This window comes from Micromonospora sp. CV4 (assembly GCF_003667455.1).
GTDB lineage: Bacteria > Actinomycetota > Actinomycetes > Mycobacteriales > Micromonosporaceae > Micromonospora.
The window spans coordinates 1-43,000 of the sequence record NZ_RCVI01000277.1; the positions used below are offsets into that span (position 1 = coordinate 1).

Annotated in this window: 41 protein-coding genes and 2 pseudogenes; 24 read left to right on the forward strand and 19 right to left on the reverse strand. The window is 73.1% G+C overall.

Annotation, left to right across the window (positions count from 1 at the left end):
* Together EAD98_RS16920 and EAD98_RS16925 are read right to left on the reverse strand one after the other, a co-directional pair.
* Positions 1–393 (reverse strand): annotated as a pseudogene (locus EAD98_RS16920) (hypothetical protein); the annotation flags it as partial.
* A gap of 31 nt (positions 394–424) precedes the next feature.
* Positions 425–880 carry an SRPBCC family protein gene (locus EAD98_RS16925; RefSeq protein WP_074313136.1) on the reverse strand — a complete coding sequence of 152 codons (456 nt, stop codon included), beginning with the start codon at positions 878–880 and terminating at the stop codon, positions 425–427.
* Between the two features lie 217 nt (positions 881–1,097).
* Here EAD98_RS16925 and EAD98_RS16930 point away from each other — a divergent pair, with 217 nt between their 5' ends.
* From EAD98_RS16930 to EAD98_RS16960, 7 genes are all read left to right on the forward strand, one after another.
* Positions 1,098–2,897 carry a long-chain fatty acid--CoA ligase gene (locus tag EAD98_RS16930; RefSeq protein ID WP_121655057.1) on the forward strand — a complete coding sequence of 600 codons (1,800 nt, stop codon included), beginning with the start codon at positions 1,098–1,100 and terminating at the stop codon, positions 2,895–2,897.
* Positions 2,898–2,911: 14 nt separating this feature from the next.
* A complete protein-coding gene (locus EAD98_RS16935; protein WP_121655027.1) occupies positions 2,912–4,603 on the forward strand; it encodes a GAF domain-containing sensor histidine kinase in 1,692 nt (563 codons plus the stop codon).
* 7 nt (positions 4,604–4,610) lie between these two features.
* Positions 4,611–5,279: a response regulator transcription factor gene (locus EAD98_RS16940; RefSeq protein WP_007072219.1), complete on the forward strand. Its 669-nt coding sequence runs from the start codon at positions 4,611–4,613 to the stop codon at positions 5,277–5,279.
* Between the two features lie 187 nt (positions 5,280–5,466).
* On the forward strand, positions 5,467–6,276 hold the full coding sequence (locus tag EAD98_RS16945) for an SAM-dependent methyltransferase (protein ID WP_121655028.1): 810 nt from the start codon (positions 5,467–5,469) through the stop codon (positions 6,274–6,276).
* Between the two features lie 79 nt (positions 6,277–6,355).
* Positions 6,356–8,014, forward strand: coding sequence for a bifunctional diguanylate cyclase/phosphodiesterase (locus EAD98_RS16950; protein WP_199723440.1), 1,659 nt, complete (start codon positions 6,356–6,358; stop codon positions 8,012–8,014).
* A gap of 303 nt (positions 8,015–8,317) precedes the next feature.
* Positions 8,318–8,899 (forward strand): TetR/AcrR family transcriptional regulator, encoded by a 582-nt coding sequence (locus tag EAD98_RS16955; RefSeq protein WP_121655030.1) that lies wholly within the window; start codon positions 8,318–8,320, stop codon positions 8,897–8,899.
* Between the two features lie 26 nt (positions 8,900–8,925).
* Complete coding sequence (locus tag EAD98_RS16960) at positions 8,926–9,594, forward strand: 1-acyl-sn-glycerol-3-phosphate acyltransferase (RefSeq protein WP_121655031.1); 669 nt, start codon at positions 8,926–8,928, stop codon at positions 9,592–9,594.
* Between the two features lie 11 nt (positions 9,595–9,605).
* On the opposite strand, the gene EAD98_RS16965 is transcribed toward EAD98_RS16960, so the two are convergent.
* The 4 genes from EAD98_RS16965 to EAD98_RS16980 all read right to left on the reverse strand — a co-directional run bounded on the left by EAD98_RS16965 (position 9,606) and on the right by EAD98_RS16980 (position 12,535).
* Positions 9,606–10,730 (reverse strand): glycosyltransferase family 4 protein, encoded by a 1,125-nt coding sequence (locus EAD98_RS16965; RefSeq protein ID WP_121655032.1) that lies wholly within the window; start codon positions 10,728–10,730, stop codon positions 9,606–9,608.
* Positions 10,727–11,986, reverse strand: a complete 1,260-nt coding sequence (locus EAD98_RS16970; RefSeq protein ID WP_121655033.1) for a M48 family metallopeptidase — start codon at positions 11,984–11,986, stop codon at positions 10,727–10,729. The genes EAD98_RS16965 and EAD98_RS16970 overlap by 4 nt, the downstream gene beginning before the upstream one ends.
* Entirely contained in the window at positions 11,983–12,243 is a 261-nt protein-coding gene (locus EAD98_RS30965) for a hypothetical protein (protein ID WP_158609810.1), read from the reverse strand. Before EAD98_RS30965 ends, EAD98_RS16970 begins: the two co-directional genes overlap by 4 nt.
* Before the next feature lie 73 nt (positions 12,244–12,316).
* Positions 12,317–12,535 (reverse strand): hypothetical protein, encoded by a 219-nt coding sequence (locus EAD98_RS16980; protein WP_121655034.1) that lies wholly within the window; start codon positions 12,533–12,535, stop codon positions 12,317–12,319.
* Positions 12,536–12,787: 252 nt separating this feature from the next.
* Between EAD98_RS16980 and EAD98_RS16985 the strand changes: the two genes are divergently transcribed.
* Positions 12,788–13,288 carry a hypothetical protein gene (locus EAD98_RS16985; protein ID WP_121655035.1) on the forward strand — a complete coding sequence of 167 codons (501 nt, stop codon included), beginning with the start codon at positions 12,788–12,790 and terminating at the stop codon, positions 13,286–13,288.
* 44 nt (positions 13,289–13,332) lie between these two features.
* Here the strand turns inward: EAD98_RS16985 and EAD98_RS16990 are convergent, their stop codons facing one another.
* Positions 13,333–14,052: a DinB family protein gene (locus EAD98_RS16990; RefSeq protein ID WP_121655036.1), complete on the reverse strand. Its 720-nt coding sequence runs from the start codon at positions 14,050–14,052 to the stop codon at positions 13,333–13,335.
* A gap of 69 nt (positions 14,053–14,121) precedes the next feature.
* Positions 14,122–15,573: an NYN domain-containing protein gene (locus EAD98_RS16995; RefSeq protein ID WP_121655037.1), complete on the reverse strand. Its 1,452-nt coding sequence runs from the start codon at positions 15,571–15,573 to the stop codon at positions 14,122–14,124.
* A gap of 127 nt (positions 15,574–15,700) precedes the next feature.
* Between EAD98_RS16995 and EAD98_RS17000 the strand changes: the two genes are divergently transcribed.
* From EAD98_RS17000 to EAD98_RS17020, 5 genes are all read left to right on the forward strand, one after another.
* A complete protein-coding gene (locus EAD98_RS17000) occupies positions 15,701–17,455 on the forward strand; it encodes a DEDD exonuclease domain-containing protein (RefSeq protein WP_121655038.1) in 1,755 nt (584 codons plus the stop codon).
* A gap of 129 nt (positions 17,456–17,584) precedes the next feature.
* Positions 17,585–19,378, forward strand: a complete 1,794-nt coding sequence (locus EAD98_RS17005) for a bifunctional (p)ppGpp synthetase/guanosine-3',5'-bis(diphosphate) 3'-pyrophosphohydrolase (protein ID WP_121655039.1) — start codon at positions 17,585–17,587, stop codon at positions 19,376–19,378.
* Between the two features lie 53 nt (positions 19,379–19,431).
* Entirely contained in the window at positions 19,432–19,974 is a 543-nt protein-coding gene (locus tag EAD98_RS17010) for an NUDIX hydrolase (protein WP_121655040.1), read from the forward strand.
* Positions 19,975–19,979: 5 nt separating this feature from the next.
* Positions 19,980–20,870, forward strand: coding sequence for a sugar phosphate nucleotidyltransferase (locus EAD98_RS17015; RefSeq protein ID WP_121655058.1), 891 nt, complete (start codon positions 19,980–19,982; stop codon positions 20,868–20,870).
* A 78-nt stretch (positions 20,871–20,948) separates the two neighbouring features.
* Positions 20,949–21,236, forward strand: a complete 288-nt coding sequence (locus tag EAD98_RS17020) for an Lrp/AsnC family transcriptional regulator (RefSeq protein ID WP_074313163.1) — start codon at positions 20,949–20,951, stop codon at positions 21,234–21,236.
* A 73-nt stretch (positions 21,237–21,309) separates the two neighbouring features.
* Here the strand turns inward: EAD98_RS17020 and EAD98_RS17025 are convergent, their stop codons facing one another.
* The 5 genes from EAD98_RS17025 to EAD98_RS17045 all read right to left on the reverse strand — a co-directional run bounded on the left by EAD98_RS17025 (position 21,310) and on the right by EAD98_RS17045 (position 26,482).
* Complete coding sequence (locus EAD98_RS17025) at positions 21,310–21,999, reverse strand: DUF4142 domain-containing protein (protein WP_121655041.1); 690 nt, start codon at positions 21,997–21,999, stop codon at positions 21,310–21,312.
* 193 nt (positions 22,000–22,192) lie between these two features.
* Entirely contained in the window at positions 22,193–23,824 is a 1,632-nt protein-coding gene (locus tag EAD98_RS17030) for a ubiquinol-cytochrome c reductase cytochrome b subunit (protein ID WP_121655042.1), read from the reverse strand.
* Positions 23,821–24,909, reverse strand: a complete 1,089-nt coding sequence (locus EAD98_RS17035; protein ID WP_121655043.1) for a ubiquinol-cytochrome c reductase iron-sulfur subunit — start codon at positions 24,907–24,909, stop codon at positions 23,821–23,823. Before EAD98_RS17035 ends, EAD98_RS17030 begins: the two co-directional genes overlap by 4 nt.
* 64 nt (positions 24,910–24,973) lie before the next feature.
* Complete coding sequence (locus tag EAD98_RS17040) at positions 24,974–25,810, reverse strand: cytochrome c (RefSeq protein ID WP_121655044.1); 837 nt, start codon at positions 25,808–25,810, stop codon at positions 24,974–24,976.
* Positions 25,811–25,882: 72 nt separating this feature from the next.
* Positions 25,883–26,482, reverse strand: coding sequence for a heme-copper oxidase subunit III (locus EAD98_RS17045; protein ID WP_121655045.1), 600 nt, complete (start codon positions 26,480–26,482; stop codon positions 25,883–25,885).
* Positions 26,483–26,590: 108 nt separating this feature from the next.
* Between EAD98_RS17045 and EAD98_RS17050 the strand changes: the two genes are divergently transcribed.
* The 4 genes from EAD98_RS17050 to EAD98_RS17065 all read left to right on the forward strand — a co-directional run bounded on the left by EAD98_RS17050 (position 26,591) and on the right by EAD98_RS17065 (position 29,613).
* The gene (locus EAD98_RS17050) at positions 26,591–27,544 is read left to right on the forward strand and encodes a cytochrome c oxidase assembly protein (RefSeq protein ID WP_121655046.1); all 954 of its coding nucleotides are present in this window, start codon (positions 26,591–26,593) and stop codon (positions 27,542–27,544) included.
* A gap of 106 nt (positions 27,545–27,650) precedes the next feature.
* Positions 27,651–28,046: a hypothetical protein gene (locus EAD98_RS17055; RefSeq protein ID WP_121655047.1), complete on the forward strand. Its 396-nt coding sequence runs from the start codon at positions 27,651–27,653 to the stop codon at positions 28,044–28,046.
* An 88-nt stretch (positions 28,047–28,134) separates the two neighbouring features.
* The gene (trpD, locus tag EAD98_RS17060) at positions 28,135–29,181 is read left to right on the forward strand and encodes an anthranilate phosphoribosyltransferase (RefSeq protein ID WP_121655048.1); all 1,047 of its coding nucleotides are present in this window, start codon (positions 28,135–28,137) and stop codon (positions 29,179–29,181) included.
* Between the two features lie 228 nt (positions 29,182–29,409).
* Positions 29,410–29,613 carry a hypothetical protein gene (locus EAD98_RS17065; RefSeq protein ID WP_121655049.1) on the forward strand — a complete coding sequence of 68 codons (204 nt, stop codon included), beginning with the start codon at positions 29,410–29,412 and terminating at the stop codon, positions 29,611–29,613.
* Positions 29,614–29,824: 211 nt separating this feature from the next.
* Here the strand turns inward: EAD98_RS17065 and EAD98_RS17070 are convergent, their stop codons facing one another.
* Both EAD98_RS17070 and coxB read right to left on the reverse strand, forming a co-directional pair.
* Positions 29,825–30,250, reverse strand: a complete 426-nt coding sequence (locus tag EAD98_RS17070; protein ID WP_121655050.1) for a cytochrome c oxidase subunit 4 — start codon at positions 30,248–30,250, stop codon at positions 29,825–29,827.
* A 9-nt stretch (positions 30,251–30,259) separates the two neighbouring features.
* A complete protein-coding gene (gene coxB / locus EAD98_RS17075) occupies positions 30,260–31,231 on the reverse strand; it encodes a cytochrome c oxidase subunit II (RefSeq protein ID WP_121655051.1) in 972 nt (323 codons plus the stop codon).
* 349 nt (positions 31,232–31,580) lie between these two features.
* On the opposite strand from coxB, the gene EAD98_RS17080 reads away from it, so the two are divergent.
* Positions 31,581–32,732: a cysteine desulfurase family protein gene (locus tag EAD98_RS17080; protein WP_121655052.1), complete on the forward strand. Its 1,152-nt coding sequence runs from the start codon at positions 31,581–31,583 to the stop codon at positions 32,730–32,732.
* A complete protein-coding gene (locus tag EAD98_RS17085) occupies positions 32,729–32,962 on the forward strand; it encodes a sulfurtransferase TusA family protein (RefSeq protein ID WP_109820182.1) in 234 nt (77 codons plus the stop codon). Before EAD98_RS17080 ends, EAD98_RS17085 begins: the two co-directional genes overlap by 4 nt.
* 118 nt (positions 32,963–33,080) lie before the next feature.
* Here the strand turns inward: EAD98_RS17085 and EAD98_RS17090 are convergent, their stop codons facing one another.
* The 4 genes from EAD98_RS17090 to EAD98_RS17105 all read right to left on the reverse strand — a co-directional run bounded on the left by EAD98_RS17090 (position 33,081) and on the right by EAD98_RS17105 (position 36,758).
* A complete protein-coding gene (locus EAD98_RS17090; protein WP_121655053.1) occupies positions 33,081–33,902 on the reverse strand; it encodes an inositol monophosphatase in 822 nt (273 codons plus the stop codon).
* Positions 33,899–34,876 (reverse strand): carbohydrate kinase family protein, encoded by a 978-nt coding sequence (locus tag EAD98_RS17095; RefSeq protein ID WP_121655054.1) that lies wholly within the window; start codon positions 34,874–34,876, stop codon positions 33,899–33,901. Before EAD98_RS17095 ends, EAD98_RS17090 begins: the two co-directional genes overlap by 4 nt.
* 192 nt (positions 34,877–35,068) lie before the next feature.
* Positions 35,069–35,437: an iron-sulfur cluster insertion protein ErpA gene (gene erpA, locus EAD98_RS17100; RefSeq protein WP_074313193.1), complete on the reverse strand. Its 369-nt coding sequence runs from the start codon at positions 35,435–35,437 to the stop codon at positions 35,069–35,071.
* 181 nt (positions 35,438–35,618) lie between these two features.
* Positions 35,619–36,758 (reverse strand): glycerate kinase, encoded by a 1,140-nt coding sequence (locus tag EAD98_RS17105; protein WP_121655060.1) that lies wholly within the window; start codon positions 36,756–36,758, stop codon positions 35,619–35,621.
* 68 nt (positions 36,759–36,826) lie between these two features.
* On the opposite strand from EAD98_RS17105, the gene nadA reads away from it, so the two are divergent.
* From nadA to EAD98_RS17130, 5 genes and pseudogenes are all read left to right on the forward strand, one after another.
* Positions 36,827–38,026, forward strand: coding sequence for a quinolinate synthase NadA (nadA, locus tag EAD98_RS17110; RefSeq protein WP_121655059.1), 1,200 nt, complete (start codon positions 36,827–36,829; stop codon positions 38,024–38,026).
* Positions 38,027–38,238: 212 nt separating this feature from the next.
* Complete coding sequence (gene murA / locus EAD98_RS17115) at positions 38,239–39,594, forward strand: UDP-N-acetylglucosamine 1-carboxyvinyltransferase (RefSeq protein ID WP_030337972.1); 1,356 nt, start codon at positions 38,239–38,241, stop codon at positions 39,592–39,594.
* Positions 39,595–39,707: 113 nt separating this feature from the next.
* Entirely contained in the window at positions 39,708–40,301 is a 594-nt protein-coding gene (locus EAD98_RS17120; protein ID WP_121655055.1) for a DUF3043 domain-containing protein, read from the forward strand.
* Between the two features lie 178 nt (positions 40,302–40,479).
* Entirely contained in the window at positions 40,480–41,040 is a 561-nt protein-coding gene (locus tag EAD98_RS17125; RefSeq protein WP_121655056.1) for a helix-turn-helix domain-containing protein, read from the forward strand.
* A 360-nt stretch (positions 41,041–41,400) separates the two neighbouring features.
* Positions 41,401–43,000 (forward strand): annotated as a pseudogene (locus EAD98_RS17130) (hypothetical protein); the annotation flags it as partial.

Here is a 43,000-nt window from a genome sequence, read left to right on the forward strand (position 1 = left end):
CAGGCCCGCCCCGGGACGCGCCCGCCCCGGCGGGCTGGTCGCGGGCGGCTCCGCCGGGGCGAACGCCCGGAGCAGGCTGGCCACGCCCGCCGCGAGGTCACCGGCGCCGGTGGCCAGCCGCTCGGCGAATTCGGGACTCGGGTCGCGCAACGCGGCGATGCCCCGACAGACCGGACAGACGCAGCATTCGGCGGATCCGGTGGCGAAACCGCCACCGGCGCCGAACTGACCACCGGGGGCGGCACTGTGACCGAGGACACCGGCCAGCATCCCGCCCAGCGGGCCCCAGGCCCCGCCCGCCGAGCCGGCGGAGGCCAGCCGCGCCCCCGCGAGCAGGGTGGCGACCAGCCGCTCCGCCTCTTCCCGGGCCGAACCCGGATCCGTTCCGCCCATGGTCGGCTCCTCTACCGTGCCGCCGTCCGCGTCACTGCGCCGCACCGGGTGCTTCTACCCGGTGCTTGAGCTGCTTCAACGCGGTGTCCATGATCATCTTCTCGGCCTTGCGCCGAAACATGCCGAGCATGCCCACGGAGAGTTCGACCTCCAGGGTGTAGGTCACCGTGGTGCCGCCGTCCGGGTTACCCACCAGGTCGTACGAACCGCGCTGGCTCTTCTGCATCTTCGAGGGCGCCACCAGGTGCCACTCGATCCGGGACAGGTCCTCGGCGTACTCGTAGGCGAGCACGTACTCGTCGGCCATCACCCCGGCGTCGATGGTGAACCGCACCTGGCTGGCGTAGCCGTCCTCGTACTCCTCGATGACCTCGGCCCGGCGCACCGCCTCGGTCCACTCCGGGTAGCGCGCGAAGTCGCAGATGACCGCCGTCACCCGGTCCGGTGACGCGCCGATGATGATCGACTGGGTGGAGGAGTCCGCCATGGGGGGAGGCTACCCGGCGGGCACCGCCAGCGCGCCACGCCGCCCCTCACCGCGCGGGGCGACGCGGGCTCGACACCCGACGGCGCGCCGTGGACCGACCACCAGATGCCCGACCGACCATCCTGCCTACTCCACGCGACCCGACCGCCCGGTAGGTTTCGACAGAGCCGACGCCCACGGCGGCCGACCCGACCAGTGGAAGCACGAAGGAGTGCAGGTGCGCGAGTTCTCCGTTCCGCCGATCGTCACCGTTGGCGACGCGGCCAACCTCACCGATCCGGTCTGGGACAACGCCGAGGTCGCGCCGGACGCCGTGCAGTTCGTCCGCCGTACCGACGGCACGACCTGGACGGACGTGACCTGCCGGCAGTTCCGTGACGAGGTGGTGGCGGTGGCCCGCGGGCTGATCGCCGCCGGCATCCAGCCGGGCGTCCGGGTCGCGCTGATGAGCCGCACCCGCTACGAGTGGACGCTGCTGGACTACGCCATCTGGGCGGCCGGAGCGGTCACCGTACCGATCTACGAGACCTCCAGTTCCGAGCAGGCCGCCTGGATCCTCGCCGACTCCGGCGCGGTCGCCGTGGTGGTGGAGACCGACGCGCACGCCGGCCTGATCGCCGACGTCCGGGACCGGCTGCCCGAGCTGGAGCGCGTCTGGCAGTTCGACCGCGGCGGGGTCGACGAGCTGGTCACGGCCGGCGCCGCGGTCGACGTGGCCGAGGTGGAGCAGCGCCGCAAGGCGGCCCGCGCCGACGACCTGGCCACGATCATCTACACCAGCGGCACCACCGGCCGACCCAAGGGCTGCGTGCTCACCCACCGCAACATGTACGCCGACATCGCCAACGCGGTGCCGGTGCTGCCCAACCTGTTCCACCCCGGCGCTTCCACCCTGCTCTTCCTGCCGCTGGCGCACGCCTTCGCCCGGCTGATCCAGATCGGCGTGGTGCAGGCCCGCGCCACCATGGCGCACAGCGCCGACACCAGGAACCTGGTCGCCGAGTTGCAGGAGTTCCGGCCGACCTTCGTGTTGTCCGTCCCCCGGGTGTTCGAGAAGGTCTACAACGCGGCCAAGCAGAAGGCCGAGGCCGACGGCAAGGGCGGCATCTTCGCGCGCGCCGAGCAGGTCGCCATCGCGTACAGCGAGGCGCTGGAGACCTCCCGCGGGCCCGGCCTGGCCCTGCGCGCCCAGCACGCGGTCTTCGACCGGCTGGTCTACGGCAAGCTGCGTGCCGCGCTCGGCGGCCGGTGCCGGGACGCCATCTCCGGCGGCGCGCCGCTCGGCGCCCGACTCGGCCACTTCTTCCGCGGCATCGGCGTGACGGTCCTCGAAGGCTACGGGCTGACCGAGACCTCGCCCGCCGCGGCGGCGAACCTGCCCACCGGCACCCGGATCGGCACCGTCGGCCGGCCGCTGCCCGGCGTGACCGTCCGGATCGACGACGACGGCGAGATCCTGATCTCCGGCGACCTGATCTTCCAGGGCTACTGGCACAACGAGGCGGCGACCGCCGAGGCGCTCACCGCCGACGGCTGGTTCCGCACCGGCGACCTGGGCCAGCTCGACACCGACGGCTACCTCAGCATCACCGGCCGGAAGAAGGAGCTGATCGTGACCGCGGGCGGCAAGAACGTCGCCCCGGCGGTGCTGGAGGACCAGGTCCGCGCCCACCCCCTGATCAGCCAGTGCGTCGTGGTCGGCGACCGGCAGCCGTTCATCGCGGCCCTGGTCACCATCGACGAGGAGGCGTTGCCCGCCTGGCTGGAGTCGGCCGGGCTGCCCGCCGACACCCGGGTCGAGGAGCTGCGCGAGCACGAGGGCCTGCGCTCGGAGATCCAGTCCGCGATCGACAGCGCGAACCGGGCCGTCTCCAAGGCCGAGGCGATCAAGGTGTTCCGGGTCCTGCCCCGCGACTTCGCCGAGGCCACCGGCGAGCTGACCCCGTCGCTCAAGGTCAAGCGGCAGGTTGTCCACAAGACGTACGCGGCGGAGATCGCCGATATCTACCGGGGCTGACTACCATCCGTCACGTGCCCGCATCGACATCCGCCGCACCACACCCGCATCCCCTCGCCGCGGCCGCCCGCCTGGTGATGCTGGCGCTGGTCGCCATCCTGACCCTGTTCGCCACCCGCGACGTCACCCAGCTGTGGTGGATCGCGCTGCTGGCGATCGCCGGGCTGCCCTCGCTGCTGGCCCCTCAGCACCGGCTGATCGGGCCGCTGAGCCGGGTGGCCGAGGTGATCGTGCTGGGGCTGGCCGCGAGCCAGGTGGCCGCGGTCGCGTCGATCGGCGGCACGGTCGACGGGCTCGGCGCCTCGGCGGTGCTGCCCTACCTGGCGGTGCCGGTGACCGTCACCGCGCTGCGCCGCCGCTTCTCCGAGGGCGCCGCGCTGCTCGCGGTCACCGCCGCCACCCTGCTGGTCAGCGGGGCGCTCACCGAGGTCGGCGGGGAGCGTCAGCTCGGCCAGCTCGGCTACCTCGCGGTCTGCGCGCAGTGGCTGATCCTCGCCGCGCTGGGCCTCTACGCCGCCGGCACGCTGCACCGGGTGATGGCGGTACGCGGTGAGGGCAAACCCCAGCCGTACGCCGAGGCGACCCGGCTGCTGACCCAGCTCCGCACGGTGGCCCGGCAGCTTCCCGGGGCGACCCTGGACCCGGGCGGCATCTCCGAGCACCTGCTGGAGGAGCTGCGCACGGTGGCCCGGGCGGACCGGGGGGCGGTGCTGTCGGCCAGTGGCGGCGGCCGGCTCGTGGTGCTCGCCCAGGCCGGGCTGGACCGGGTGGACTGGGAGACGACGCTGGACGCGGACTCGGCGATCGCCGACGCGTGGGCCAGCCAGCAGGCCACGACGGCCGCGCGGTCGCAGTCCCGCTCGCACCGGGGCGGCGACGTCTCCGCGTTGATCGTTCCGCTGGTCGCCGGGGTGCGCACGGTGGGGCTGGTGGTGCTGGAGGCGGACGCCGCGCAGGCGTACCCGCCGCCGGTGGTGTCCCGGGTGACCGCGCTGACCCGGCCGGCCGCGCTGCGCCTGGAGGCGGCGCTGCTCTTCGACGAGGTCCGCTCGCTGGCCACCAACGAGGAGCGGCAGCGGCTGGCGCGGGAGATCCACGACGGGGTGGCGCAGGAGCTGGTGATGGTCGGCTACGGCATCGACAACGCCCTGGCCACCGTCTTCGACGACGCCGACGAGACCGCCGAGGCGCTGCGTACGCTGCGCGGCGAGGTGACCCGGGTGATCACCGAGCTGCGGCTGAGCCTGTTCGAGCTGCGCAGCGAGGTGGACCGGCAGGGCGGGCTGGCCGCGGCGATCGCCGAGTACGCGCGCACCGTGGGCGCCTCCGGTGGGCTGCGGGTGCACCTGTCGCTGGACGAGTCCACCGCGCGGCTGCCGGCGGCCACCGAGGCCGAGTTGCTGCGCATCGCGCAGGAGGCGGTCACCAACGCGCGCAAGCACGCCGGGGCCTCCAATCTCTGGGTCACGTGCGAGGTGGACCCGCCGTACGCGCAAATTGAAGTGTCGGATGACGGTCAGGGGATGGCTGACCAGCGGCCCGACGGGCGGTACGGTCTTGCGATCATGGCCGAGAGGGCGGAACGTATCCGGGGCCGGTTGGAGATCAGGCCCCGGCAACCGAGCGGCACAACCGTGGCGGTGGTTCTCGGCACCTCGCCCCGGCGCGATAACCTGCGCGGTAGCGCAGCAGCAGAAGGGGAGTAACCCGAGGATGACCACCAGTCCGACACCGGCCACCCGCACCAAGGTCCTCCTTGTCGACGACCACGACCTGATTCGCAAGGGCCTGCGGCACGCCTTCGAGCGCGACCGTCAGTTCGAGGTCGTCGGTGAGGCCGCCACGGCGGCAGAGGGGGTACGCCAGGCCGGTGCGCTTCAGCCGGACGTGGTGATCATGGATCTCCGGCTGCCCGACGGCAGCGGCCTCGAGGCCACCCGGGCGCTGCGCAAGTCCAGCGCGTCGATGGGCATCGTGGTGCTGACCATGTACGCCGGCGACGACCAGCTCTTCGGCGCCCTGGAGGCCGGCGCGAGCGCCTTCGTGCCGAAGACCGCCCCGGCCGACGAGGTGGTGGCCGCCGCACGGCACGCCGCCTCCTCGCCGAGCGCGTTCACCGCGGCCGACCTGGCCGAGGCGATGAAGCGCCGGCTCGCCCCGTCCGGTCCGCAGCTCTCCCCGCGGGAGGGGCAGGTCCTGCGGCTGCTCGCCGACGGGATGAGCGTGGCCGGCATCGCCAAGCAGCTGTTCGTCAGCGAGTCCACGGCCAAGACGCACATCTCCAAGCTGTACGAGAAGCTCGGTGCGGCCAACCGGGCGCAGGCGCTGATGACCGCGCTCCGGCTCGGCCTGCTCGAGGCGCCGGACGCCCCGAAGTTCTGACCCGCCCCCGCTCGTCGAGCGGGACGCCGGGACCGAAGGTCCGCGCCAGCTCCGGCCGGCGCGGACCTTCGCGTATCGACCGACGTCGGCGGGAACCTCGCGGCGCGCTATGGTCTGGCGGGAACGTGCGGGGCACAATACCCGCGCGGGCGACGACGCCCGCGTCGCGGACTCGAGGGGTGATCGCATGCAGCGGCCGGACTGGGCACCCGAGACCATCGACATCGAGCGCCCGAGCGTCGCGCGGATGTACGACTACTACCTCGGCGGGTCCCACAACTTCGCGGCCGACCGGGCCGCGGCGCAGGCGATGGTGGCCGCCGTGCCGGAGGCGCCCCTGATGGCCCAGGCCAACCGGGCGTTCCTGCGCCGGGCGGTGCACCACCTCGCCGAGGCGGGGATCCGGCAGTTCCTGGACATCGGCTCGGGCATTCCCACGGTCGGGAACGTGCACGAGATCGCCCAGCGGCTCGACCCGGAGTCCCGGGTCGTCTATGTGGACGTCGACCCCGTGGCCGTGGCGCACAGCCGCGAGATCCTGGCCGGCAACGACCGCGCGGTGGTGGTGCAGGAGGACCTGCGGCACCCGGAGAAGATCCTGACCCACCCCGACGTCCGCAAGCTGCTCGACCTGGACCAGCCGGTGGCCGTGATGATCGTGGCCGTGCTGCACTTCGTCTCCGACGAGGACCATCCGGCGGAGCTGCTGCGGACCCTGCGCGAGGCGCTGGCCCCGGGCAGCTACCTGGTGCTGTCGCAGGCCAGCGACGACGGGCGCAGCCAGGACGAGCGGGCCGAGGCGGAGCGGGTCTACCGGCGTACCGACAACCCGCTCTGGGTCCGCAGCCGGGCCGAGTTGACCGCGCTCTTCGACGGGTTCGAGCTGCTCGACCCGGGCGTGGTCTGGGTGCCGCAGTGGCGGCCGGACACTCCGGAGAGCGCGGAGGACGCCGAGCGCGCTGTCTTCATGGGCGGCGTCGGGCGCCTCGGTGGCTGAGTCGCCCGGGGCGACCACCTGCCCGGGCACGTTCGCCAGGGCCTGGGCCAAGGCCGTCTCCGGCACCAGCTACCTGCCGATGACCCAGGCCCAGTTGGAGACCCTGCTGCACCGGCTCACCGGGCAGCTGGCCGGCGCGCTGCTGGCCGAGCCGTTCGACCTCCGCGCCGGTCATCGGGTGGGTGCCGAACTGGTCGCCGCGCACATCGCCTCCGCGGAGGGGCTGGGCCGTACCGTCGAGGTCATCCAGCTCCGGCTGATCCGCGACCTGGGGCTGGTGGCCGAGGAGGTCGAGGACCGGCTGGCGCGGCTGCTCGCCGCCGTGGCGACCGGCTACGCGCGGGCCCTGCGGGACCGGACGCTCGACGAGCAGGAGTCGATCCGCCGGGCCGCCATGATGGCGCGGACGCAGGCCGAGCGGGCGCTACGGGCCAGCGAGGCGCGGTTCCGGCACCAGGCCACCCACGACCCCCTCACCGGCCTGCCCAACCGGACGCTGTTCACCGAGCGGCTCACCGCCGCGCTCAACGAGCCGGGCCGGGGCGCGCAGCGGGTCGGCGTGTGCTTCCTCGACCTGGACCGGTTCAAGGTCGTGAACGACACGCTGGGGCACCAGGCCGGCGATCGACTGTTGATCACCGTGGCCGAGCGGCTGTGCCAGACCGTGGGCGAGCACCTGGTGGCCCGGCTCGGTGGGGACGAGTTCGTCATCCTGGTGGAGCGCAGCGGCGGCACCGACGACATGGTGGCGGTGGCCGAAGCCGCGCTGGCCGCCGTCCGGACACCGACACTGGTGGACGGGCACGAGCTCCAGGTCTCGGCGAGCATCGGCATCGTCGAGCGCCAGGTCGCCGGCGCCAACCCCAGTGACCTCATGCGGGCCGCCGACAGCACCCTGCACTGGGCGAAGTCGGCCGGCGGCGCGAGCTGGGCGCTCTACGACGCCGAGCGCAACCGACGTGAGCTGGCCCGGTACGCGCTCTCCGCGGCCATCCCGGCTGCCTTGGAGCGAGGCGAGTTCTACCTCGACTACCAGCCGCTGACCTCGCTTCGCGACGGCCGGCTGATCGGCGTGGAGGCGCTGGTTCGCTGGCGCCACCCGGAGCTGGGTGTGCTGCGACCGGACAGCTTCATCGGGCTGGCCGAGGAGACCGGGCTGATCGTGCAGCTGGGCGGGTGGGTGCTGGCCGAGGCGTGCCGGGAGGCGGAGGCCTGGTCGGCCGGTGGCACGGCCGCGCCGTTCGTGAGCGTGAACCTGGCGGTCCGGCAGGTGCACCGGCCCGGACTGGTGCAGGAGGTGCGCGCCCTGCTGCGACAGACCGGGCTGCCGCCGGAGCGACTCCAGTTGGAGATCACCGAGAGCACGATGATGAGCACGGCCAAGGAGCCGGTGCGCGCCCTGCGGGTCCTGGCGGACCTCGGCGTACGGATCGCCATCGACGACTTCGGCACGGGCTACAGCAATCTGGCGTACCTGCGGGACCTGCCGGTGACCGAACTGAAGGTGGCCGGGGAGTTCGTGGCCGGGCTGCGGTCGCCGTCGGTCGGGCGCACCGATGAGCGGATCCTCGCCTCGCTGGTTTCCCTGGCGCACGCACTGGACCTGACGGTGACCGCCGAGGGGGTGGAGACCGCCGGGCAGGCCGAGCGGCTGCGGGCGATCGGCTGCGACGCCGCCCAGGGCTGGCACTTCGGCCGACCCGCCCCCGCCGATCGGATCCTGGCCCGCATCCGCTGACCACCGCACCGCCCCAGCACTGCCGCCCCGTCACTGCCGCCCCGTCACTGCCGCCCGGCACTGCCGTGACCTGCCGCTGCCGCCGGTCCACTGCCGTGACCTGCCGCTGCCGCCGGTCGAGTGCGGCCCCTCAGGGCCGTGCGGTCGGACAACCGCCATACCTCACAGGCATATCTATGACTCTGAGGTATACCGCTTGAGAGGGCGAGCACCCAGATACCGACGGCCGCGTCCCGTGCCGTCGGGCATCGGCGGGCCGGAGCAGAGTAGACAGTGTCTACGCCAGGGTGGTAGACACTGTCTATGAGTGAGGACGGGGGCGTCCGGGCCCGACTGGTGGCCGCCGGGGTGGACCTGGTGCTGCGCGAGGGCCAGTCGGCGGTGTCACTGCGGGAGATCGCCCGCCGGGCCGGTGTCTCGCACGGCGCACCCCGGCGCTACTTCCCCACCCACGTCGACCTGCTCTCCGCCATCGCGCGGGAGGGTTTCGCCGACCTCTCCGCCCGCGTCGAGGAGACGATACGCGCCGCCGGCTCCGACCCGCGCGCCCGGCTGGTCGCGCTCGGCCGGATGTACCTCGACTTCGCGGCGGCGCATCGCGGGATGTTCGAGCTGATGTTCCGGCACGACCTCCTGGACAGCGGTCGGCTACAGCTGCGCGAGACGAGCCTGCCCCTGTTCGCCGTCCTGGCCGACCTGGTGGCTCAGGTACGCCGGCCGACCGACGCACCGGCCCCGGTGCTCGCCGGCGCGCTCTGGGCCAACCTGCACGGCATAGCCCAGCTCTGGGCCTGGGGCAGCCTGCCGCTGGCCACGGGCGCCACCGAGGACCACGCCCTGCTGCACGCCGCGCTGGACGCCCACCTGGGCCCGGCCCCCGACTGACCATCCGATCCGCACCCGGAGGACACGTGCCCCTGCTGTACGACCTCACCAAGCTGACCGTCGGCACCACGCTGCGGCTGGGCTGGCGGCCGCGCGTGGAAGGGCTCGAACACCTGCCCCGGCGCGGCGGCGCGATCCTCGCCGGCAACCACCTCTCCGTCGCCGACGAGCTGTTCCTCGTCAGCGTGACGCCACGGCACGTCACCTTCTGGGCCAAGTCCGAGTACTTCAGTGGCCGCGGCCCCGGCGGCTGGCTCAACCGGCGGATCGTCGCCGGCATGGGCGCGATCCGGGTCGAGCGCGCCGGCGGCCGGGCCGCCCTCAGCGCCCTCGACGCCGCCGTGCCGGTGCTGCGCGCCGGCGGCCTGGTCGCCGTCTATCCCGAGGGAACCCGCTCCCCGGACGGGCGGCTCTACCGGGGCCGCGTCGGCATGACCCGACTGGCCCGCGACGCCGAGGTGCCGATCATCCCGGTCGGCGTGCTCGGCACCGCCGAGGTGCTGCCCGTCGACGCGCGGCTGCCGCGCCGGCACCCGGTCAGCCTGCACTTCGGCCCGCCGATCCCGGTCGCCGGCCGGATCAACGGCCCACGCGACATCCGGACGATCACCGACGAGGTGATGGCGGCGATCCAGCGGCTCACCGGCCAGGAGTACGTGCCGCGCTACGCCCCGCCCCGGTCGACTGCCACCTGAAGCGCGGCGGGTCAGCCGGCGAGCAGGGCCGCCATCCGCTGCGCCTGCGCCTCCCAGCGCCACTCCCGCTCCACCCAGGCGCGACCCGCGGCGCCCAGTTGGCGCGCCAGGTCCCGGTCGGCGAGCAGCCGGGCCACCCGGTCCGCGAGCTGGGCGACGTCGCGGCCACGGACCACGTAGCCGGTCTCCCCCTCGCGCACCGCGTCCGGCGCGCCTCCGGAGTCACCGGCCACCACCGGCAGGCCCGTCGCGGACGCCTCCAGATAGACGATGCCGAGCCCCTCCACGTCCAGCCCACGGTTGCGGGTGCGGCAGGGCATCGCGTAGACGTCGCCGGCCGCGTAGTGCGCCGGCAACTCGGCCGCCGGCACCGAACCGGTGAAGACCACGTCCCGTTCCACCCCGGCCTGCCGGGCCAGCTTCTCCAGGGTCGCCCGGTACGGCCCGCCGCCGACGATCAGCAGCGCCGCGTCGGGCACCCGGCGGCGGATCTCCGGCAGCGCCCGGATCAGCATGTCCTGCCCCTTGCGCGGCACCAACCGGGACACACAGACCACCACCGGCCGGTCGGTCAGCCCCAGCCGGGCCCGGACGGGCTCGCCGTCCACGGTCGGGTGGTAGGTGTCCACGTCGACGCCGGGCGCCAGCCGGCGCAGCTCGGTCAGCCCGTCCAGCACACGGGCGAGCCGGCTGCGGGTGTATTCGCCGAGGTAGGTGGTGACGTCGACGCCACGACCGATCCGGCGCAGCGCCGGCCGGGCGGCGGGCAACGCCGCCCAACCCACCTCATGGCCGTGGGTCTGCGCCACCACGCGGCGCACCCCGGCCCGCCGACGCAGGCCGGCGGCGAGCAGCCCGAGCGGAGCCGCCGCGCCGAACCACACGGTGTCGCAGTCGTACGCGCGGGCCAGCCGCGCCGCCCGACGGGCGATCAGCGGAGTGGGCAGCAGCACCCGGGTGCGTTCCCGGATCACCTCGAACGGCTGGTCGGCGTCGAACTTCGCCGCCCCGCGCCAGCTCGACGCGTACACGACCACCGAGCCGGCCGGCTGACGCACCGCGAGGTTGTGCACGAAGGACTGGATCCCGCCCGGGCGGGGCGGGAAGTCGTTGGTGATCAGCAGCGTGCGGTTCATCGGCCGGCCTCCCGGGCGTACGCGCGGGCGGCGGCCATCCGCTCCACTGTGGACGGGTGTGAGGCCGAGTAGAGGTATTCCCAGCGCGGCGGGTCCGGGTCGCCGAGGTTGACCGAGCCGAGCCGGCGCTGCATCGACTCGAAGGCGACCGGGTCACGGGTGAGCGCGAGCGCGTGCGCGTCGGCCCGTGCCTCCACCCGCCGGGACATCAGCGCCTGCACCGGCGCGGCGACCAGCCCGGCCACCGTGACCAGGGCGACCAGCAACGGAAACGCGCGCGGGTGGGCGACCGAGTCGACGCCGGCCAGCCGTAGCAGCGGCCCCCAGGAGCCGAGCAGGTAGAGCGCCACCACCGCGGCGGCGGCACCGAGCGCCCCGGTCAGCGTGCCGGCCGCCACGTCCCGGTCCTTCGCGTGCCCCAGCTCGTGCGCCACCACGGCGGTCACCTCCGCCGGGGTGGCCTCGCGCAGCAGCGTGTCGTAGACCACCACCCGCCGGGTCGGCCCCAGACCCGAGACGTACGCGTTGACCGCCCGGGTGCGCCGGGAGGCGTCGGCGACCAGCACGTCGCGCACCGGCACCCCGTCGCGGGCGGCCATGCTCATCAGCTCGGTGCGCAGCGGGCCCTGCTCCATCGGTGTGAACCGGTTGAACACCGGCTCCACCAGCACCGGCAGCACGAACGACAGCAGCACCACCAGCAGGGCCGCGCCGCCCGCGCCGAACGCCCACCACCAGCGCGGCGCGAGCCGGATGACCGCGTAGAAGCCGAACAGCGCCACCGCGCCGATCACCGCGCTGACCGCGTACGACTTGAGCAGGTCGACCGCCCAGCCGCTCCAGCCGTTGGTGCTCAACCCGTAGCGGGTGAGCACGCTCTGCCGCCAGGCAGCGAACGGGAGGGTGAGCAGGTCGGCGACGAGCACCACGGCCAGCCCGCCGAGCACGGCCTGCGCGGCCCAGTGCCCGCCGAACGGCCGGCCCACCAGCTCGACCAGGCGGCTGCCCAGCGGGGTCAGCCCGAGCGCGAGAGCGACCAGCAGGCCGACGACGAGCGCGGTGTAGCCGCCGGGGCGCAGCGCGGCGCGGAACTCCCGCCCCTTGGCCACCTGCTCGGCGGGCAGGTCGCCCAGCGCGGCGAGCTGGTCGGCCCGGGGCGCGGGCGGCCGGTGCCACGGGATCAGCAGCGCGGCGGTCACCACCAGCGCGACGGTCAGCCCGGCGAGGGTCAGCAGCGCCCAGGCGCGCGGAGTCACGCGGACACCGCCGCGCCGGCCGCGCGACCAGCCGTGGCACCGCCGCCGAAGACGGACACGCTGCCGGAGGCGAGCACGCCGCCGGGGATGGACACGCTGCCCGAGACGAGCATGCCGCCGGAGACGGGGACGCCGCCGGAGACGAACAGGCCGCTGAGAACGGGCACGCCGCCGGAGACGTTCACGCCGCCGCCCGCCGCAGCGCCGACGAGCGTGTCGTCGACGGGCCTGCCGTCGTCGCGTCGTACCCCGCTCATGCCGCCGCTCCTCCCGCCGTGACCGCCCATCCTATGGCCCGCGAAAAGGTCGCATTCGGGCGCGGTCTCGCGCTCAGGCGACCCGGCGGGTGTCGCGACGGCCGGCCTCGCCGGGACGCTCGGGCGTGGCCAGCACCTCGACGTCGAAACCGGCCCGGGCGAGCACCTCGATCGCCTGGACCTCGGCGGCGACCAGACCGGCCGCCGGCGACGTCTCGTCGAACAGGGCGGCCAGCAGGCAGCCGGAACAGCCGTCACCCCGCCTCGCGCACCCGTCGCAGTCGATGAGCATCACGCCTCCTGATCGCTCGCGACGCACGGCCGGCGCACCTTGTGGTCGCCACCCGAGCACCGTCGGTCACATCGACGGTATCCACCGGGTACGACAGAACCGCCCGCACCGGCCGTTGCGGGCTAGATCCACTCCAGATCCGCGATATCGGGGTATCCCGGCCAGCCGGACACCCCGACGTCACCGATCTCGTGTCGATCACGCCGAGCGGCGTTCTGTTTGGACCGCCGGCCGCACGGGCACCGGACGACAGTGGTCAACGCCGATGCGTCCTCCGTCGTGGACTTCCACTACTCGCCGCGCCGACACCGCACCGCCATGGTCCTCGTCGCGCTCGCCGCCGCGGCCCTCGTCACCGCCTACGCGGTGGTGTTCGATGAGCCGTGGTGGCAGGTGCTGCTGCGGTTCGGCTTCATCGCCGTCGCCGCCTCGTTGACGCTCCGCTGGTCAATGCGCCGTCAACCTCGCCTGCCCCTGCGGTTGACCGAGGAGGCGCTGCACCTGACCGGACCGGGCGGCACCACACTCACCATCGACTGGGCCAACGTGGCAAGCGCCCAGGTCCGAGGCGCGCTGGATCCTCGACTGGTGGTCAGGCCACTCGACCCCCGGCGGACCCGGCCCCCGATGCAGCCCGGCCAGTGGTCGACACCCGGACGCGGGCAATACGAGCTGGTCGTCCAGCTCACCTGGATGACGCCGGACCGCGACGTCCTGCGCCGCGAGCTGGCGCGGCGGCTGTCGACCACGTGACCGGCATCGACCCCGAGCGCCCGCGCCGCCGCCAACCCGCGCCGTCAGCCCTGCGCGTCGAGGTCACGCAGTGCGTAGCGGAGGTGCTCCCACTCCTCGTCGAAGATCACGTGAAGGCAGTGCAGGACGGACACGATGTGCTCGGGCCACCACGCGCTCGGCCGGGACTCGGCGAGCAGGTCCGGCGTGGCGGTCGCGAGGAAGTCGCGCACCATGGCCTGCCGTTCGGCGCGCACCGCAAGGACCGCCTCGAAGGTCGGCTGCTCCGTGGCGAAGACCGACATGTCGAAGCCGTCGGTCTCGTACTCGACGTGTGACTGACCGAGCGGGTGGAACGGCTGCGGTAGGCGCAGGACCGCCTTGCCCAGCCACGCGTCGGCGGCGAACGCGAGATGCCGCAACGTCTGCGCGAACGACCACTCGCCGCCGACCGGGACGTCGGCCGCGCCGTCGGGCATGGATTGGACCCGGTCGACCGCCGCCGCCCAGGCCCGTTCGAGCGCCGCCCACGCCGCGCGCAGGTCGGCCGGGTCGGTGGCGTGCCTCAGGTCGCGGCCGGGGAACCGGCGGTTGAGCTCGGCCTCGACGAGCGGCACGACATCGACGCCGTTGACCAGGAGCGCGCCGTCGGCCAGCCACGGCGCGTCGATGTCCAGACCGGCCACGTCGACGCCGCGCATCACCGCGCCCGCCAGCGTCGACCTGGTGAACCGCGCACCGCGCAGGTTTCGGTCGACGAAGACCGTGACGTCGTCCTGAATCATCGCGACTCCCCTCCCCCGGCGGTCGCGGCGATGCTAGCGCGCGCGTCCGACAGGCACGGGCCGGCGCGGTCAGGAGCGGGCGAGCCGCCGCAGCAGCGAGTCGGCGCCCAGCGGGTACGCCCCGTGCCGGCGTACCCCGTCGGCGACCTCGCGGTCGGAGGAGACCACGACCACCGGCCGGCCCGCCGGCTCGGCGCGGACCAGGCGCCGGATCAGCTCGTCGGCGGTCTCGCCCTTGCGGGAGAAGAGCACCCGTACGCCACGCGGCGCCGGCGGCAGCCCGTGCATCCGTTCCGCCCCGTCGAAGACCACGGTGACCTCGTCGCCGGTCTGGGCGGCGATCCCGCCCAGGCCGGTGATCAGGCGTTTGCGCTGCTGTTCCAGGGACATCTCGCCGAAGCCGCGCTTGGTGACGTTGTAGCCGTCCACCACCAGGTGCGCCCGGGGCAGGGCGAGCAGCTGGTCGAGCCGGGCCGGATCGTCGGTGTCCCGGGCGCGGGCGGCGGGGCTGGCCGGGGCGGTGCCCGGCTGCTCGGCGAACGCGTCGGCGACGAAGTCCGCAGGGAGCTTGTCGACCGGGTCGAGCGCCAGCTCGCGGCGCAGCCCGACGGCGGCCTGACCGATGGTCTCCAGCAGCAGCCAGAGCCGGGCGTCGTCGACCGAGCGGGCCTCCTTGGCGCTGGCCCGGGCCACCCCGGCGGCCGCCTCCGCCTCGGCCAGTCGGGCGCGGGCGCGGCGCAGCTCGGCGTCCACGTCGGCGCTGGCGCGGGCAGCCCGGCCGCGTTCGGTGGCCAGCAGCTCGGTGGCCCTGCGCTCGCGGGCCTGGGTTTCCCGCAGGGTGCGGGCCAGCTGCCGGGACTCCTCGCGGAGCTGACCCAGCTCCTCACGGACGCGGGCCAGCTCGTCGCGGAGCTTCTCCGCCTCGACCCGGGCCACCGCCCGGTCGTGCTCGGCGCGGGTGGCGCGCTGCTCGGCCTCGCGGACCAGCTCGGCGACGACCGCGCTGTCCGCCTCGGCGCGCACGGCCGCGCCGCTGGCGTCGATCAGCTCCCGCCAGCCACGTGGACGGGCCAGGTAGGCCAGCGCGGCCACCTCGACCGGGTCGGCGGCGGCGGGCGCGGTGCCCTCGACGACGGCCGCGCCAAGGTCACCGGCGTCGGCCAGGACACGGGCGGTGACCCGCTGCCGGAACAGGGGGTCGGCGGTGAGCTGGGCGGCGATGGCCGGGGCGCCGAGCCGGGCCCGCCGGTTCGGGGCGAACTTGGCCACCCGGCGCAACGGCACCGGGACCTCGTCGGCCGGGAGGGTGGGCAGCACCGCGGCGGTCAGCGCGACGATCCGCTGCCGGACCGGTTCGGGCAGTGTCGGTTCCGGCTCGACACCCGGGCCGTCGTCCGGCGCCGTCGGGGCTGGTGCGTCCGATGTGTCGGTGACTACGTTGTCGTCCGGGTTGCCCGCACCGTCGCGCGCGACCGGATCCTCCTGCGGGAGGTGGTCGTCGTACGGCTCGGTGAGGGGCATGTGGCAAGTCTCCCACCGCGACCGGGCCCACCGCCCGGTGAGTGAGCCGATCTCTCATCCTAGCCCCATGCCGACTGGTGGGGCCGCTGTGACGGGAGTGTCGGACCGGCGCGCTAGCGTGCCGCCGATGGCACAGGCGGAGTACGTCCAGGAGTCCCTCGCCGGTCTCGACCCGGCGGTGGGCGGGGTGGACCCGGCGCTGCCGCTCTACGCGACCACGTTCGTGGTGGTCGACCTGGAGACCACCGGCGGCGCACCCGACGGCGGCGGCATCACCGAGATCGGCGCGGTCAAGGTGCGCGGCGGCGAGCAGTTGGGCGTGCTGGCCACCCTGGTCAATCCGGGGCAGCCGATCCCCCCGTTCATCACCGTGCTGACCGGCATCACCCAGGCCATGCTGCTGCCGGCGCCGCCGATCGAGCAGGTGCTGCCGAGCTTCCTGGAGTTCATCGCCGACGCGGTCCTGGTGGCCCACAACGCCCCCTACGACGTGGGCTTCCTCAAGGCGGCCTGCGCGAAGCACGGCTACCGCTGGCCCAACCCGCGCGTGTTGGACACGGCGGCGCTGGCGCGGCGGGTGCTGACCCGCGACGAGGTGCCCAACCGCAAGCTGGGCACCCTGGCGGCCTACTTCCGCACCGCCACCCAGCCCACCCACCGCGCCCTGGACGACGCGAAGGCCACCGTCGACGTGCTGCACGGCCTGATCGGCCGGCTCGGCGGGCACCGGGTCGACACGATCGGCGACGCCATCGAGTTCGCCCGGGCGGTCACGCCGACCCAGCGCCGCAAGCGACACCTGGCCGAGGGCCTGCCCAAGGTGCCGGGTGTCTACATCTTCCGGGCCGCCGACGACCGGCCGCTCTACGTCGGCACCTCCGGCGACATCGCCACCCGGGTGCGCAGCTACTTCACCGCCGGGGAGAAGCGCGCCCGGATCTCCGAGATGCTGGCCGCGGCCGAGCGGGTCGAGGCGGTGGAGTGCGCGCACTCGCTGGAGGCGGAGGTCCGCGAGCTGCGGTTGATCGCCGCGCACGCCCCGCCGTACAACCGGCGGTCGAAATACCCGGAGCGGATGGTCTGGCTCAAGCTGACCGACGGGCCGTACCCCCGCTTGTCGGTGGTCCGCGACCTCTCCCCCACCGACACCGCCTACCTCGGCCCCTTCACCTCCCGGCGGGCCGCGGAGCTGGCCGCCGCCGGCTTCCACGACGCCGTGCCGCTGCGCCAGTGCACGCACCGGCTCTCCCTGCGCACCGTCACGCCGGCCTGCGCGCTGGCCGAGCTGGGTCGCTGCCCGGCGCCCTGCGAGCACAAGATCACCCCCGAGGAGTACGACCACCGCGCCGCGACGCCGTTCCGCGACGCCACCGCCAGCGACCCGCAGCCGGTGGTGGACGCGCTGCTGGCCCGGATCGACGTGCTCTCCCGCGACCAGCGCTACGAGGAGGCCGCCGTGGTGCGGTCCCGGCTGGCGGCGGTGCTGCGCGCCACCGTGCGGATGCAGCGGCTGGCCGCGCTGACCGGGATCGTCGAGCTGGCCGCGGCCCGGCCGGCCGCCCGGGGCGGCTGGGAGCTGGCCCTGGTCCGGCACGGGCGGTTGGCGGGCGCGGGGGTGTCCCCGCCCGGCGTCCACCCGCGACCCACGCTGAACGCCATCCGGGTCACCGCCGAGACGGTGTCGGGCGGGCACGGTCCGGTGCCGGCGGCCACGGCGGAGGAGTCCGAGCGCATCCTGTCCTGGTTGGAGCGACCGGAGACCCGACTGGTGGAGATGTCCTCCGGTTGGTCCTCCCCGGCGGGTGGCGCGGGGCGTTTCCGTGACCTGCTGGCGAAGGCCGAGAGCGGCGCGTCCCACCAACTCTCGACCGAACGCTCATGACCAAGTGACCGATCGGACTACGTCGACTCGCTTAGGCTGTTAGAGAAGTGCAGTCCTGCCCGATTCGTGGGCCTGCTCCCGGTCGCCGGGTTTCGGCGGCCGAGGGGCCGGGGTGAGGAGGTGTCCCTCGTGGACGTCGACGCCGGACACGGCGCCGCCCTGGGGGGCGCCCTGCCGACCCAGTCGGGTGAGCTGCCGCTGGCCCGCCGGCTGCGGTCGTTGCTCACCTGGCCGACCACCGACTCCGACCCGGTCACCCAGCTGGTCCGGACCCATCGCGGCATCCATGCCGGCACCGACCCGGCGGTGCTGCGCCGGGCGTACACCATCGCGGAGAACATGCACCGCGGGCAGTTCCGCAAGAGCGGCGAGCCGTACATCACCCATCCCCTCGCGGTGGCGCAGATCTGCGCCGAGCTGGGAATGGACACCACCACCCTGGTGGCGGCGCTGCTGCACGACACGGTGGAGGACACCCGCTACACGCTCCAGGCGCTCTCGGAGGACTTCGGCGGCGAGGTGGCCCACCTGGTCGACGGGGTGACCAAGTTCGACAAGGCGTTCTACGGCAAGGCCGCCGAGGCGGAGACGATCCGCAAGATGATCGTCGCGGCCGCCAAGGACGTCCGGGTGCTGATCATCAAGCTGGCCGACCGGCTGCACAACATGCGCACCCTCGGTGTCCGCTCCGCGGCCTCGCGGGAACGGATCGCCCGCAAGACCCAGGAGGTGCTGGTCCCGCTCTGCGACCGGCTCGGCATCCAGACCCTCAAACGGGAGCTGGACGACGTGGTGCTGCTGCACCTGGAGCCCGACGAGCACGCCCGGCTGGCCCGGCACGTGCACGACCGGCCGGGCTGGGACGCGTACCTCGACGCGGTGGTCAACCGGGCCCGGGTCGCGCTGCGCCGCAGCCGGGTGGACGCCGAGGTGAGTCCCCGGCCGCGGCACCTCTACTCGATCTGGAAGGACACCATCGCCGGCGGCCACACCGCGCCGTACGATTTGCCGCGCATCGCGGTGGTGGTCGACGGCCCGGCCACCGACTGCTACGCCGCACTGGGTGCGATCCACGGCACCTGGCGTCCGATTCCCGGCCGTTTCAAGGACTTCATCGCCTCACCGAAGAACAACCTCTACCGCTCGCTGCACACCAGCGTCTGCGGCCCGCAGGACCGCACCGTCGAGGTGCTGATCCGCACCGAGGAGATGCACCGCTCGGCCGAGTACGGCATCGCCGCCGACTTCCGCTTCCCGCGCTCGGGAAGCAGCAGCGCGGCGGCCCGCGCCGAGCAGCTGGACTGGCTGCGCCGGGTCCTGGACTGGGAACCGGACGCCGCCGACCCGGCGCAGTTCCTCGAGTCACTGCGCTGCGACCTCGCCGAGGGGCAGATCCAGGTCTTCGCCGACGGGCGGCAGGTCGTGCTGCCGGCCGGCGCCACCCCGGTCGACCTCGCCTACGAGCTGGGCAGCGAGCGGGGCGACCACTGCCTCGCCGCCCGGATCAACGGCCGGCTGGCGCCGCTGAGCTCGGAGCTGGACGAGGGCGACGTGGTGGAGATCTTCACCGAGAACGACGGGGACAACGGCTTCGAGGCCGGTGAGGCGCCGCGCGGCCCGCGTCGGGAGTGGCTCGACTTCGTCAAGTCGCCGCACGCGCAGATGCAGATCAACCGGTGGTTCGCCGAGCACACCGAGCCGGGCATCACGATCAGCGACAAGGTCCGGCTCGGCCGGGCCACCATCGGGCTCGCCCTGCGCCAGCACAACCGCGGCCTCGCCAGTGACCTGCCGCTGCTGCGCCTCTCCGAGGAGCTGGGCTACCCCGACCTGGAGACCCTGCTGGTCGCGGTCTTCGACCGCGTGATCGAACCGGACACGGTGGTACGCCAGCTCATCGACCTGGTCGACCATCGACAGTGACGGGCCGGGCCCCAGCGCGTCCGAAGGACATTCGTGACCACTAGCCTGGGGTCATGATCCCCCGTTCCCGCGCCACCGGTCGGGCCATCTTCTACCAGGCCTTCTACCGGCTGCCGCTGCCGGTGCGCCGTCGCCTGGTCCGGCTGGCCGTGCCCAAGTACATCGTCGGCGCGGTCACCCTGGTCCGGGACGCCGAGGCGACGGGTGCGGGTCGGTTGCTGCTGCTGCGCCAGCCGCCCGGCAAGGGTTGGTCGCTCCCCGCCGGCCTGCTGGATCGGGGTGAGGCCCCGGTGGTGGGCGCGGCTCGCGAGCTGTTCGAGGAGTCCGGCATCCGGCTCCCCCCGTCCCGGCTGCGCCCGGCGGTGCCGAACGCCGTCGTGCACGCCAGGGGTTGGGTGGATGTGGTCTTCGAGGCGGAGGTGCCGGCCTCCGACACCGAGCTGGTGGTCGACGGCGCGGAGGTCTTCGAGGCCGCCTGGCACCCGCTGGACGACCTGCCCAAGCTGACCTGGCCGACCGCCCGGCTGCTCGCCTACTACGACATCGGGCCGCTGGCCGGGCAGTTTCCGCCACCGGTGCCCGACACCACGCCGTGACCGGGGTGGCCGGCGCGCCGGCGACGGGCGACCGGGCGGGCGACCGACGCGCGGAGGTCTGCGCGGTGGTGCTGGCCGCCGGCGAGGGCACCCGGCTGCGCCCGCTCACCGAACGGGTACCCAAGGCGCTCTGCCCGGTGGGCAACGTGCCGCTGCTGGACCGGGCGCTGACCCGGCTGGCCGGGCTCGGCCTGGCCGGGCCCGAACGGGTCGCGGTGAACGCCTGCTACCTCGCCGACCAGGTGGTCACGCACGTCGGTGACCGCGCCCACCTGTCGGTGGAGCCCGGCGATCCGCTCGGCACCGCGGGCGGCGTGGCCAACCTGCGGGACTGGATCGACGGGCGGCCGGTGCTGGTCGGCAACGCCGACGCGTACCTGGCCGACGCCGGTTCTCCGCCGGGCCCGGACGTGGCCGCGCTGCTGGACGGCTGGGACGGGCACGGGGTACGCCTGCTCGGTCAGCCCGCCGCGGACCCGGCGGCGCCGGGCACCTTCGCCGGGCACTGTTTCACTGGCTTCTCGCTGCTGCCCTGGCGGCTGGTCCGCGACCTGCCGGTGGTCTTCTCCGACCTGGTGCGCGCGGTGTGGCGGCCGGCCGAGGCGGCCGGCGCGCTGGAGGTGGTGGCCTACCCGGGCACCTTCTACGACACCGGCACCCCGGCCGACTACCTGGCGGCCAACCTGCACGCCGCCGCCGGCGGCACCCTGATCGACCCGTCCGCCACGGTGACCGGTCGCTGCGTGGAGTCGGTGGTCGGCGCCGGTGCGCGGGTGGACGGCGACGTGCGGCGCACGGTGGTCTGGCCGGGCGCGACGGTGCGCGACGGCGAGCGGCTGCGCGACGCGATCCGCGCCGAGGACGGCCGGACCGTCCCGGCCACCGCGCGCGGCTGAGCCGGGACGCCTCCCGCCTCCGGGCCGGGCGGAAACATCTAGCATGGGCGACGACGCCGACGAACGGAGAAATGCCCCGTGATCACCGCGATCGTGCTGATCGACTGCGCCACCGATGCGATCCCCGAGGTGGCGGAGAACCTGGCCAACCTCCCCGGCGTCAGCGAGGTCTACTCGGTGGCCGGGCACGTCGACCTCATCGCCATTGTCCGGGTCCGCGAGTTCGACCAGATCGCCCAGGTCATCGCGGGCAGCATCTCCAAGGTGCCGGGTGTGCTGAACACCGAGTCGCACATCGCGTTCCGGGCGTACTCCCAGCACGATCTGGAGGAGGCGTTCGCGATCGGCCTGGCCAGCGCCGACTGACGCGCCGAACGGGCGCCGGGCGCACGGCGGCCGGCCCACCACGCGGGTGGGCCGGCCGTCTGCTGTCGCTACGTCAGCTCTCGCTGGGAGCCGGCGACTCGGTGGTGCCGCCGCCCGGAGCCGGCGACTCGGTGCCACCGCCCGGAGCCGGCGACTCGGTGCCGGTGCCACCCGGAGCCGGCGACTCGGTGCCGGTGCCGCCCGGGCTGGGCGTACCGCTGGCGCTGGTCTGCGGAACCGGGATGCCCAGCTGGTTGGCGAGCTGGACCAGTTCGTCGTAGTGCGTCTGCAGGATCGGCAGAGCGGTCTGGGCCAACTGGACCACGGACTGCTCGGAGCCCTGCGAGATCTCCGTCTGGGTGGCCTGGATGGACTGGACGTGTCCGGCCAGTTCGCTGGTCACCCACAGCCGGTCGAACTCCGCGCCGCTGGCGTTGTTCAGCTGGTCGATGACGGCCTGCTGATCGGCGCTGGGCTCGTTCGGCAGCTCCACCCCGAGCTGGGATGCGGTCTGCTGCACCGTCTGGTCCAGCTGGGTGTGGTCGGTCTTCAACATCGCGCCCAGGTCCTTGACCCCCTGGTTCTGGCCCTTCTGCTGGGCCAGGTCACCGGCGGTGATTTCGAACAGGTTGACCTGGTGCACCGCCTGCAGATACTGGGTGTCCTGCGTTGACGGCTGTGCCGCGGCCTGCGCGGCCGCAGCCGGCGCGACGCCGACCAGTACCAGCGCGGCCAACAGGCCGAGGCGTTTGATACCCAACATGCTTCCCCCCCTTGAGACGTTGGACCGCACGGATACCCGGCTCACCGGGGTTATTCCTGCGATCGCCCGTCGCGCGGGGTCTACCGGTCGCGCCGTGGCCGTCCCACTCCTGGCCGGATGGGCGGTGGACGCGGATGCGACGTGGCGCCCGCCGGAATTCCGGCGGGCGCCACGTGACGGTGCGGTCGGGGGATCAGCGGCGGCTCTCGCCGCTGCCGATCTCCTCGCGCTCGGGCCGGGCCTCGACCGGCGGGTGTCCCGGCGAGACCGGCGCCTCGACCGGCTTCTCGATCGGGTAGAAGAAGCCCCGGACCGCCGGGCCGAGAGCCCCGAGCCGGTTCATCTTCTTGGGGACCACCCAGCCGACGTACTCCAGCTCGCCGTGGCCGTCCGCGTGCCCGTTCGCCGAGCTGAGCGGCTGGTGCACCTCGACGAACCGGCCGTCCGGAAGCCGCCGGATGATGCCGGTCTCCACGCCGTGCGCCAGCACCTCCCGGTCGTGCTGCTGCAGACCGAGGCAGAGCCGGTAGGTGATGTAGTACGCCAGCGGCGGGACCACCAGCAGGCCGATCCGGCCGGCCCAGGTCATCGCGTTCAAGCTGATCTGGAACTTGTCGGCGATGACGTCGTTGGCGCCGGACAGCGTCAGCACGACGTAGAACGACACCGCCATGGCGCCGACCGCGGTCCGGGCCGGAACGTCCCGGGGCCGCTGGAGCAGGTTGTGGCTCTTGCGGTCCTTGAGGTGCCGGGCCTCCAGGAACGGGTACATCGTCGACAGGCCCACCAGGATGCCGGGCAGCACGACCGTCGGCCAGAACAGCGGCGGGATGACGTACCCGTCGCCGATCGGAATGGGAATCTCCCAGGCCGGCATGAGTCGGGTCGAACCGTCGAGGAACATGACGTACCAGTCCGGCTGGCTGGCGGCCGAGACCACCCACGCCTCGTACGGGCCGAACAGCCAGATCGGGTTGATCTGGAACAGACCGCCCATCAGCGCGATGACGCCGAAGACGACCATGAAGAAGCCGCCCTGCTTGAGCGCGTACCGCGGGAACATCCGCTCGCCGACCACGTTGCCGTTGGTCCGGCCGGGGCCGGGCCACTGGGTGTGCTTCTGCTTGAAGACCAGGCCCAGGTGGACGCTGATCAGCGCGACGAGCAGACCCGGGATGAGCAGCACGTGGGCGATGAAGAACCGGCTGATGATGATCGTGCCGGGGAACTCACCGCCGAAGATCGACGACGTGAGCCAGGAGCCGATCACCGGAATGGACAGCATGATCGCCGAGGCGATCCGCAGGCCGGTGCCGGACAGGCCGTCGTCCGGCAGCGAGTAGCCGGTGAAGCCGGCCAGGAAGCCGACCCAGAACAGCAGCGAGCCGATGATCCAGTTGGTCTCCCGCGGCTTGCGGAAGGCACCGGTGAAGAAGACCCGCAGCATGTGCACGACGATCGCGGCCATGAACAGCAGCGCCGACCAGTGGTGCATCTGCCGCATCACCAGGCCGCCGCGGACGTCGAACGAGATGTCCAGGCTGGAGGCGTACGCGGCGGACATCGGCGTGCCCTGCAACGGGGCGTAGCTGCCGTCGTAGACCACCTCGGTCATCGCCGGCTCGAAGAAGAAGGTCAGGAACACACCGGTCAACAGCAGGACGATGAACGAGAACAGCGCGATCTCGCCCAGCAGGAAGGACCAGTGGTCCGGGAAGACCTTGTTCAGCAGCCGGCGCAGCGGGGTGGCCACCTGGAAGCGGTCGTCCACTCCCACCGCGGCCTTGCCCGGCGTCGCTGCCAGGTCAAACTTTCGACGCTTCATGGCCGCTCCCAGAAATCAGGCCCGACGGTCTCGGTGTAGTCGGACTTCGCCACGAAGAAGCCCTCGGAGTCCACCTCGATCGGCAGCTGCGGCAGCCGCCGGCTGGCGGGGCCGAAGACGGGCCGGGCGTTGTCGGTGATCAGGAACTGGGACTGGTGGCACGGGCAGAGCAGCCGGTTGGTCTGCTGCTCGAACAGGCTGGCCGGGCAACCGGCGTGCGTACAGATCTTGGAGAACGCCGCGTAGTTGCCCCACATGTAGTCGCCGTGGCCGATTTTCTCGTTGGCCCGGCGCGAGTCCTGCGCGTCGGAGTCCCGCAGGTGGATCAGCAGCGTCGGCGAGTCGGCGTGCCGGTTGCTCACGCCGTGCTCGATGCCCGGGAAGACGGTCAGCTGGCCACCGCTGCTGATGTCCGCCGGACGTACCGGTCGGCCGTCCTCGCGCACCAGGCGGATCCGCTCGCCGCCCTCGGCCGGGGCGAAGCCGGTGGTGAACATCTGGTTGTTCTTGTGCGGCTGGGAGATCAGACCGCCGACCAGCGGCGCGGCGACGACCGCGGCGACCGGCGCGAGACCGGCCAGCAGCGAGATGCCGAGCAACGGGCGACGCTTCACACCCAGCTCGTCGGCCATGTAGAGCATGGTCTGACCGGTGATGGTGCGGCCGTCCGCGTCCACCGCGCCCTCGTGCCGGTCCTGGATCGAGACCTCCTTGGGCAGCAGCTTCTTGCCCCAGGTCAGGATGCCGAAACCGACGGCGAGCAGGGCCACGCCGAGGGTGGCGCCGAGCAGCGGAGTGTAGAACTTGTCACCGCCGCGGCCCGGCTCGTACTGCCACGGCCACCAGATGTAGATGGCCAGGAAGGCGGTCGCCGCCAGGCCGGTGATCAGGAAGAACCCGGCCACCACCCGGGTCAGGCGGCGCTCGGCCTTGGTGCCGGGCTGCACCTGCGGCTCGTAGTGGACGATTTCGATGTCGTCCCGGCGTGCGCCTTCGCGCACGATGTCGAACCGGGTCAGCCCGGGGGTGTTCACGTCGAGCGGCTCCCGGCCCTGCTGGGCCTGGTGCTCGGTGTGGGTGCTCATGCCGTCACCTCGCTACGGGTGGCGCCGAGCGGCACCACGGCACTGAATCGGATGCTCCGCTCGGTCACGACTTACCCGCAATCCACAGGCTAGCGAAGACGAGCGCCACGATGCCAACCAGGAAGATCGCCAGGCCCTCGGTGGACGGCCCGTACCGGCCGAGGTTGAACCCGCCCGGGTCCTGGTCGTGCTTCAGGGTCTCCTGGATGTACGCGATGATGTCGGCCTTCTGCTCCGGCCGGAGCTGGTTGTCACCGAACACCGGCATGTTCTGCGGGCCGCTCAGCATCGCCGCGTAGATCTGCCGGTCGGTCGCCGGGCGCAGGCTCGGGGCGAACTTGCCCGAGGAGAGCGCGCCGCCACCGCCGCCGAAGGCGTGGCACTGCGAGCAGTTGATCCGGAACAGCTCACCGCCGGAGGCGATGTTGCCGTCCTCACGGAGGTTGTCGCCCTCCGGAACGATCGGGCCGCCGCCGAGCTCCTGGATGTACTGGGCCAGCTGGCGGGTCTGCTCGTCGTTGAAGAGCGGGGGCTTGCGGTGCGCCTGGGCCTCCTGGCGGGCCAGCGGCATGCGGCCGCTGCTGACCTGGAACTCGACCGAGGCCGCTCCGACACCGATCAGGCTCGGTCCGCGGCCCTCGACGCCCTGGGCGTTGCGTCCGTGGCAGGTCACACAGCTCACGTCGAACAGCGCCTTGCCCTCGGCGGCGGCGCCGGTCAGCGGCGGGTTGTCCTGCGCCTGCGCGCCGGGGGCGAAGACGGTGTAGGCGCCGCCGGCGAGCATCAGCGCGGCGAACAGCCGGACCGCGGCGCCCAGCCGGCGGCGGCCCCTGCTGCGCGCGGCCGGCCGCTCGCGCAACCGCGCGAGCAGACCGCGTCGGCGGTCGTTGTCAGAAGTCATGAGCTGTGTCCTTAACCGGTTGGACCTTGTCTCAGGGGACGGAGCAGCGGCGCGGTTCGTGACGCGCCAAGATCACTGAAGCCAGTAGATCATGGCGTACAGCCCGATCCACACGACGTCGACGAAGTGCCAGTAGTACGACACGACGATCGCCGAGGTCGCCTGCGCCGGGGTGAACCGGCCCATGGTGGTACGGACCATGAAGATGATGAAGGCGACCAGACCGCCGGTCACGTGCAGGCCGTGGAAGCCGGTGGTCAGGTAGAACATCGAGCCGTAGCCGTCTTCGTTGATCTTGACGCCTTCGTGCACCAGCGTGCGGTACTCGTTCAGCTGGCCGAGCACGAAGATCAGGCCCATCACGAAGGTGATGGTGAACCAGCGCCGCAGCGCGTGCACGTCACCCTTCTCCGCCGCGAAGACACCGAGCTGGCACGTCACCGACGAGAGCACCAGGATCACGGTGAAGGTGGTCGCGTACGGGATGTTCAGGTGCTCGGTGTGCTTCTCCCACTGCTCCGGCGCAGCCGCGCGGATCGAGAAGTACATCGCGAACAGCGCCGCGAAGAACATGAGTTCGCTGGAGAGCCACACGATCGTCCCGACGCTGACCATGTTCGGTCGGGTCAGAGAGTGGATCCGGCTCTTGTCAATGGCTGGGGCCGCAGTCACGCCGTCATTATTGCCCCTGACCGGGGCCGGCGATCAGCGGGGTGGCAAACCTGCGCCTTCCGTGGCCCGAGCGTCCGGGTCCGCTTCGCCTGGCCTAGCCTGAAAAGCGTGCTGCACGTCGATCCGATCTTCGCCGCCACCTCGGCCGTCCCGGCCGAGGTGCTCGCGGCCACTCCGGCGACCCCGCCCCCGTTCACCGTCGGCGCGGTGCTGACCGAGACCCGGCTGGACAGCTGGCTGGCCGTCGGCCTGGTGCTCGCCGCCGGCCTCTACCTCTACGGGGTGCACCGGCTGCGCATCCGCGGCGACCGCTGGCCCATCTCCCGTACCGTCTTCTTCCTGGGCCCCGGCCTGGGCGGCATCGCGCTGGTCACGGTCAGCGGGCTGCACGCGTACGACACCGCGCTCCTGTCGGTGCACATGGTCCAGCACATGGTGCTGTCGATGGTGGCGCCGATCTTCCTGGCGCTCGGCGCGCCCATGACGCTGGCCCTGCGGACCCTGCCGGTCCGGGCACGCAAGCGCCTGCTGGCGATCGTGCACAGCCGCGTCGCCCGGGTCTACAGCTTCCCGCTGGTGGCGTTCGCCATCTTCGTGGTCAACCCGTTCGCGCTGTACTTCAGTGACCTGTACCGCTTCACCCTGGAGCACGCCTGGGCGCACGAGCTGGTGCACGCGCACTTCATCATGACCGGCTGCGTGTTCTTCTGGCCACTGCTCGGCCTCGACCCGCTGCCGGGCCGCTGGCCGTACCCGGCGCGGGCGCTGCTGATGCTGCTCTCCGTGCCGTTCCACACCGTGCTCGGGCTCACCATCATGCAGAGCAGCACGCTCTTCGGCGGCGACTGGTACCCGTCGCTCAACCTGAGCTGGTCCGACCCGTGGAACGACCAGGTCGTCGCCGGCGGCATCCTGTGGGCCGGCGGCGAGTTCGTCAGCGTGACGATGCTCGCGGTGCTGGTGGTGCAGTGGATCAAGCAGTCCGAGCGGGAGGCCCGCCGGGTCGACCGCGAGCTGGACCGCCAGGAGGCCCGCGAACGCGCCGCCGGCACCCCGGCCTGAGCTGCGCGGACGGTACGCCGGACCGCCGGCGACGGGCGGGATGTCGACTACGTCACGTGGACCGGTACGATCGGCGGGCAGCTACGAGGTGGGAGCCAGTCCAGCCATGAGCGATCGTCAGTGCACCGTCCTGCTCTACAGCGACGACCCGCAGGTCCGTGACCGGATGCGGCTGGCCGTCGGCACCCGGCCCGCGCCCGGGCTGCAGATCGAGTTCGTCGACGCGTCGACCTACGCCGAGACCGTCCGGCTGGTCGACGACTACGAGATCGATCTGCTGCTGCTCGACGGCGAGGCCAGCCCGGGCGGCGGCATCGGCATCGCCCGGCAGATCAAGGACGACCGGGACGACGCTCCCCCGACCTGTGTGGTGATCGCTCGCGCCGCCGACCGATGGCTCGCCGCGTACGCCGAGGTCGACGCGACGCTGGTGCACCCGCTCGACCCGGTGACCACCGGCAGCACGGTGGCCGAGCTGCTGCGGACGCACGCACCCGCCTGACGTCCCCCCGCTCCGGCACCGCCTCGGCGCCGGACTGGCCGGCGCCGGTTCCAGCCCACCCGCACTTCGCACGCTCGGGAGGCCCGCCATGGGCGATCGGACCTGGCCGCACCTGCTCAACGCGCTGCTGCGCGGCGACGAGCTCTCCACCGCCGACACCGCCTGGGCGATGGGCGAGATCATGGCCGGTTCGGCGGGCGCCGCGCAGGTCGCCGGCTTCGCCGTGGCGCTCCGGGCCAAGGGCGAGACGTCGGCCGAGCTGGCGGGGCTGGTGGAGACGATGCTCAGTCGGGCCGTCCCGGTCGAGCTCCCCGACGAGCTGCGCTCCACGGCGCTGGACGTGGTGGGCACCGGGGGTGACCTCGCGCACACGGTCAACATCTCCACCATGGCCGCGCTGGTGGTGGCCGGCGCCGGTGTCCGGGTGGTCAAGCACGGCAACCGGGCCGCGTCGTCCTCCTGCGGCACGGCCGACCTGCTGGAGTTCCTCGGCGTCCCGCTCGACCTCGACCCGGACGCGATCGTGCGCTGTGTCACCGAGGCCGGCATCGGGTTCTGCTTCGCCGCCCGGTTCCACCCGGGCATGCGGCACACCGGCCCGATCCGGCGGGAGCTGGGCGTGCCCACCGTCTTCAACTTCCTCGGCCCGCTGACCAACCCCGCCCGGCCGCGCGCCGGCGCCGTCGGCTGCTTCGACTCCCGCATGGCCCCGGTGATGGCCGGCGTGTTCGCCGCCCGCGGCGACTCGGTGCTGGTGATGCGCGGCGAGGACGGGCTGGACGAGTTCACCACCGCCGCGCCGACGCGGGTCTGGGCGGCCCAGGGCGGCACCGTACGCGAGGCCGTGCTGGACGCGACGGACCTCGGGGTACCCCGGTCCACCCTCGCGGATCTGCGCGGCGGTGACGCCGCGTACAACGCCGGCGTGGCCCGCCGCCTGCTGGCCGGCGAGACCGGCCCGGTCCGGGACGCGGTGCTGGTCAACGCGGCGGCGGCACTGGCCACCCAGGGCCCGCTGGACGGTGACCTGACCGAGGCGCTGCGCGCCGGCCTGGACCGCGCCGCCGAGTCGATCGACTCCGGCGCGGCTGCCGCCACCCTCGACCGCTGGATCGAGACCGCCACCACCGCCTGACCCGCCGCGCACTGCACCCGCCGCGCACTGCACCCGCTGTGCCCTGCACCCGCTGCGCCCTGCACCCGCTGCGCCCCGCCCGCACCGCCGCTCGCGCCTGCCCGCGAGCGACGGTGCGCGGGGAATTGTCGGACCCGGGTGGGAAACTACAGCCGAGTAGTTCTCCGCTCCCGTTGTGCGTTGCTGTCGCGTCGGGGGCGGGCCGCCCGGAGTGAGAGGAGACGCCCCGTGTCAGATCGCGAGCTCTACTGCGACGTCTGCGAGGGCGTGGCGCCGTTCGAGGTGCCGCCCTGTGTCGACGGCCACGGCACCGACTGTCCCGAGCTGATCTGCACCGGCTGTGGCGCCGCCGTGGTCATCGCCACCTTCACCAGCCCCGTCACCCGGCTGGCCGACCGCCGACGCCGCCAACCCACCCGCCACGCCGCCTGACGACCCGGCCACCCGACCCCGCCGGGCCACGCCGCCGCTCGATCAACTCGGTGTCGCCGATGGTGCGGTATCCCGCCGCGCTGACACCCCCACACCGGCGAGGTGGGTCGATCACCTGTCAGTGGCCCGGGCACGACGAAGGCCCGCTCCCCCTGAAGGGAAACGGGCCTTCGTGCTGCCATGACGTGGCCGCGACGGCGACCGGGGTGGGTCAGTGCTCGGCGGTGCGCCGGGTGCCGCTGTAGTACTCGAACAGCAGCCCGCAGGCGGCGAAGACGACCGCCACCATACCGAGGCCGACCAGCCAGAGCTGCCAGAACACCAGGCCCATGCCGGCGATCGCGGCGGCCAGTGCCAGCCCGAACGGCCAGTAGCTGCCGGGGCTGAAGAAGCCGACCTCACCGGCGCCGTCGGCGATCTCGGCGTCCGGCCGGTCCTCGGGGCGCAGGTCGATACGGCGGGAGACGAACCAGAAGAAGCCGCCGCACATCGTGCAGAGCAGGAAGGACAGCAGCAGTGCCACCGTGCCCACCCACTCGACGCCGCCGGACTCACCGGCCGTCCAGGCGCCGTAGAGGATCGTGGCGCCGAGCAGGAACGTGGCGATGATCAGGAAGATACGCCATTCGGTCTTCATGCCGCCGCCTCAGCTTCCCGCGCCAGCCGGAGCGTTGTCCGGGTTGAAGTTGCTCTGCGTCCGCCTGGTCTCGAACGGCACCGTGGTCTCCGCGTACGGCTTCTCACCGATGGCGGTCAGCGCGTCCTGGGTGGACTTGCCGCTCTGCTTGGCAGCCAGGAACTGGTCGTACTTCTCCGGCGAGACCACGCGCAGCTCGAAGTTCATGAACGCGTGGTAGCTGCCGCACAGCTCGGCGCAGCGGCCGACGTAGGCACCCTCGGTCTCCAGGCTGGAGACCTCGAACACGTTGCGGATCTTGCCGGGCATGACGTCCCGCTTGAACAGCAGCTCCGGCACCCAGAAGGAGTGGATGACGTCGCGGCTGGTCTCCTCGAACCGGATCGACCGGTTGGTCGGCAGCACGAGCACCGGGATGACCTCGCTGGTGCCGAGCGTCGACGCGGTGGTGCGGGCGTCGACGCCCTGCCCGTCGCGGTAGTTGAACTGCCAGTTCCACTTGAAGGCGACGACCTCGACCGTGACGTCGGGGTTCTTCGACAGCTTGTCCACGTCGGTCTGCACGATCGCCGTGTAGTAGAAGAGCACGGAGACGATCAGAATCGGCGCGATGGTGTAAAGGAACTCCATCGGCAGGTTGTAGCGGGTCTGCACCGGCAGCGCGTTGCCACGCTTGCGGTAACGCACGACGCACCAGAAGATCAGACCCCACACGAAAACGCCGACCGCGAGGGCGGCGATGCAGGAGGCGATCCACAGGTCGTACATCCGCCGGGACTCGGCCGAGATGCCGCCCTGCGGCCAGCCGAAGCCGTCGAACGCCTGGCCTACGTCACAGCCCGTGAGCAGGACCAGCAGCGCCACGCCACCGAGACCGAGCCCGGCCAGCCGACCAGCACCGCGCCGCCGGCGTCCGCCGATCCCTGGGGAAGCGCTGTGCCGTACGGCCGACGGCCGTACCTCCGAACTCCTTGCGACCACCTGGTCCTGCCTCCCTAGCGCGCCGCGGTGCGTCTTTCCTCAGCACCGACGGCAAAGGCGTCACCGACGGTCGCAGATTACTCGACCATGACGGACTCGGCCGTGGTGGGGTCACTGTCCGCCCCCCATCGGGGGGATACTAGGCATACCGCCGCGATAGCCTATTGATCTGTGAGCGCGGGGAGCGAGCCGGGGTTGCGAGCCCCGCAGTCGCGAACAAAGGCGGCACCGTGAGCGCGAGGAGCGAGCCGGGGTTGCGAGCCCCGCAGTCGCGAACAAAGGCGGCACCGTGAGCGCGAGGAGCGAGCCGGGGTTGCGAGCCCCGCAGTCGCGAGCAGAAGGTGGCACCGTGAACGCATCCCCGGTCTACCTGGACGCGGCGACCGCCGCGCCGACGCATCCGGTCGCCCGGCAGGCGCTGCTGGCGGCCCTCGACGACGGCTGGGCCGACCCGGGCAAGCTCTACGGCCAGGCCCGGCGGGCCCGGCAACTGCTCGACGCCGCTCGCGAGGCCACCGCGCAGACGCTCGGCGTCCGCGCGGACGAGCTGTCCTTCACCTCCAGCGGTACGACGGCCGCGCACGGCGCGGTGCTCGGTGGCCTGGCCGGACGGCGCCGGGTCGGGCCGACGCTGGTGCATTCGGCGATCGAGCATTCCGCGGTGCTGCACGCCGCCGAGCGGCACGTCGCGGCGGGCGGCGTCGCCAACCCGGTGCCGGTCGACCGGCTGGGCCGGCTGGACCTGACCGCCTGGTCGGACGCGGTCCGGGCTCCCGGGGTCGCGCTGGCCGCGCTGATCAGCGCCAGTCACGAGGTGGGCACGGTGCAACCGGTCGCCGAGGCGGCCGCCGCCTGCGCCGACGCCGGGGTGCCGCTGTACGTCGACGCGGCGCAGTCGGTCGGCCGGGTGCCCCTGCCGGCGGGCTGGTCGGTGCTCACGGCCAGCGCGCACAAGTGGGGTGGCCCGCCCGGGGTGGGGCTGCTGGCGGTCCGCAAGGGCACCCGCTGGGAGTCGCCGTGGCCGGCCGACGAGCGGGAGGGTGGGCGTACCCCCGGCTCGGTGAACCTGCCCGCGGTGGTGGCCGCGGCGGCGAGCCTGCGCGCGGCGGCGGCCGACGCGGCGGCCGAGGAGACCCGGTTGGCGCCGCTGGTGGACCGGATCCGGGCGCGGGTCGCGGCGGAGGTGCCCGACGTGGAGGTGGTCGGCGATCCGGTGCTCCGGCTTCCCCACCTGGTCACCTTCTCCTGCCTGTACGTCGACGGCGAGGCGCTGCTGCACGCGCTGGACCGGCGGGGTTTCGCGGTGTCGTCCTGCTCGTCCTGCACCTCGTCCACGTTGCGCCCGTCGCACGTGCTGGAGGCGATGGGGGTGCTCTCGCACGGCAACGTCCGCGTCAGCCTGCACCGGGAGACGACCGAGGCGGACGTCGAGCGGTTCCTCGCCGAGTTGCCCGGGATCGTCGCCGGGCTGCGCGCCGAGGCCGGGGTGGTGGGGCTGTGACGATGCCGGACGAGGTGCTCGACTGCCGTGGTCAGCGCTGCCCGCTGCCGGTGATCGCGGCGGCCCGACGGATGCCCGAGGTGCCGGTGGGCACGGTGGTGCGGGTCCTCGCCGACGATCCGGCCGCGGCGGTCGACATCCCCGCCTGGTGCCGAATGCGCGGCCAGGAGTTCGTGGCCGCCATAACCGGCCCGGACGGCCCCGCCTACGACATCCGCCGCGCCCACTGACGTGGTGCTCCGTGCCGGTGAAGCCGAGCACGCGGTGGCGCCGCTTCCACCCTGCTCTTGATCGTTGGCGGCTCAGCGGTCTTCGTCACGGCGTGTCGTGCTGCTGAGCGTCCAACGATCACGAAGCGCGGGGCAGGCGGGGCGGAGTGGTGGGGGCCTTGAGGATTTGCAGTGCCGAGGCATGCAGGTCCGTGTCACGGGCGAAGAGCGCCGGGCCGGGCGTGGGCCGCGGCTGGCCGTCGAGGCCGCTGAAGCAGCCGCCAGCCTCCTCGACGATCAGTGACGTTGCCGCGTAGTCCCAGACCTGCCCGCGCACCTGAACGGTGAGATCCAGTTCCCCACGGGCGACGAGTAGCGCGGCGTGGATGCTCCACGGGGCGGTCGTGGCCACCGCACTCAGCGGTGCGATCAGGTCACGTTCGGCCGGAGAGAGCTCCGCGTCGGTGGGAATGACACCGAGCCGGCTCCCCGCCAGGCCGTTGCGATCCGGACGGGAGGCGGAGATTCGCCGGCCGCCGGTCAGGCCTGCGCCGGAAATCTCCGCCTCGAAGGCGCCGCAGCCTCGCTGCGCCCACCACACCTTCCGCTGAGCGGGAACGACGGCCACCCCGACAACGATCTCGCCCGCCTCCTCGAGCGCGACGAGGACCAACCACCGGTCATCACCGTCGACGAAGAGCGCGGTGCCGTCGATCGGGTCGACGATCCAGCGGCGGCTGCCTCCGCCGGTCTGTCCGGCTTCCTCGCCGAGAACGGCGTCCTCTGGTCGGGCGTCGCCCAACACCTGCCGGATGGCGGCCTCAACCGCACGGTCGGCCTCGGTAACGACACTGCCGTCCGACTTGAGCTCCCGGGGAAGCTCGGCGAGGGCCGCGAAGTGGCGGAGGCCGACCGTAGCGCCGGCGAGCGCAGCGCGGCGAGCGAGCAGGAGGTCACTCACGGGAGGAGGTGCGGGCGGATCTCGTCGGCGGCGGTGTCGCCGTAGGACTCGGCGAGGCGCTTGACGAACAGGTCGCGGCGGACGTCGTACTCCTGGGTGCCGACGGTCTCCAGGACCAGGGTGGCCAGCAGCGAGCCGACCTGGGCGGCCCGCTCCAGACCGAGCCCCCAGGAGAGCGCGGTGAAGAAGCCGGCCCGGAAGCCGTCGCCCACGCCGGTGGGGTCAACCGCCCGGATCTCCCGCGCGATCGGCACGTGGATCGGGTCCATGCCGCGCCCGGCGATCTCCACGCCGTGCTTGCCCAGCGTGGTGACCCGCACCTTGACCAGCTCCAGGAGCTGGTCGTCGCTCAGCTGCGCCTTGCTCTGCAGCAGCGACTTCTCGTAGTCGTTGGTCATCAGGTACTCGGCGCCCTCGATCAGCGCCACCACGTCCTCGCCGGGCATGCGGGCGAGCTGCTGGGAGGGGTCGGCGGCAAACGCGTACCCGCGGGTGCGGCACTCGGCGGAGTGGCGCAGCATGGCCTCCGGGTCGTTGGCGCTGACCAGCACCAAATCGAGCCCGCCGAGCCGGTCGGCGACCGGGGAGAGTTCGATGTTGCGCGCCTCACTCATCGCGCCGGCGTAGAACGACGCGATCTGGCACATGTCGGTGTCGGTGGTGCAGACGAAGCGGGCGGTGTGCGCCACCTCGCTGGTGTGCACCGAGTCGCAGTCCACGCCGTGCCGCTCCAGCCACGAGCGGTAGTCGGCGAAGTCGGCGCCCACCGCGCCGAGCAGCACCGGGCGCAGCCCGAGCTGGCCCATGCCGAAGGCGATGTTCGCCGCCACCCCGCCCCGGCGGAGCACCAGGTCGTCCACCAGGAAGGAGAGGGAAACCTTGTGCAGCTGATCGGCGATGAGCTGGTCGGCGAAGCGACCGGGGAAGCTCATCAGGTGATCGGTGGCGATCGAGCCGGTCACGGCGATCTTCATGTCAACCCTCGGGGTCGGGAGCAGGGCGCGGTCAGACTACCGGCCCGGCCAACCGGTGGTGTCCGGTCGGTCGGACAACGGCAACCGGCCGGCAACCTGGCCGGTCAGGGCCGCCTCGGGGACCACTTTCACCCCACACGACGACGGGGCCGTCCCGCAGGACGGCCCCGTCGTGGTGGTGCGAGTTGCGACTCAGTTGAACGAGTCGCCGCAGGCGCAGGAGTTGCCCGCGTTGGGGTTGTCGATGGTGAAGCCCTGGGCGTCGATCCGGTCAGCGAAGTCGATCGTCGCACCGGAAAGGTACGGAGCGCTCATGCGGTCGACGACGACCTCGACACCACCGAAATCGGTGACGACGTCACCGTCGAGCGAACGCTCGTCGAAGAAGAGCTGGTACCGCAGGCCGGAGCAGCCACCCGGCTGCACCGCGACGCGGAGCCGCAGGTCGTCGCGGCCCTCCTGCTCGATCAGAGCCTTGACCTTCTGCGCCGCGACGTCGGTGAGGACGACGGAAGTAGGGGCCTTGGCCTCGGTCGACTCGGTCTGCGCTGGCGTGGTCACGTGGAAGTCTCCCTGCGCGGTATGGGTCCGGACGCACTGGCCAACGCCGCGCGCCGTCCAGTGATTCCCGGTGTGGTCCTTTTCCGATCGTACGCCGCCGCGGCCGGGCTCACCCGCGTGGCGTGACCCCCGACGCAGGTCGGCCCCGGTCGTGGCCGCGGAAGGCCCACCGGCCGAGCGCTCAGCGGCTCCACTGCCGGGCCAGCCGGGCGCCCAGCTCGCGCAGCCCGTCCGCCGGTCGGCTGAGCGCGGCGGCGAGCCCGCCGCCCTCCTCCCCGCCGAAGTGCTCGACCAGGCTGTACGCGTCGGTCACCCCCGCCGCGGCGGCCTCCCGCCGGCCGGTGCTCACCTGGCCGGCCACCACCACGCAGGGGACCCCGCGGTCGCGCGCGGCCCCGGCCACCCCGGCGACCACCTTGCCGCGCAGCGACTGGTGGTCGAAGGACCCCTCCCCCGTGATCACCAGGTCGGCGTTGTCCAGCGCGGCGTCCAGCCCGGTGGCCCGGGTGACCAGGCCGATGCCCGACTCGCAGCCGCCGCCCAGGGCGAGGATGGCCGCGCCGATGCCGCCGGCGGCCCCGCCGCCGGGCAGCGTGCCGAGCCCCGCCGGGCAGCCGGGCAGATCCCGCTCCAGCACCGCCGCGAAGTGCTCCAGCGCGGCGTCGAGCAGCAGCACGTCGGCCCGGTCGGCGCCCTTCTGCGGGCCGAACACGTTGCTCGCGCCGTGCAGGCCGAGCAGCGGGTTGTCCACGTCGGTGGCGGCGACCAGCCGGACCCCGCGCAACCGGGGCACGCCGTCCAGCGCGACGGCTGCGGCCAGCGCGGCCCCGCCGTACCCGAGCGCGGCGCCGGCGGCGTCGAGCGGGGTCACACCCAGCGCCGCCAGCATTCCGGCGCCCGCGTCGTTGGTGCCCGAGCCACCCAGCCCGATGACCACCGTCCGGGCCCCGCTCTCCACCGCGGCGGCCACCAGCAGGCCCAGCCCGTACGAGGTGGTGGTCTTCGGGTCACGTTCGGCGGTGGCGAGCAGGTGCAGCCCGCACGCCTGGGCGCTCTCCAGGTACGCCGTCGCGCCGTCGGCGGTGAGCAGGATCTCACCGGCCGCCGGCCGGCCCAGCGGGTCGACGGTGCGCACCGGCACCCGCCGGCCGCCGAGGGCCTCGGCGAGCACCTCCACGAAGCCCGGCCCACCGTCGGCGAGTGGCCGGATCAGCAGGTCGTCGCCCTCGGCGACGGTGCGCCAACCGGCGGCCACCGCGGCGGCCACCTCCGGTGCGGGCAGGGTGCCGGCGAACTTGTCCGGGCAGAGCAGCACTCGCATGCCCAGCAGTGTGGCAGCCCACACCGACGGAAGCCGCGCCGCGCTCGCGCTGTGGGACCATGGGTCACGTGACTTCGACCTGGGTGGAACCCTCCAACACGGCGACGGCTCTGCTGCTGCTCGGCCGGGGCAGCGACCCCGACACCGAGCGCGGCGTCGAGTGTCCGGGCGACCTTCCGGCGCCCAGCGATCCGGATCTGGTGGCCCGCGCGGCGGCGGCGAAGGCCAAGCTGGGCAGCAAGGTCTTCGTGCTGGGGCACCACTACCAGCGCGACGAGGTGATCCAGTTCGCGGACGTGACCGGCGACTCGTTCAAGCTCGCCCGGGAGGCCGCGGCCCGCCCGGACGCGGAGTACATCCTCTTCTGCGGCGTGCACTTCATGGCCGAGAGCGCCGACATCCTCACCTCCGACGCCCAGCGGGTGATCCTGCCCGACCTGGCGGCCGGGTGCTCGATGGCGGACATGGCCGTGCTGGGTCAGGTCGAGGCCGCCTGGGACACGCTGACCGAGCTGGGCATCGCCGGCGAGACGGTCCCGGTGACGTACATGAACTCCTCGGCCGACATCAAGGGTTTCGTCGGCCGCAACGGTGGCGTGGTCTGCACCTCCTCCAACGCCAGGCGCGCCCTGGACTGGGCGTTCGAGCAGGGGTCGAAGGTGCTCTTCCTGCCCGACCAGCACCTGGGCCGCAACACGGCGGTGCTGGAGATGGGCCTGTCGCTGGACGAGTGTGTGCTGTACGACCCGCACAAGCCGGGCGGCGGGCTCACCCCGGAGCAGCTGCGGGACGCCAAGATGATCCTCTGGCGCGGGCACTGCTCGGTGCACGGCCGGTTCACCCTGGACAGCGTCAACGACGTGCGCGAGCGGGTGCCCGGGGTCAACGTTCTGGTCCACCCGGAGTGTCGGCACGAGGTGGTCACGGCCGCCGATTACGTGGGCTCGACCGAGTACATCATCAAGACCATCGAGGCGGCCCCGGCCGGCTCGGCGTGGGCGCTCGGCACCGAGCTGAACCTGGTCCGCCGGCTGGCGCTGGCACACCCGGACAAGCAGGTCATGTTCCTGGACAAGGCGGTCTGCTACTGCTCGACGATGAACCGGATCGATCTGCCGCACCTGGTCTGGGCGCTCGAAGAGCTGGTCGCCGGCCGGGTGGTCAACCAGATCACGGTGGACGCCGACACCGCGCACCACGCCCGGGTGGCGCTGGATCAGATGCTCGCCCTGCCTGGCGCGGACACCCCGCCGCCGGCCACGGCCTGATCACGATCTGTAGCGCCCTTGGTACGCAAAAGTGCCGGATCACCGATTAATGCCACACACGCCGATGTGACCGAGTCCTTTTTCGTCACCGAGGGCTATGCTGCCGGAGCGACGACGCAAGCGGGCCGTTTCGATATGGCCGCATCCGGGGTAGCGAAGGGGTTCACGCTCCCCACCATCAACACGGCAGCACCGACGCGCTGGAGGTTGCGTTGACCGACGACGTCCTGGTCGTGCACGGAGGTACTCCGCTTGAAGGGCGGATCCGAGTGCGCGGCGCGAAGAACCTGGTTTCGAAGGCGATGGTCGCCGCGCTGCTCGGCGACAGCCCCAGCCGGCTGTTCGACGTGCCGAAGATCCGCGACGTCGAGGTGGTCCGGGGTCTGCTCGGTCTGCACGGCGTCAAGGTCACCGACGGCACCGAGGACGGCGAGCTCGTCTTCGACCCCGCCAACGTGGAGAGCGCCAGCACCGACCAGATCAACGTGCACGCCGGCTCCAGCCGGATCCCGATCCTGTTCTGCGGCCCGCTGCTGCACCGGCTCGGGCACGCGTTCATCCCGGACCTGGGCGGCTGCCACATCGGCCCCCGCCCGATCGACTTCCACCTTCAGGCGCTGCGGGAGTTCGGCGCCACGGTCGACAAGCGGCCCGAGGGTCTGCACCTGTCCGCGCCGAACGGCCTGCACGGGACCAAGTTCGCCCTGCCGTACCCGAGCGTCGGCGCCACCGAGCAGGTGCTGCTGACCGCGGTGATGGCCGAGGGTGTCACCGAGCTGCGCAACGCCGCGGTGGAGCCGGAGATCATCGACCTGATCTGCATCCTGCAGAAGATGGGCGCGATCATCAAGGTGCACACCGACCGGGTGATCGAGATCCAGGGCGTGCCGAAGCTGCACGGCTACACCCACCGGCCGATCCCGGACCGGATCGAGGCGGCGAGCTGGGCCGCCGCCGCGCTGGCCACCCGCGGCCACGTCGAGGTGCTCGGCGCGCAGCAGGCCGACATGATGACCTTCCTGAACATCTTCCGCTCGGTCGGCGGCGAGTACGAGGTCACCGACGCCCGCGCGCCGAAGCTGGGCGACCCGGGCCAGGAGGGTGGCATCCGGTTCTGGCACCCGGGCGGCGAGCTGAACGCCGTGGCGCTGGAGACCGACGTGCACCCGGGCTTCATGACCGACTGGCAGCAGCCGCTGGTCGTGGCGCTGACCCAGGCCCGCGGGCTGTCGATCGTCCACGAGACGGTCTACGAGCAGCGGCTGGGCTACACCGAGGCGCTGAACTCGATGGGCGCCAACATCCAGGTCTACCGGGACTGCCTCGGCGGCACCCCGTGCCGCTTCGGCCGCCGCAACTTCAAGCACTCGGCGGTGATCGCCGGGCCGAGCAAGCTGCACGCCGCCGACCTGGTCATCCCGGACCTGCGGGCCGGTTTCAGCCACCTGATCGCGGCGCTCGCCGCCGAGGGCACCTCCCGGGTGTACGGCGTCGACCTGATCAACCGGGGCTACGAGGACTTCGAGGCGAAGCTCGCCGACCTGGGCGCGCACGCCGAGCGTCCGTAACCTCGGTCACCCTTCGTTCGCTACCACGGCTCCAGGTCGCGCTGCGACCTGGAGCCGTCGGCTCGGCGCACCGCGATGTGCACCGTGCGCGGGCCGTTGGCTACCCTTGCCGCGTGCCGTCGCTCTTTCGCCGCAAGTCCACCGACCTCGTCGACGAGGCCGCCTCCTCCGTGACGCCCGAGGAGACCGCCGAGCGGGCCCGGGGCTACACCCCGGCCAAGGGTCGGGAGACGCCCAAGCGGCCGACCGTCGGCCGCTGCCCGGCCGGCCCCACCCGCCCCCTCACGAAGGTGGAGGAGCGGGAGCGTCGCCGCCAGCTGCGCGCCGAGGCCGCGTCGGAGTTCCGCCGCGAGGGTGGCCCCCGCGACCGCGGCCCGGAGCGGCTGCTGGCCCGCAACGTTGTCGACTCCCGGCGTACGGTCGGCACCTGGTTCTTCGGCGGCGCGCTGATCGTGCTGATCGGGTCGAACGCGGCGATGCCGCCGGTGGTCCGGCTGATCTCCAACCTGCTCTGGGGCGCGCTGGCGCTGGGTGTGGTCGTCGACTCGGTGCTGATCTGCCGCAAGATCGGCAAGCTGGTCCGGCAGCGCTTCCCGAAGACCGACCAGCGGATGGGCTCGCTCTACCTGTACGCGGTCATGCGGTCGATCACGTTCCGGCGGATGCGCGCCCCGGCTCCCCAGGTCAAGCTCGGCGACAAGGTCTGATCCCGGCTCGCACCACGCCGGGCAGGCGCAGCACCGCCGTCGCGCCCGCCGCACCGGGAGCAAGCTCGTCGCGAAGCCTCCGGGCGTCGGTTGTTCGTTGTACCGTACGCATGGTTCACCATGCTGAACACGGCATCGGTGTACGTCGCAACGAACGTTGATCCGATGGAGCGAACGCATGTCTCCCGAGCCGGCCGCCCCGCTCGCCACCATCGCCGCCGCCCTGCGCCGCGAGCGGGAGCGGGTCGGCATCTCGCTGACCGAGCTCGCCCGGCGGGCGGGCGTCGCCAAGTCCACCCTCTCCCAACTGGAGTCGGGGACCGGAAACCCGAGCGTGGAGACGCTGTGGGCGCTGGGCGTGGCGCTCGGCGTGCCCTTCAGCCGCCTGGTGGAGCCCCCGGATGACGGCGTACGGGTGATCCGCGCCGGAGAGGGCCCACAGGTCCGATCCGAGCAGGCCGACTTCGCCGGGACGCTGCTCAGCGCCGGACCGGCCCACCTGCGACGGGACATCTACCTGATCGAGCTGGAGCCGGGCGCGATCCGGGCCGCGAACGGGCACACCCCCCGCAGCGTCGAGCACGTGGTGGTCGCCGCCGGCCGGCTGCGGGTGGGGCCCGAGTCCGGGCCGGTCGACCTCGGCCCCGGCGACTACGCGACGTTCCCCGGCGACGCCCCGCACCGCTACGAAGCGCTGGTCCCCGGCACCTTCGCCGTGCTCGTCATGGAACACCCCTGACCCGCACGCCCGGAGTGTGGGGTATCGTCGGAAGCCAGATTCGGTTATCGACCCAAATGTCCGAAACCATAGGATAACGTTTGCGCCCGTGGGCAGTGCCACAGTGGCGGTGAGCGAGCCCACGCCGTTACCCTCCATCCGCAGCCACGCCCTGCCGAAATGGGCGACCCGACCGGCACGCGAGGCCCAGCGCGACAATCTGCAACGAGGTGACAACGCCGTGAGCGAGCGGACGCGAGCCGGCCACCGGAGCGTGGCAGGCGGCGACCGGACGCCCGGCGGTCACCGGGGCGCGAACGCGGACCGCCACCCTCATGAGCTGATCGGCCACCTGGCCGGGTGCGGCGACGGGCTCGGCGGATGAACGGGCGCTACACCGACCGGTGGCGGGACCCGAACGAGCCGTCCTGGGTGGTCGAACCGACCAGCGAGTGGCAGCCCCAGTTCCCCGGCCAGCGCTACCCCGGCGACATCGGCATGTCCCACCAGCCGCCCCCGCCGCCGCGCGGCCGGGCAACCGTGGTCGGCCGCACCGAGGTGCCGCCGCTCGCGCCCACCCGCCCGGACGGCACCTACCTCGGCCGGTCCTGGGCCGACGAGGAGCCCGCCGAGGCGGCCCCCTACGGCCGGTCCTGGGCCGACGAGGAGCCGGCCGGGGCGCCCGTCCACGGCGGATCCCGGGGCGACGAACGCCCGTTCGAGACGTCCGCCTACGGCCGGCCCGACGACGACGCCCGCCCTTACGACCATGAGCCGTACCGCCGGCCGCTGCCCGAGCCGCCCCGGCGCGACGAACGCCGTTCCCCGGAGTCGGACCGGCGGACCGCCTGGTCCGACCGACGTCCGAGCGACGAGCGGGCGCCGGCCCGTGAGGCAGCCTGGCACCGGGACCAGCCCGCCGAGCGGTACGACAGCCGCCGGCCCCGACACGATCCCGCCGACCGGGAGCGGGGCCACCCGAGCGCGCCACCGGTGTCCCCCGCGCCCCGGTCCGACAACGGCTGGGTGCCGGAGCCGGAGGAGGCACCGCGCCGGCGGAGCGCACCGGAGCGCCCGGCCGCCGGATACGACCGGCACCCCGGCGACGGGTACGCGGCGCGACCCGGCCGGGGCCACGAGGGCCGCCCGGCCGACAACCGGGCCGCCGGCGGGGCCGGCCAGTGGGCACCCGTGGAGGGCCGCTCGCGGTACCCGGTCGACGGGTACCCGGATCGGGTCGCCGACGACACCCGTCGCCCCGACCGGATGACCGACGCACGGCACCCGGACCGGGTTGCCGACACCCGCCGCCCCGACCGGTCGGCCGACGACGCCCGCCACCCGGAGCGGGTCGTCGACGACGCGCGGCCGGCGGCACGGGCCCGGGTCGACGCCGGCGGCGCGGCCCCGGAGCGGCGGTACCGCCCGGACGAGGCGGTCGGCGCACCGCGGACACCGGAGAGTGGACGACGGCAGCGGCCCGAACCGGATCTGCCGGGACAGCCCCACCGGGACGATGAGCGGCGCCGGCCAACCGACCCGCACTGGCAGCAGCCCCGCGAGGCTGCGGCCCGCGCCGACACGTACCCCGACCGGCGGCCCCGCGAGGAGGCCCGGCCGGAGGCGTACCGCGAGGAGCCGTACCGCGAGACTCGGCCGCAGCCCGGGCAACGCCCGGACGGCGGCCTGCCCTGGCCACCGCCGGGTCCGGTGCGTCCGGACCGGACGCGGGAGCCGGGCCGCCAGGGCGAGGCGCACCGGACCGCCGACCCGCACCGACCTGTCACCGAGCCGGGCGTTCCGTCGCGGCCGGCCACCCGGCCCGAACGGCCACCGGCCGCGCCGTCCCGGTACGACGAACGACCGGCACGTCCCGCCGCGACGGCTCCGCAGGCCCCGGCCACCTCCGGCCGGGCCACCCCGGTACCGCCGGCACCCGTCTCCCCGGCCACGCCGGGCGCCGGCCGCCCGGCGCCGGTCC

Excerpts from the sequence above, each read along its gene's own strand:
- EAD98_RS16980 (WP_121655034.1), bottom strand. The coding sequence starts at position 12,535 with ATGCTCATCGACTGCGACGGGTGCGCGAGGCGGGGTGACGGCTGTTCC.
- EAD98_RS16965 (WP_121655032.1), bottom strand. The coding sequence starts at position 10,730 with ATGAACCGCACGCTGCTGATCACCAACGACTTCCCGCCCCGCCCGGGC.
- EAD98_RS17040 (WP_121655044.1), bottom strand. The coding sequence starts at position 25,810 with ATGACTTCTGACAACGACCGCCGACGCGGTCTGCTCGCGCGGTTGCGC.
- EAD98_RS17125 (WP_121655056.1), top strand. The coding sequence starts at position 40,480 with ATGTCTCCCGAGCCGGCCGCCCCGCTCGCCACCATCGCCGCCGCCCTG.
- EAD98_RS17000 (WP_121655038.1), top strand. The coding sequence starts at position 15,701 with ATGGCACAGGCGGAGTACGTCCAGGAGTCCCTCGCCGGTCTCGACCCG.
- EAD98_RS16945 (WP_121655028.1), top strand. The coding sequence starts at position 5,467 with ATGCAGCGGCCGGACTGGGCACCCGAGACCATCGACATCGAGCGCCCG.
- trpD (WP_121655048.1), top strand. The coding sequence starts at position 28,135 with ATGGGCGATCGGACCTGGCCGCACCTGCTCAACGCGCTGCTGCGCGGC.
- EAD98_RS16940 (WP_007072219.1), top strand. The coding sequence starts at position 4,611 with ATGACCACCAGTCCGACACCGGCCACCCGCACCAAGGTCCTCCTTGTC.
- EAD98_RS17025 (WP_121655041.1), bottom strand. The coding sequence starts at position 21,999 with ATGTTGGGTATCAAACGCCTCGGCCTGTTGGCCGCGCTGGTACTGGTC.
- EAD98_RS17105 (WP_121655060.1), bottom strand. The coding sequence starts at position 36,758 with ATGCGAGTGCTGCTCTGCCCGGACAAGTTCGCCGGCACCCTGCCCGCA.
- EAD98_RS16950 (WP_199723440.1), top strand. The coding sequence starts at position 6,356 with ATGACCCAGGCCCAGTTGGAGACCCTGCTGCACCGGCTCACCGGGCAG.
- EAD98_RS17035 (WP_121655043.1), bottom strand. The coding sequence starts at position 24,909 with ATGAGCACCCACACCGAGCACCAGGCCCAGCAGGGCCGGGAGCCGCTC.
- EAD98_RS16925 (WP_074313136.1), bottom strand. The coding sequence starts at position 880 with ATGGCGGACTCCTCCACCCAGTCGATCATCATCGGCGCGTCACCGGAC.
- EAD98_RS30965 (WP_158609810.1), bottom strand. The coding sequence starts at position 12,243 with ATGAGCGGGGTACGACGCGACGACGGCAGGCCCGTCGACGACACGCTC.
- EAD98_RS16990 (WP_121655036.1), bottom strand. The coding sequence starts at position 14,052 with ATGATTCAGGACGACGTCACGGTCTTCGTCGACCGAAACCTGCGCGGT.
- EAD98_RS17010 (WP_121655040.1), top strand. The coding sequence starts at position 19,432 with ATGATCCCCCGTTCCCGCGCCACCGGTCGGGCCATCTTCTACCAGGCC.
- EAD98_RS17095 (WP_121655054.1), bottom strand. The coding sequence starts at position 34,876 with ATGAAGATCGCCGTGACCGGCTCGATCGCCACCGATCACCTGATGAGC.
- EAD98_RS17030 (WP_121655042.1), bottom strand. The coding sequence starts at position 23,824 with ATGAAGCGTCGAAAGTTTGACCTGGCAGCGACGCCGGGCAAGGCCGCG.
- EAD98_RS17055 (WP_121655047.1), top strand. The coding sequence starts at position 27,651 with ATGAGCGATCGTCAGTGCACCGTCCTGCTCTACAGCGACGACCCGCAG.
- EAD98_RS16995 (WP_121655037.1), bottom strand. The coding sequence starts at position 15,573 with ATGCCCCTCACCGAGCCGTACGACGACCACCTCCCGCAGGAGGATCCG.
- EAD98_RS16955 (WP_121655030.1), top strand. The coding sequence starts at position 8,318 with ATGAGTGAGGACGGGGGCGTCCGGGCCCGACTGGTGGCCGCCGGGGTG.
- EAD98_RS17070 (WP_121655050.1), bottom strand. The coding sequence starts at position 30,250 with ATGAAGACCGAATGGCGTATCTTCCTGATCATCGCCACGTTCCTGCTC.